Raw genomic sequence first — 57,671 nt, forward strand, 5'->3', positions numbered from 1 at the left:
CATATCGGGCGACAAGACCGAGGCGAGCAAAGGACTGGATGACTACTGGGTCGTCAGGCTGGACAGGGATGGCAATAAACTCTGGGACAGGAGTATCGGGGGGAGTGGCAGTGAGATTCAACAATCCCTAATTCAAACCTCTGATGGAGGCTACCTGCTGGGGGGATACTCCAACACAAGCATCTCAGGAGACAAGACTTCAGGCTCCAGGGGGGGATACGATTACTGGGTCGTGAAGCTGGATTCAGAGGGCAATAAACTTTGGGACAGGACTGTCGGCGGAAGTGGCAATGAGGAATTTCTTTACGCCTTGGCACAGACTCTGGACGGAGGATACGTTCTAGGCGCTAACTCCGGCTCCGGCGTATCGGGCGACAAGACCGAGGCGAGCAAAGGACTGAGTGACTACTGGGTCATCAGGCTGGACGGAGATGGCAATAAACTCTGGGACAGGACTATCGGGGGGAATGGGATTGAAAGACTGCAGAGTCTGATCCTGACTTCGGATGGGGGCTATCTGTTGGGCGGGTACTCCTATTCCCGTTACAATGGCGACAAATCAGAGGCGAGTAGGGGACTAAGCGACTATTGGGTGGTGAGGCTGGACGAAAACGGCAACAAAGTCTGGGATAAGACGATAGGGGGGGATATGTCTGATGACAACCTCTTTGGCTTGGCACAGGCCTCGGATGGGGGCTTCATCCTTGGGGGGAACTCTACCTCCAACCTTTCGGGGGACAAAACAGAGACAAATGACGGGGAAAGCGACTACGGTTCTGATTATTGGCTAGTAAAAATATTTGCCCCAGGGGAGGAACCCCTCCCGGTTACTTGGGTCTCCTTCGAGGGCAGGCCATCCGCGGAAGCAAACAGTTTGGCTTGGGCAACCGCCTCGGAGTCAGGGACCGAGTTATTCGTGGTAGAGCGCTCTGGGGATATAAAGGAATTTATTTCAATCGGGGAGGTGCCCGCTTCCGGCAATAGCAGCCAATTGCAGCAATACACTTTCATGGATGCCCACCTCCCAAAAGGAGCTGTAACTCTTTATTACAGGCTGAAGCAGTTGGATTTGGACGGCAGATACGAGTACAGTAAGACAATAGCTGTGAAGTCGCACAGCCAAAGAAGAGGGAAAGAATTGACGGTGTACCCCAATCCGTTTGGGAGAAGCCTCAGCTTGCTGTCTGTTACCTCTGTCCTTGGTAATAAAGGGTTCGTAAGCCTTTACGGGGTGGATGGCCGTAAAGTATTCCAAGGTGATATAACGCCACAGTTAGGGAGGAAAGTGATTTTTATCGATAATTTGCCTGAATTGGCTCCGGGGGTGTACTTCCTTAACATTTCTCTGGACGGGGAAACCTCTGTGTACAGGTTGGTGAAATAGGTATAAAGCAAAACCAATGATTGCTTAATGGATATTTGGTTTTGGATCATTAAATAGAACTAATCTATTTCGATACTGCTGTCAATCAATGTAAATGCGGCACGCGCCTGGGACTCCAAAGGCCAGACTGGATGTGATGTTATTTAAGCAATGAAACAAACTTATATGTCCCATAAAACGCCCGGTTTTCGGGACCCTGGGTGCTGTTCTCATATATGCCTCCATTCCTTAACAGCCATCCCGGCTGCCCATCCCACAAAACAAACCATTATTTGGTTCTCGGGACGGCTTTTGAAGGAAGTATTAAGATGCAGTGGTCTCCATAAAAAGAAAATGATTTTTCATATTATTGCCTAATAAAATCATATAATAGCTTAAAATTACTCCATATATTGTAGCTTACCTACTCTTCTGGTACTCTTTTGCCCAAAGGATAACAAACAAAGCCGGGTAAAGCCCTTGCCGGTGAGGTTTGCGGCCCACCCTGCAGTCATTCAGCTGTACAGGACCAGGGGCCTCTGCCTCCCTTTGGGTCGGGTAGCCTACGTTATCACTGACAGCTTGCCCTATTACCGAAGAACCAACCTGTACCCGATGAAAAGATCCTTACTCTCCCTTCTGTTGGCGGTCCTTTGCCTGAGCGCGGGCGCGCGGCAGCAGCGGCAGCAATGCGTGCCGGTCCTCACCACCCAGGAGGAGGTGGACAATTTCCCAAAACTGACCTGCGAGGTCATTGGCCTGGTCATCCAGGGCAGCAGGGCCCCGGGGGGCATCCGCAACCTGGACGCCCTCAAATCCCTCACCTCCGTCACAGGGTCCGTCCACCTGTCCCTCTCCGGCGTCGAGAGCATAGAGGGCTTGGAGAACCTTGCCACCGTCGGGGGCGACTTTTCCATATCGGGCATGGATGAGATCTCCTCCCTGCTGGTGGACGATTTCTCGGCCCTGAGCAGCGTCGGGGGGCAACTTAACATCAGGGGGAACCCCGGGTTGACCATCCTGCACTCCTTCTGGAAGCTGCGCTCCGCAAAGACCGTCGACATCGGCGACAACCGGCGCCTGGAGGACGTCCGCGGCTTCCCCCTCTTCAACACCACCACGTTTTTCACCATAAGCTACTGCCCCTCCTTGGCCGATATCTCGGGGTTCGACAACCTGACCTCGGTGTACCCGGCCAAGGAGGGGGAGGGCTCAATCCTTTACATCGGGAACAACCCCGCCCTGAGGACCATCACCGGCTTCAAGGGCCTGGGCAAGGTGGATGAGATGATGCTCACCACCAACAGGTCACTGGCCGACATCCCCAGCTTCAACGGCCTGAAGGAGTTCAACTCCATCGCGATCGGGAGCGACTCCGCCCTGGTGGATATCTCCGGCTTCAACGGCGGCTTCACCGAGGGGGGTAGCCTCACCATCTCGCGCAACCCCAAGCTAAGGGCCGTCACGGGCTTCAATGGCCTCAAGGCCAAGACCCTGGCTATCAACTCAAACGAGGCCCTGGCGGAGATCGCGGGGTTCGATGACGTGGATGCCAGCACCATCAATATCGGCTACCATGACAACCTGGTGAAAATCTCCGGGTTCAGGAATATCGGGGCGGCAGAGACCCTGTCCATCACCGATAACGGCAAACTGGAGACGGTCTCGGGATTTGACCGGCTGAAAGAGCTCAAATCCCTCTTTATAAGCCGGAATGGGTCCATAGCCACCTTGGCGGGCTCTTTCCCCTCCCTGGACCAGGCCCTGCTCGAGCAGCTGTCCGTCAACAATAACCCGAGGCTTTCCTTCTGCTCAGCCCCCTGGATGTGCGCCTTTATGCGCGACAACATGAGGGGCAACCAGGTCCATTCGAACGCGCCTGGGTGCCAGGGGCCCAACGAGGTGCTCGCAGGCTGCAACCCACTGGCTGCCGCCGAGGAGGAAAGACCAGCCCCGCCCATGTTCCCCAACCCTACCACGGGACACCTCCGCTTCGGCAGGCACCTGCGGTTCACTATTTACGACGGGCTGGGCAGACCTGTGCTCAAAGGCGAGGGCGAGGGGGTCTCCGTCTCTGCCCTTGCCCCGGGGGTGTATGTCCTGAGAACAGGGGAGAACGAGGAAAAGGCCTATAGGTTCGTCAAGGAGTAGGTGGCCGCTTATGGCTTGGCCGGAAGGGGAAGGCTGCCTGCGCAAAGTCGGGGAAAGGACCACAGGCAGAAAGACATGTTTGCTTCAAAATAATCCCTGCTTCAAATAACCTGCTTGCCGCTTGTCTTCGCCATTTTCTACGACTACTTTCGCTTCAGTTCTAGCAAATGCCAGAATGGAATCTGCTGTGAAAGGAAGTCCTCTTTCGGGTGAGCTTCGTATCCATTGTTAGTGGTCCATAGCACTAGGCGAAGTACCCAGAGCTACAAGGGCTATGGTCGTCTTGGGGTTAAAGAAGCTGACGCCAGTAGTAGAAGGAGGGGCAGTAACTTCTCCTTCTATGGGCAACTTCGGTGTCCGGGCCAAGTCCTTCCTATTTAACGAATGCTTCATCCTATAAACACAAGCTACTAACCATAGGCACCTTCCAATCTTTAGAAGTGCAGCGTTGGAAGAACATAACCACATTTCACGAAAGCGACCTTTAAACAAAATTAAAATCAGTTTTGTATCTCTCAGTTGCCTTGCAGCCATAGGGGAACCTCATATATTTAAATTTTCTAATAAATAAATTACTTATTTTTAGGTATATACTTTTACGAGTTTTACTTTTTATCTTTAATAACTTGAAATACGGCCCCCGTAGCTGTCCTTCCATACTGCCTTCCCCCAAAGTGCGGCTTGATAACTGATTTACTTCCTGTCCTTTAAAACCACCTTTCCCCTAAAGCCGCTTCGACCACACGGCTTTACTTAGCCCTTTTGTATTGCCCCATAGATGATGAATTATGATGACCTTCCATAGGACACTGACGGTACTTTTTTTTTTGCCTGTAGCCAAAAGACGGTAAGCCTGCAGAATAGGGATTTCGAGGTACTGCAGGCAACTTCCCAGAAATGGGTTTCAGGGGTCCGAGGAGGCGGAAGTGGGATCACCTATAAATTGAGTGTCCAGATAATGACGGAAAAGAACCTGAAGTTTGACTCTTTATGGGTTTTGGATAAATGCCTGAGTATTAGATTGGAAAGGGGAGGGGAGTATGGAGACTTAAAATTATACAAAAAAGATGTAGTTACCTTGATCGCATCCGAGTACCGGGGCGGACCGGGTGAAAACGGCAGGAAAGAGGAAGCCAGTGCCTCTTCGAAGGATCCTGCAAAAGCGCCTAATGAGTACGAAGGAGCGGCCTTGTTGAAATATAGGGTAAATGGTAGGGCAAAATACCTGCCGATCCCCCATATCGTAGCTAAACCCGATATATACGGGCAATAGGGAAGCACTTGGTGTAAGAGACAAACCCAGATCACCTGCCATTTTCACCATGATTTTAAGGTCATATGAAACCAATTCTTACCCATAAAGCCCCCTATATTTTCTTTTTGCTTCTGTTTTTATCCGTTGATTCCTTTGGGCAGCAACCTTGGATGAATAATATTAATGATAAAAAGAATCCCAACTTCCATGAAGTGAAACGCGCTTTTGATACTTACTGGAAAGGAAATGTCCCTGCAGGAGGCGTGGTCCCCAAAGGAAAAGGCTACAAGCAATTCAAGCGCTGGGAGTGGTTCTGGGAACCCAGGGTTGGGGCGAGTGGGGTGTTCCCTAGCCCTTCGGTGGTAGCGGAAGAATGGGAGAAATACAAAGCTGCTCACCCAGAAGCCAGCCAACCATCGCTTAAGGGGAAACAATCGAAGGGCCAGGGGGAAAGCGACGGCCTGTCTCTCAGCGTTTCCCAATCGAGCGCCACGGGGGGGTGGGTGGCCCTGGGCCCCTCCTCCTCCCCAGGAGGGTATAACGGAGTAGGCCGGATCAATTGCATCGCCTTCCATCCTACTGACCCTAATATATTCTGGGTAGGAAGTGCCTCCGGGGGGATCTGGAAGACAACGACCGCAGGTACCTCTTGGACACCTTTAACCGACAACTTGCCGGTGTTGGGGGTTTCGGCGATAGCGGTCAACCCCTCCAACCCCAGTATCATGTACATCGCGACCGGAGATCGGGACCATATTGCCACTTTTTCCGTGGGGGTTTTAAAGTCAACGGACGGGGGAGCGACGTGGGTCACCACAGGTTTAAGTTATACCATCTCACAGCAAATGAGGGTAAAGGGGCTTATCATTCACCCCACGAACCCGCTTGTGCTGGTGGCGGCTACTACCAACGGTCTTTACCGAACTGCAAACGGCGGCACGAGTTGGGCCCTGGAGCAGTCAGGTGACTTCCAGGAAATTGTATTCAAGCCTGGCGACCCATCTACTATTTATGCCAGCTCCAACGGGGATGCCCAGATTTACCGGTCAATAGACACAGGTGACACCTGGACCCAGGTAACCGCCTTCAGTGGAATGAACCGGATAGCCTTGGCGGTCACGAAGGCCAATTCTTCTATCGTAGGGGCGCTGTGCAGTAACAGCATCAATAGCGGGTTTAACGGCTATTATACGTCTACCAATAGCGGGGCCTCCTTTAGTTTAACATATGGAACTGGGGGATTGAATCTGCTTGGTTATGCTAAAAATGGAAGTGATGCTGGTGGACAGGGTTGGTATGATCTGTGCTTAGCCATTTCCCCCACCAATGCCAGTGTGGTGTATACGGGTGGTGTGAACACTTGGAAATCCACCACCGGGGGTAGCAGTTGGACTATCAACTCCATGTGGTCTTTGAACGATGGACCGGGAGTGCCCATCGTGCATGCGGACAAACATTGGCAGGCATTCCACCCCTTAAACCCGGGCACCCTCTATGAGTGCAATGACGGGGGCCTGTACAAGACCTCAGATGGGGGCGTCACCTGGACGGATTTGAGCAACGGTCTTGGCATCACCCAATTCTATCGGATGGGTAATTCTGCCACCAACCCGAACCTTACGATAGCAGGCGCCCAGGACAATGGCACCAAGATAAGGAACTCCTCAACCTACACCGACAACATAGGCGGAGACGGCATGGAGGCGATTATCGACTATTCCAATCCCAGCATCATGTACGGTTGCCTGCAGAATGGGACCATCATGAAATCTACGGATGGAGGGGCCAGCTTCACCAGTATTTCGGCGGGTCTTCCCCAAGGCCGTGATTTCTCGGCTTGGGTGACGCCCTACGTAATAGACCCCGTCAATCCCCAAACCTTGTATTCAGGGTCAGGAAACGATGTTTACAAAACCATCGACGGAGGGGCAAACTGGGCGAAGATTTCCTCTTCCTTGAGCCCTAATAGGTTTCTTACAACCCTAGCAGTAGCCCCTAGTAATACCCAAACAATATACGCTGGCAGCGACTACTTCCTTTACAAAACTACCACCGGCGGAGGGAGCTGGGGTTCCCTTAACCTGCCCTCGAGCGAAACCCTGACTTCCATTGAAATACATCCTTCTAACCCACAGATCGTCTGGATTACTTTTTCCGGCTACACTTCCGGAGCAAAGGTATTCAGGACCGATAACGGGGGGGCAACCTGGGTGAACATATCCGGTACCCTGCCCAATCTTCCAGCTAATACGATCGAATATGATAAGAATACCGGGGTTTTGTACCTGGGGAATGATGTAGGGGTGTTTGTGCGGCACCCGGGGATGCAGGATTGGCAGGTATTCGACTCTGGGTTACCGAACGTGGTGGTCAATGAGTTGGAAATCCACTACAGCACCAGCCGTCTAAGGGCGGCCACCTACGGCAGAGGATTGTGGGAGTCTGACTTGCTGGTGAATGACGCTCCTCCCACCGTGAGCCTTACCTCACCGGCGAACGGAGCGGTCTTCAGTGCCCCGGCCACCATCACCATCACGGCCAACGCGGCCGATGCTGGGGGCAGTATCAGTAAAGTGGAGTTCTTTAGTGGTGGCACCAGGCTGGGGGAAGACCTGACTGCCCCTTACTCCTACAGCTGGGCAGGCGTGCCCCTTGGAGACTACGCGCTTACCGCCAAAGCTACTGACAACATTGGTCTCTCCAATACTTCGCTTCCTGTTTCCATAAAGGTGGCAGACTACTGTGTTCCCGTCTATACGGACGGATGCGTGAGTTTCGCCACCCTGGTGAATAACTTCAGCTTCCACACGCTGGTGAACAACAATTCCGGCTGTGGCAGCGGGACTGCCCCAGGGTACATAAATTACCCTCCTTCCGGCACCCTCACCACGACCGTCCTCCGCGGCCAGAGCTATCCCCTCAGCATGCAGGGAACGGATTACCCTGAATATTTCGGGGTATGGATCGACTACAACAGGGATAGGGATTTCGATGACCCGGGTGAGTTTGTGTACGCCTCGCCTACTACCGGGACAAACCAGTTCACGGCCTCCATTCCCATCCCGGCCACGGCAGCCCTGGGCACTACCCGGATGAGGGTGAGAAGCAACTGGGACCCCGTGATTACCGGCAACCAGTCGTGTTCCCCCATGACCTGGGGCGAGGCCGAGGACTACACCATCACCCTATCGGACGGGAACACCCCGCCCACCGTGAGCCTTACCTCCCCGGCAAGCGGGGCGGTCTTCACCGCCCCAGCCACCGTCAGCCTCGCGGCCACGGCAGCCGATGCGGGGGGCAGCGTGGCCAAGGTTGAGTTCTACCAGGGAGCCACCAAGCTGGGGGAAGACCTGACCTCCCCCTATTCCTTTAGCTGGACAGGAGTGGCAGCCGGAAGTTATTCTATTACAGCCAGGGCTATAGATAACTTGGGCAGTATGACGACCTCAGCTCCGCGGTCAATCACGGTACAGGCGCTCAGCACCTGGAACAGAAGGTTCGGGGGCTCGGCCAGTGATGATTTCACCGCCGCCGTCAAGACCAGTGACGGGGGCTACCTGTTGGGGGGATTTTCCTCCTCAGGCATCAGCGGGGACAGAACCCAAGCGAGCCAAGGCCTGACGGATTTCTGGATCGTGAAGACCGGCAGCACGGGCGCCAAAGCATGGGACAAGCGATTCGGCGGCTCGGCCGAGGACAACCTGTATTCCATTGTCCAGACCAGCGATGGGGGCTACCTGTTGGGAGGGCAATCCAGGTCAGGGATAGGGGGTGACCGGACACAGGGCAGCCAAGGCGGATATGATTACTGGATCGTGAAAGTCAGCAGCACCGGGGTGAAGCAGTGGGACAGGCGGTTCGGCGGCTCGGCGGATGATTACCTGAACACGGTTCTGTTGACCAGCGACGGGGCATACCTGCTGGCCGGGACCTCCTCCTCAGGGATCAGCGGCGACAGGACGCAGGCGAGCCAGGGAGGACAGGACTTCTGGGTGGTGAAGGTGAGCGGCACGGGCACCAAGTTATGGGACAAACGGTTCGGCGGCTCAGCTAGTGATTACCTGGAGAAAGCCGTTACTACCTCAGATGGGGGGTTTCTGTTGGGAGGGCGCTCCTCCTCCGGCATTAGCGGGGACAGGACACAGGCCAGCCAGGGCCTGACGGACTATTGGGTCGTGAAGATCGGCGGCACGGGCACCAAGCTGTGGGACAAACGGTTCGGGGGATCGGCGGACGACAACCTGTTTGGCCTGGCAAGGGCGAGTGATGGCAGCTTCCTGCTGGCCGGGAACTCAAAGTCCGGCGCGGGGGGGGACAAGACGGAGGCGGGACGGGGATTGAACGATCTCTGGGTCGTGAAAGTCAGCAGCACGGGCACAAAGCTTTGGGACCGGCGGTTCGGCGGTACGGCCGAGGAATTCCTGAACGACGTGGTTGCCACCAGCGACGGGGGCTACCTGCTGGCCGGGACCTCCTCCTCGGGGATCAGCGGGGATAAGACGCAGGCCAGCCAGGGCGGATATGACTATTGGGCGGTGAAATTGAGCAGCACCGGCGCCAAGCAGTGGGACAAGCGGTTCGGAGGCTCAGGCACCGACCAAACGAAAGCGGCCCTGCAGACGTCCGATGGAGGGTATTTACTGGGAGGGCGTTCCGCTTCCGGCATCAGCGGGGACAGGACCGAGGGAAGCCGGGGTGGAAACGACTTCTGGGTGGTCAAGGTCGGAAGTTCCGGAACGTTGGCCCCCATCGCTCCTTCCGTCTTGGCGGATACCGGTATCCTGGCAGAGGCCCAGGCAAATGGGGACACCTTCCTGAAGGCTGACCCTAACCCTTTTACCGAAATGGTGACCCTGCATTTCCTGTTGGCCGACCGGGGTTGGATCAGTCTGAAGGTATATAACGAACAAGGGTTGGTGGTCGCAAGGGTGTATGAGGGTGAGGAGGAGTCCGGCCCTCGCTCCTATGCTTGGAAGGCGGAGGGTCAGAAACCAGGGGTTTACCTGGTTCGGCTGATCACCGGCGCTGGCAAAGCCTTCTACCGTAAAGTCGTCCTTATCAGGTAATCGGCGGATCTTCAGCTTTTGCAGTGACTTAGGTCAATGGCATACGAAAGGGAATACAGGCAGGCAATACTACGGTTGGGTAGTGTTACCTGCCTGTTTGATGCAAAGATAACCAGCCATTCAACGACTTGAATTACAATCGATCCATTCCCCTTTGGACCTCCCAGGGGACTTGAAGAGGTTTCCTCCCTTTTAGCAGCAAGGAATAAGCGGCCAGCCCCCGCCTATAAGTATGTAATTCAATTGATAAAGAGGGAGAACCACCATTGGAAAAACCTACCTAAAAGCACTCAGAAACTAGATTCGCTGGAGTGCCAGTAGTCTATGACAGGCTGCTTGCTTTGCATTCTGCGATTCAAGGAGGAGTATATCATTAAAGAAGGCACCTTCACCGATTCCTAGAAGTTCAATTATCGCCAGAAAAAAGAGGAAGCTCCCTCCCCTTGAGCAAAACCAAGCTTTTCAGAAGCAATGGTCAAGTAGGCCTAACAGAACAACCACATGGGACCTGTTGCAATTGGACATGTTGCAATTGGATCTAAGCCCAAAGTCACCTGGCAAGCACCAAGTAAATCCCATTGAGCGTATACAAGAGGGATTCAGTGATCAGCTGCCTGCGTCCACCACTCGGCCTTGATTAAACACCTCTCTGGAACCTTAATTCTCCTGCCTATGGATGAAAAACCTTATAACGTGTTCCTCTCGTACTCTAGGACCGATGGGGTGAGCTTCGCGGAGAGGCTCCAGCGCAGGCTCTTGGCAGACGAAAAAGGCAGCCAATTGAAGTATTATAGGTTCAGAACTGGGATGGGGTATGAAACGGATTCCAACTGGGCGTTTGACGGATCAAGAGAGGCGGAGTGCATGGTGGTCATTATCACCCCAGCATTACTCCAACTTCCTTCCCTGGCCCATATCCTTGAACCCTCTTACTATGTGAACCCCAGAGTCTTCCTAGTGAAAGGAGTGCCGAATAAAGGGTTGGAGGCTTATATCCTGCCACCTGCACTGGCAAACCTACATGTATATGACCTGGAGCAGGAATGGGAAAGCTTCATGGAGGACCTGTATAGCCACTGCACCCTGGATAAGTTTCTGAACCTGGCCCCGAGCCTCCCCGATGGATACGTGCACCGGCCTGCGATTTACGAAAAGGTCAAGCGCAAACTGCTGCAGTCAGGAGATAGGGACCCATTCTACCTGCGGCTGGAAGGGGAGGAGGGGGATGGCAAGACGACCCTGGCAGCCGCTTTATGCCATGACCGTGATATACGTGACCATTTCTACGATGGGATCCTATGGCTCAGCTTAAGCAAGAACGGGGATGACCTGCAGGAGGTCAGAAGCCTCTACAGCCAACTGATAGGGGAAGAAGCGTCCATTGAAGACTTAGGGGAAACCCTGTATAACTTCGCCAGTGAGATTTCCCCTTCTTCAGACCAGGGTCGCCTGCTGGTGGTGGACAACGTCCTCCAAGCCCGACAGCTTAGTATATTCATGGGATTCGTGGGTAGAAATGTCAAAGTGTTGAGCACCGGTCCGGGCACGCTGCACTTAACGAGTGCCAGAAACTATCATGAGGAGAAAGCCACAAGCTTCGAAATAGGCCCCATGGAGGAAAGAGAAGCGTTCCGCATGCTGGGGGTAGAATCGGGCCATGGGGATCCCTTCCTATCGAGGAAATTGGCGGAATGGGCGAAGGGTACTCCCTTGCTTCTGCACCTCCTGCACAGAATGGCCCTGGCCCAAGCGCAAAACTTCGGCTCCGTACGGCAGGCGCAAGGGGAGCTGTTGGAGAGGATTGAGAAAAGCGCAAACACCCTAGGTTCAGATAGGAAAACCCTGAATCGCCCGGAAAGCATCCAGGTTTGCATGGCTGCCATCCTGGGCCTACTCCCTGAGGAACAAAGGAGGCGGCGCATGGAACTGGCCGCTTTCCCCACGGGGCAGCCCATCCCGGAGGAAACCATCTATGCCCTCTGGGGAATTGCCCCAGACAAGGGGAGAAGCCTTCTGGAGGAGTGGACGGGGTATTCCTTGTTGGAGTATGATGGGCATAAAGGTGAGGTGACCGTCCACCATGCGCTACAGCAATATTTTAGAGGTGCCCTGGGAAAGGACAGGGAGCCCCTGAAAAGACTGCTCCAGAAATTACTGACTGATCCCCATCACCTGCCCAATGCTTACTCCTGGCGGTTCCTGATCAGGTTTCTGGTGAGGGTAGGGGACATTTCGAAGGCATCGGACCTACTCTCCGACTACCGTTGGCTGAAGGCAAAGCTCGAGAATACCGACATCCGGAGCCTGTGGCAGGACTTCCTGCTGCTCCAAGTGAGGACGGGTTTGCTAGAGCTCCTGAAGGACTCCCTTAGCATGACCTACCAGGCCTTGGCCATAGATAAGGGCAACCTCCCCTTGCAGCTTCACCAGCGGCTCCGGCTGCACTGGGAGATCCTGCCCAGGGATTTCCGGCAGGCCCTGGAGGAAGACCTCCGCCACAGCCTCTGCGTTCCTCTCAAAACGGACCTGAACCCGATAGGTAATGCCTTTTACACCGTGGAGCTAGGGTCCGGGATCCAGAAGCTAATCCTTTGGGAAGATAAAAACATCATAGGCTTCTACAGCGGCAAGATACAGGTGATGGAAAGGGATAGCGGCAAGCTCCTTTTCTCCCTTGCCGGTCACACGCAGTACCTGGAGGACCTGGTGGTGGCAGGCAGCATCCTGGCAAGCAGCAGTTGGGACGGCACCATCAGGATCTGGGACTTGGCCAAAAGGAAGGCCGTTGAAACCATAACCGACCAATCGGGCATACACCGGTACTTGGAGGTGGTGGGGGATGTGCTGGTCAGCGGCTCCGGAGGCTACGATAGAAACAGGGGCAAAATGGTAGGTACCCTCAAAAGCAGGGATATACGGACCGGCAAGGTGCTGCATTCCTTTGGAGAGCTAGATAATTACATCACCAGTATGGCGGTGTCGGGGAACGTAGTGGTGGCAGGTATCAATGATGGCCCCATCAAGAGCTGGATTCTGGCCTCCGGTGAGGAATTGGTTTCTTTTACCGGATACACTGGGACAATCAACCACCTTCAAATCGTAGGTGACATTTTGCTGGCCAACAACGAGCATTATCAAGACTATAGCATTTGGGGGTGGGAAATGAGGACGGGTAGGCACCTTTTCACCCTTAAGGGACACACCGATAAAATCACATGCCTAGCCGTTTATGGAGATATCCTGCTCAGCGGCAGTGAGGACGGTACGCTCCGGAGTTGGGATATTAAGCAGGGCAAACCCCTCCAGGTGTTCAAGGGCCATTCAGGTAAAGTATTAGGGATTGCCTTGTACAGAGACACTGTCGTGAGTTGCAGCGAGGACGGCACGCTGAGGAACTGGAACATCCTGACCGGGGAGCAGCTGCGTATCTTCTTGGGCCACAGCTCCGGAGTGGCCGCCCATACGGTCTCCGGCAGGCTGCTGGTGAGCGGGGACTGGGCGGGTGCGGTAAAATGCTGGGACCTGGAGAGCGGTGGGGATAAAAACGTCCCTACGGGTCATGTTGATTCCATCAGGAGGTTGGAAATTATCGGAGGGATAGTTGTCACCGCAAGCAAAGATGCCACAGTGAGGAGCTGGGACTTGGCGACGGGCAAACCCCTGAAGGTGTTCAAAGGGCACATGGCCCCTATCAAAACGCTCTCTGTTTACGGTGGTTTGGTAGTCAGCGGCAGCGAGGACGGCACTCTCAGGAGCTGGAACCTTGCTACAGGGAAGCAGTTGCAACAATTTGAAGGGCATGAGGGCGGGGTGACTGCCGCCGCCATCGCAGATGGGGTACTCTACAGCGCTGACTATGATTCACCTATCCGGGGCTGGGACCTGGCCACCGGGAAAGAACTGCGGGTTCTCCCCGAAGACTCCAGGTTCACTCGCCTCGCCTCCGCCCCGGGGATGCTCGTCAGCAGTAATCACGATTCAATAAAGGTCTTGGATCCGGAAACCGGGAAAGAGCTAAAGGTAATCGAAGCTAAGGATTATAGCCCCTTTCAGATGGCTATCATCGGTGACACCTTAGTGACCGCCTCCTCTTCTCCCAAACATGATACCCTAAGGAGCTGGGACTTATCGAAAGGCCTGCTCCGGCACAAATATATGGGCTTCGGGATGGATGGGCATGTCCGCGGAAGCACGTGTTTCAACATCTCAGGTGGGCTGCTGGTAAGTGCCGGAAGGGGTTTCGCGAAAAGGTTCAAGGCAGACGCTGGCTATAGCAATAGCATCATCAGCTGGGACTTGGAGTCAGGCAAGGCCTTGCAGAGTTTCTGGGGGCATACCAAGACCATTACGGGGCTGCAGGTTGCCGGGGGAATCCTGATCAGCGGCAGCCATGACGGCACGATCCGGCTTTGGGAGCTGGACAGCGGACGCTTGATCTTGAGTCTCTTCCATGATGAAGGAATCAACCGGCTGAATTACGAACCCGAGAGCAGGACCATAGTAGCTGGTGGCAAGAGGGGAGGAATGTTTTTTTACAAGCTCAATAGTGATTTCTCTACTCTAGACAAGTAAATAGGTCCTTTTCCTGTACTCAAGCTTTCCTGTAAAAATGGATATTGTACCTTGAAGCCTACTTCTCCTACTTATTGGCACCTTGGGGTTCCTATACTTATACGTTTGCATGGGTGATATCATCATAGCAGTTTGTCCCTGTGGGTTAACCTCCAAGCAGATCTTTCGCGGGATCGGGTTCATTTATTTCGAAACAGGTCACTTCTGCGAACCGGCATACTGCGACACATGCGGCATCGTGGAAGGAAAAGAAGCAAGCAGGAGCTATTCTAAATGCCCAAGCTGCCGCAGGAAGATGAAGTTCTATAATCCACAGCTCAACGAGCAGGAAGAAGAAGTGTCTGGTGAACCCGCTTTCTCACATTACCTGGAGGGTGAAACGCAGTGGCATTGCCCCAAATGCAAGCAAGAGACCTTGAAGTTTGAGAACATTGGGTGCTGGGACTAACTGGTAGTACATGACACCATACAACTTCCGGAAAACAGACCAACAGCTATGATCTTCGAATTCAGCATGGGTGGGTACTACGCCACCAACTATTGGGTACGCTACAACAAAAGGGTGCTGCTGTGTCACACTTCGGAGTATCCCATGCCACCCACCCCGGAGGACATGCTGACCGTGCAACTGAAAGGCGAAAGCTGGAACCCGCTGCTGTCGTTTCTCTCAGGATGCGCTTGGGAGAAGGAGTACCTGACCGATGTCTGCGACGGCATTCAGTGGGAACTCAGGACGAAGGGAACCGGTGTCAACCTCAAAGCGTACGGATCAAACGCTTACCCGCATGACTTCCCCGTGTTCATCGGGCTGCTGAACACCGTGCTCTCTGAAGCTGGGTTCAGCATATCCCTTCCTTAACCGCTGCTCCTTCTACCAGAATAGTTACTAACATATTTGGGGTTATCAACACAATTTACCAACATTATTAGAAAAGTAGGCACAAACATTCACCTATTGTATATAGTTTTGCGTAATTACTAACTTTTTTAGTATTAGTGATTCTACGAAGGTGTTGATATGAGCTGCGCAAAGATAATACCCATCGATTCCTCTGTCCTGGAACTCTGTCCAGTTGAGATACTGGAAGGACTAGAAGTGCCCCTGTACGCTTCCTACATCAGCGCAGGGTTCCCCTCCCCAGCCGACGATTACCTGGAAGACCGGATAGACCTAAGTACCTATCTGGTCCAGAACCCTACCTCCACCTTCCTGATGAGGGTAAAGGGCAACTCCATGCAGGACGCCAACATTCACGAGGGGAACCTGCTGGTAATCGACAAGTCCCTCAAACCGCGTGACGGTTTCCCGGTGGTGTGCTTCCTAGAGGGGGAGTTCACCGTGAAGACGTTCCGTCAGATAAAAGGGAAGGTGTACCTGGAACCCGCCAACCCGGTGTACCCCCGCATCGAGGTCACCGAGGAGATGGAGATGCGGGTCTGGGGCGTGATCGTCTGGGTCCTGCAAAAACCGGAGAAGCGATGACCACGCTCTTCGGACTCTGCGACTGCAACAACTTCTACGCCTCTTGCGAGCGGGTCTTCCAACCGGGGCTGAACGGCAAACCCGTGGTGGTGCTCTCCAACAACGATGGGTGCGTGATCGCCCGCAGCAACGAGGCGAAGGCGCTGGGCATCCAGATGGGTACCCCGTACTTTCAGATCAGGGATCTGGTGGAGATAGACGAGGTGCACGCGTTCTCCTCCAACTACGTGCTCTATGGCGACATGTCCAGTAGGGTGATGGCTACACTAGCAATGTTCACGCCGAATATTGAGGTGTACTCCATAGACGAGTCATTCCTAGATTTAGGGAACTTCTACAAGAAAGACCTGCACCAGTACTGCTGGGAGATAAAGAACATTGTTTATCAGTGGACCGGCATTCCCGTCAGTTTGGGTGTTGCCCCGACAAAAGCACTCGCCAAGGTAGCAAACAGACTCGCTAAGAAGTCCGCCAAAGCGAAGGGAGTATCAGTACTCACCGATCCCTACCACCTCTCAGAAGCACTAAAAGCGACCAGCATTGAGGACGTGTGGGGAGTGGGACGGCAATACACGAAGCTGCTCCGCCGGCACGGGGTGAACAACGGGTATGATTTTACCCAGAAGAATGACTCTTGGGTGAAGAAGCATATGGCGGTCGTTGGGCTGAGACTCGTGAAGGAACTCCGAGGGGAAAGCTGCCTGGAGCTGGACGAACTCGCACCTCCGAAGAAAGGAATCTGCACCTCACGTGGCTTCGGTGAACGGCTGACGGAGTATTCTCAGATACAAGAAGCTACCGCAAACTACGCGGCCAAGTGCGCCAAAAAACTAAGGCAGCAGGGGAGTTGCGCCAGAGTGATGACCGTGTTCATCCAGACGAACTACTTCTCGGAAAGGGACCTTCAGTACAACAATAGCCGGACCATTACCCTACCGGTCGCCACCAACTCGGATATGGAGCTGATCCACTACGCGTCACTCGCCCTGAAGTCTATCTACCGCCCAGGCTATAGGTACAAGAAGACTGGGGTAATCCTGACGGAGATCGTGCCGGAAGACCGGATACAGCTAGATCTGCTGGACAAGGTAAACAGGGAGAAACACGGGAGCATTATGGAAACCTTGGATAGGCTCAATGCCCGGTACGGGAGAAATGCAGTAAAAGTCGCGACGCAGGGGTTTGACCCATCCTGGCAGCTGAAATGCGAGCGAAGATCCCCTTGCTATACCACCAGGCTCTCTGAGATACCCACCGTCTACAACACCCTGTAACGAACACGGCTCAGGTGCCGTTTGGAGATTGAATCAGACACACCTCCATGATCATCTATAACAGCGGATTCCTAATCCTTGATTTCGATCCCAGCACGGACATCCTGTCTGTCACCATGCCCCCGGTGAGCGACATCCTCCTACCTGAGATCAGCCGCTCGTTCGACGTGATCGTGGAGCACTCCCGGAACTATGACATCAAGCGGCTCCTTTTCGACGCAAGGGAGACGCAGGTGGATGTGCGGGAGGAAGTATTCGCGCCAATCATTTCCCAGTTCGTACAGGACCTGGCGACCACGCGGGTGCAGAAGGTCGCCCGCGTCATCTCCTCCAGCGTTTTCCGGGAACACGTAGTCCGGAAGGTGTTCAACAACAACGTGCTCCCCATTCAATTTGAAAGCTTCTCCGAGATGGAGCCCGCGGTCGAATGGTTGAAACACTAGCCCGTTTGCGGTTGCACTTTGATCAGGTCTCTACCTGTCGGGTCTTCAACCCCGCCAGATGTTGCTCTGGTGTCCAACCCAGCACATACGCTTCGATCTGCGTCCGGCCGATGCGGTATACCTTCACCCCTGTAAGTTTGAGCAACTCGTTCTGAAGCTGCTGAAATCGCTCAATCTCCTCTTGCTTCTCAGCGTTGGCTCCTTCGCGCACCTTGGTCATGTTGCGCAAGAAGTAGGTTAGCTCCTGCTCCTCCACCGGAGAGTCCATAGGTTTACCTAAATGCGAAAGCAGCCGTTCACGGTTAAACTCTTCGCTTGATTGCTGCCCAAGATCTACGGGTTCAAAAGGAGCGTCCGTCTCACTTAGCATGTAAAGGCCTTGTGCTGCTTGCTGTATCTTCTCTAATGTCTGTATCATAAGAATGATTCGGGATTACTGCGTGGGACCGGTATCCGTCTTTGCCTCAAGAGCGGATTCTATGCTGTCCGGCAGATTTGCGAGTAGGTCATACCCCGTAGCTGCTTCGATTGCATCCACAGTAGTCCTGTAAGTAGACCAGGAGGAGTTGACGGAGTTGATGTTCGGGGTATTCACCGCAATCACCCTCGTGCTCGCGGTGACTCTATTCACGTCATCTGTGCCTTCCGGCAATACCACGACTACCTTCCAAATTCTGGCTGGGAACGGTGACCCTTCCGTTGTCTAGGGTGGTCACCCTGCCATTACTGCCTGTGCCGCCAGCACCGTAGCTCCCCATGATCACGTACACTTCGTTGCCCGCTTGCACCAGGGAACGTGTATAGTCCTCCAACCTCGCCCAGGTTTGTTGGTTATTGTTAGGTGCCTGAGGGATCATGTTTGTCATCAGGAAAGTGGCAGAGTTGTCTTCAACGGTCTTAGTTCTGTCAGCGGAGGGAGTGTTGTGTCCTCTATCAAACCCACTGCCACGATAGCTGTCCTCATCCACTTGGTACCATCCGGATGGCAGGGAAGTGTCTGCCCTGAAGTCATCCTGCCGGGGTGCATTCCCCAGCCAATCCGCAGTGATATGCCAGCTCACCCAGTTCGGCGTGCCCCTGTCTCTGCTGTAGGACAGGGCATACTGGGGTTTCTCCATTAGGTAATTGTTGGTGTTGTCTACTTCTGTAGTAGCATGGCTGGGGTTTCCTAGGGTGAGATGCTCACTGAAGACCAAGTCCAGTGACTTCTTAGGGATTACCTCTGACTCTTTACAACCGATCAGCACTAAGCAGAAGAGGGTGAAATAGGTAAACTGTTTCCTGATGGCGGGGATGACATAGATCATAGTCGCTTTTACCCTGAGAATCATGATATGGTTCTTCTCTCAGCGCCTAACTTCTCACAACTCAGGCCTCATCAAACCCTGAAGGTGGATTTCCTCGACACTACGTAGGTATATCACGATGGTATTCAGGTTAGAGTGACCGAGCAGCTGCTGCATAAGCTTTAGATTCTGCGTCTCTGTGAAGACATTTACCTATGTTGCATGATGAGAACTATTAAGTTTCTTATCACCCAATCAGACTTCGTCTAGACTACTCCTAAAGTAATGGTAATCCCTAGTTAAAGGAGAGATTCATTGGCATCCAGTTTCATGATTCGGTTAAGAAAACTTCTTTGCTATCTGCATAAAGCAAACCGTTGAAAGCTCAGGAAAAGGCATTTTGGGTAGTTCTTTGATATTGAAAGTGAGGTTTGGCAAGGAAAAAAGGTAGTTAAGTAAGTCTTCCAATTCCAATCCTACTCAGATACTACCAATAATAGTCAATGAGTCAAAAGCAATTGGCAACTATCACTTCCAGCATATTAACGATTAGAGTTTCATTAAAGTCAAAAAGCAAAACATAGCAAAACAACTATTGCGCATGATTCTTCTTTCTTTATAATTTATCAACTATGGAAAAGGATAGTCTATCTACTAAAGAGATGCTACTGAATATCGCCTCCATGCGGAAAAAAGCCCTTGCCCTATCGGAAAGCGGAAAGCGGTACTCTCATTTGCTTAAGCTCATTTTAGAAAAGGATTTCTTCTATGATGAGAACCAGCCGATGCCTTCCCTGAAGGAGCTTTGTCAAACTTCAGGGCTTAAATCCGGCAAGGTAAGGAAGTTCCTTGAGGAGGTGTACAATGACCTAGTACTAGACTATGAGACAAAGCCGGTATTCACCCTCTCCAAGGTGCGTTATGAGTTTTACCTGCGGGGATGGGACAAGAAGGTCTTAGACATGGAAGTAGATTGTTTGCCTGTCATCCCTAGAGCAGGAGAGGAGATCGAGATTCCCTTTTTCTCGGCTTATCTCAAAGTGAAACATTTTTTTGTAGAGAAAATTAGGTATAGGTTTGAGGAAGACACTCAATACGTTACCATATGGTTACAAAAAGGATTTTACAACCCCTATTGGGAATTCAGGAAAGCTCAAGCTGTTGAAGAGGATGAAATATCAACCTTTGAAGCACTTGAACTGGAAGACTTTGAGTTGAAGCGTAGATTACGAGTTGGAAGAAACTAGCTAAACCAGCCTTAATCTTTGCACAATCTCACCTTTACTCAATTCTTTAATCGGTTCCACAATGAATTTGGGGTGGAATAATTTGGGGGCATCTCTTTGAACTAAGCTGCTTCACCTTACAGGAGGAAGTCTCAACAGGAAGTCTGCAATATCCAGCCCCTCTTCCTTCTGGTCCCTGCTGGAAATCCGTTCCAGCAGATCAGAGACGGTGAATAAGCCAATAGACTCCAAAGCAGCTGCTTTTTTCGTCCATTTCTCGAAGCCCCCTAGATCCGGGAAGAGGGTTACGTTTCTATCTTTAAGGACCTTGCAGCGTTCCTTCGTCAACGAAGATAGGCCTCCTACCGCGAGCCAGATATATCTAGGGAGGTAGACCGAGCAGATGATGGCGCTTTTTTCACTTTCCACAATTGCCACAGGTTTGTTTGGAAAACGTTTCAACAGGTGCTCCCCAAAGAGGCATTGTTTTAGCGTGAAATCGTCGCCTTCTAAGGCCTTGTGTACCCAATAAATCCGGTTATAGGGCTTTTTCACCCTCTTTCCCGTTTCTCTGTCATAAAGCATAATTTTACCGGTCCTGATTCTTCCTTCTGCGTCCACTTGCCAGAAGACCGTGGCGCCAGGCCACTTTTTAGAGGTACCCAGTTGGTACTGGGAAATCAATCTATTAGCTACTTTCAAGCCGAATTTTTCCCTTAAGAAAAGGGCAAAATTGTTCTTTCCATAAAGCCGGCAAGTTGCCTTAAGCTTTTCCTTTGGGATAGATGAAATGAGATCCTTTCTTTGTTCTTCGGCAGTATATCTCCATTTAACCTTCTGCAGAGTAAATTTGGATGGAGCAGGGGCTGTTTCCGTATTGCTGTTGCTTCTGCCATATTGGGCTGAAGATTTATTCCGATCAGGGTTGTCAAGGAAATATGCCCTCGGTGTATAATGGTACCCGCACTTGTTTTCCCTGTTGCAGCTACCAACCGTGCGATGCAGGTATTCCCCGGTTTCGGTATCAATATAGCGCGTGAACTGACGTTTCACTAGGCAATTAGGGCAGGTGAACCTTGTTCCTTTGCCAGTACCATAAGGTTGTAGAGTAAATTTATAGTGGTTCATCTACATTAAAGGCAATAAGACCATCATATTCTTTCTTTAGCTCCTGATACCCTATGCATTCGCTGCCGTTCAACTGCATGCAGGACAGATCCAGCAGGCGGCGATGTTGCCTGAGTAGCTTCTACCCTTTACTTTATAGAACTAGCCATTCCATCAACTCTCTGCTTAGAGCAACCTGCCATTCTTTGATCGAACTGCCAATGCTCAAGGTAATGACAGAACATTCATTATCTGTTACCTTGTCTTCTTTCGGATGAAGGTATCGGCCACACAAAATGGTCGATTTTTCTCCCGGATATACTAGCGCCACCTTCTCAGTATGGTAATATTGATGGTACACATATAGCTGCCGCAGATCATCGGGCGAGGGGTTATAGCCGTTCAGGTTTTTCCATTTGGTATCTAATACTGCATAGTTCTCTCCGTCTCGCTTTATCAAAATATCTGGCCTAATGGAGGACCGGTTGCCGCTCTGGGGCTTCCAGAAATATTTGGTGGTTTGGGCAGTGGCGGTAAATTCTGGGTGTTGCTTCAGGAAATACTTTTTGAGGGTCATAAAAATGAAGGTCTCCCAAAGCAGGTTCATGTCAAAGAGGAGTGCCAGCACATGATTAGTGCCTCTGGCTACATCTGGGTGATAGTTCAGTAAAAGAAGACGGGCGATCTCAATGGCTTTCCGGTAAGGCTCGGTTTTGCGGTTATAGACTAGCTTGTTAAAAGTAGTCTCTGTGACAATGAGTTCTGGCATCTCAGGGAAGGTTAATAGCAGCGCACCAATTTTGCTGTGCAGGCTGGCATTGGTGTTAATCTGCTGGAGCAGCCCTAGGGTCTTGTAAAGGATAGCATGCCATTGGTGCACTACATCATAGGTGTTGTACTGGACATAAAACCTTTCCTGGTGGGTAAGATTCTGCTGGAGGTGTTTGCTGAATTGAAGGCTACCTTTTAAGGCAGTGCTATTGCCTTCTACTTTTCTGTATTTCTTAATAAGACCCCGGTGCAGGAGGTACTCTACTTCCTTCAGGAAAAGCTCAAAGTACAAGTCAAGAATAGAGTTGCTTTTTAAGGCAAGCGAAGAACTAGTAGGAGCCGTGACATCAAAGATGCCTACTGCTTTTAACATGTCTAATAGCATGTTCCGCCAATGCTCTTCTGTCTTGGTGCCTTCACTTGGCATTTTGTCTGCTTTGGGTAAGATTTCTATGGTGGTGCCTCCTACCTGAATCACACCTACATATCCATTGAATTTCACCCCCTGATGAATAAGGGAATAATAAGGCAAGCCCTGCTCCCCGTAAAACGCCTGCAGTGCCTTTAACTGAGATTCCGTTAAAGACTTGGGTCCCTTGCCAAGGCGCAGGCTTTCGTGCTCATAGACAATGATAGAGGATGCGGCAGGCATGGGCTATTTCCGGAGTAAAGCATTTACTGCAGAGATGAATTCAGCATCAGAAAGGTGAAGCAAATTGGTAAGCCGGTACACGGGCCTGCTGCTTAAGTCGCTGCTTCCATAGTCTTCAAATTCAGCGAACAAGTTGTCTGTTACCTGGTACTGTAACGCTTCTTTCTCAAAGAAGGCTTTGCCAAGTACCAAGCCAATTTTACCGAAATCACCGAAGAAATACTCTTGTAGTAAGGGGTTGATTTTATTCTGGAAAACTGCCTTAAGGCCAGCCAAGTTGTGAACGCCCATAAAGAAGCTGTGCCCAATCAGGTGGTCTTTGTCCAGGAGTTTCTCAATGCGCTTATTGATGGTGTGCAGCAGGTCTGCCAAGTGAATACCGGCTACTTCGCCCCCTTCTGCTGAAAGCTTTCCTTCTGTTGTGATGAGTTCTGGTCTGGGCGGCATTTCCTCAAAGCTGAACCGTCTGCGCAAAGCGGTGTCTAAGGCTTCTACGCTCCGGTCTGCGGTATTCATGGTACCAATGATGAAGAGATTGGCGGGCACTCCAAACTTCTCTTTGCTGTAGGGAAGGGTTATTTGCAAGGCTTCATCCTTGCCTAGTCTTTTATCTTCTTCAACGAGCGTAATTAGTTCTCCAAAGATCTGTGATACATTTCCTCTATTGATTTCATCGATAATGATTATCACGGGTTCTGCTTCAAAGGAGTGGCTTTTAATCGCTTCTGTATAAACCCCTGAGTTGAACTTCTTCTCTATCTCTTCATCATTAAAATTTACAATCGCTTTTTCTTCAGCTAATGCAGCATCCGGTTGAAAATTGGTCTCAAACTCTTTTATGCCCTTAAATACAGCATAAAATTCTGTTAATCTGATAGAGATTTGAACAGTATCCATAATTTGTTGAAGGTCATTTATCTCGCTGGCACTATTAAACTTGTCATACAACTTCTGTAAATGTTCTTTCCTTAGCGGAGCAGAGCTTGTAGCTATAGATTCCTTATGCCTGGCAATGATTGAGTTATTGCTATTTATTTCTTTGATTTCTATATCGCTACCTCTGATTGATTTAAAAATGGGCTTTATTCCTTGGCTAATCTTACTTTGCACATCTGAAATAAAAGCATCATATAAATCATCAAAAGTATATTCATCAATACTATGATCTTGGTTCGCAAATACTTGATAGCAGTTTTGAGCTGCTAATGCGCACGCCTTTTTGAAAATACCTCCTATTACTTCGTAATTGATAGAGTCTCCTTCCTTCTTTGGAGTAACAGGCTTTATCCCCTCAATAAAATCTTCATAGCTCATGCTCTGGTGAAAGGTGGTAAAGACTATCTGCCCAGCAGCCACCTTCTTATCAAACTCATTTTTAAGTTCAATCCGGGTTTTGCCCTCTACCGGAAAGCCGCAAATGGCCAAAGCCTTATTGACCGTGTGGTAGGTTTTGCCGGTTCCCGGCGGGCCAAACAGAATCTGGTTTAGAGGTTGATTATGCTGGGGCAAAATTGCTTCCTTCTTATCTGGTGCTGGGATCATTTCTTCTGTCGTAAAATCATAGAAGTTTGCTCTGTACGCTTTATCAAAGGCTGCTTTCCTAAAAACAGGGTTGTCATATTCTTTAGGCTTCGCACTTTTTTTGTCGTGTTGTTCATTGGAAACCGCTTCTTTGAGGGCGGGGTAATGTTGAAGAACCGTTGCCGCAGAAGTGTCTTTAATCCAAACGGGATTTTTACCACCCGAAAAATAGGAACTATCTGCGCCGGGCACCTCATAGCCTTCAGGGGCGATGAAAGAAAACTGACCATTGCCAAGGACTAAGCAATACCTGCGCCCTATATGAAAGCTTAGTTGTCCGGACTTTGTACTAAATACCAGGTTAGGTGTATCTGTAATGCCTAAGTCCTCAGTGAGCTGGTCCAGCGTCTCGAAATAAAAGGTGAGGTCAGATGGAGAAAACTTCTTCAGGTAGTTCCTGAACTCCCTTTCAGCTTCTTCAATGCTTTTGTCCAGCATTCGGTAGAGGATGTCCTGTGCCAATATTTTATGTTGGGGGTCTGGGTACCCGTCTGCGGGCAGCAGGTGGTTTACTAGTGCAATCAGCTCTGCATCTATATTCTCCTTGATTAACTTGTTTACCAACTCAAGGTAATGGGGATATTTTTCGCCAGGAGGTTTAGGCTTTATGCCCAGTAATTTACAGTACTTCTGATAGAAGGTGTCCTTATAAAATGGGTACTTATCTGGATTATGAAAAGCCAGAAGAGTAGCCATGGTTCTCTCATCCTGGTGGTGCGAGTGCTTTTCATTTGGCTGTAGTTCCCGGTAGATTTTTAAGGTTTCTGTACTATACCTACTTAAGCGTTCTTCTAAGGGTAATTCCTCATTGAATAATACTTTTAAGCAACTTCTAGTTTGTTCTGGCCTGTCTTTCGCAAGGTGACGAATGACACCTATACCATTATGGAAAATGAGATTCCCATAATTGATGCTTTTTATCTCTTCATAAATATCTGGAGCATCCAGGTTGGGTCGGCCTTTGAATTGGTTTACTAAACTCCATTTGTAGCTTTCTTCTGCCAGCGTGTTCTCTTGAAGGTGGCTTTTGTATTTTTCTATAAGTGTGGTGATAGAATCTACCATGAAGTGGGCATCTTACTTTTAAATTTTATATTTAATATTTGTCTGTATGGTGGACCGTAAATCCCTGTTAAGGAGCTGTTTTTGGGAAAGCAGCCCTTAAACAGGAATTTGATGGTTCTAAACTTAAACAATAAAATTGATTTCGCCTGATTGCCCCTCTTACTAAACTTCCATTAGGCGTGCCTCCTGTTTCAGGTCTGTTTTTTAGAAAATGGGCCTAAAATACGACTGTTACCAAACTGGCCTAATGACTATAAAAACTTATCTCAAGCACGGGGGAGCTATCCTCCTGAGGATAAGCCTAAAGAGGAAAAAACAAGCATTGTTCTTAAGCGAAAAAAGGAGGCAGGGCTACCGCATTTCACTTACTTATTATATCTTGTAAGATTTATACTTACCACACAGATTACCTTTTCAATACCCAGCAGCAATGTCTGAAAACAACAAGAAACAATTAGAACAACAACTCTGGAACATTGCCAACACGCTGAGAGGCAAAATGGACGCTGATGAGTTCCGGGATTATATCTTAGGCTTTATCTTCTACAAGTACCTGTCTGAGAAGATGGAGCTGTACGCAAACAAAATCCTGACCGAGGACGGCCTTACCTACCATGACATAGACGAGGCCACCGAGGAAGGGCAGGAGTACCTGGAGGCCATCAAGGAAGAGGCGGTACATAGTCTGGGTTACTTCCTGAAGCCTTCTGAGCTGTTCAGTGAGATGGCGAAGAAGGGCAACTCAGACAACAAAGAAGAAGGCACCAGCAACTTTATTCTGGACGAGCTCACGCAGGTGCTCAAGCACATTGAGCAGAGCACCATGGGCACCGAGAGTGAGGACGACTTCAACAAGCTGTTCGAGGATTTGGACCTGACCTCTACCAAGCTGGGCCGTACCGAGGCAGCCAAGAACGACCTTATTGCCAAAGTGCTGGGCCACTTGAACAAGATTGACTTTAAGCTGCAAGACACCGAGGCCGATGTGCTGGGCGATGCCTATGAGTACCTGATTGGGCAGTTCGCAAGTGGGGCGGGCAAGAAGGCCGGGGAGTTCTACACGCCGCAGGAAGTGTCTAAGGTGCTGGCCAAGCTGGTGACCACGGGCAAGACCAAGCTGAAATCTGTCTATGACCCTACCTGCGGCTCGGGCTCGCTCTTGCTGCGCGTGGCCAAAGAAGTGCAGGAGGTTTCCAAATTCTACGGACAGGAGCTGAACCGCACCACCTACAACCTGGCCCGCATGAACATGATTCTGCATGATGTGCACTTCCAAAAGTTTGACATCCGGCAGGACGATACATTGGAGCACCCGCAGCACCTGGGGCAGGAGTTTGAGGCCATTGTGGCCAATCCGCCGTTCTCCGCGCAGTGGAGTGCCAACCCCTTGCACATGTCCGACGACCGCTTCAGCCAGTATGGCAAGTTGGCTCCAGGGTCCAAAGCAGATTTTGCCTTTGTGCAGCACATGGTGCACCACCTGGCCGAGAACGGAACCATGGCGGTGGTATTGCCTCACGGGGTGCTGTTCAGGGGCGGGGCCGAAGCGCACATCCGCCAGTACCTCATTGAAGACCGCAACTACTTAGATGCCGTGATTGGCTTGCCTGCCAACATCTTCTATGGCACGGGTATTCCTACTTGTATTCTGGTGTTAAAGAAATGTCGAGAGCAGGCCGATAACATTCTTTTCATTGATGCCAGCCAACATTGTGGCAAGGAGAAGACACAGAACTACTTACGACCAGAGGATATTGAGAAAATTATTTCTACATACCGTAAGCGCCACCCCGAAAACAAGTACAGCCATGTTGCTCCTTTGAGCGAGGTGAAGGAAAACGACTTTAACCTGAACATACCGCGGTACGTGGACACCTTTGCCGAAGAAGAAGCTATTGACCTACAGGAAGTAGCCACAGCCCTGGCTGCAATAGAAATAGAAATGCAGGAAACAGACAGCACTATTGCCTCTTTTTGTGAAGAATTAGGAATTGCTAAACCTTTTTAATGATGGAAGCAGAAGTAGAAGAAATAGTAAGGGTTGAGAAGAATGTACCTATTTTGCGGTTCCCCGAGTTTGAGGAGGAGTGGGAGACACGAAGATTAGGGGAGCTTATAACTATAAAAAGTGGTGTTAGTCCAGCTAATTATAAGTTCGGTGAGGAGGCATTATATCCTTTCATAAAAGTTGAAGATTTAAATAATTGTATTAAATATCAGGTTAGTAGTAGATTTTTTACTGATTCTAGTAAAAATTTAGTTGCCGCTAATTCAATAATTTTTCCAAAAAGAGGTGCAGCTATATTGAATAACAAAATAAGAATAAATTCAAGCCCTTTATTAATGGATAGTAATTTAATGGCTTTAACTCCTGTTGAAAAAGCCATTCATTATGAATTTTTATTTTATAGGATTCTCAAAGAAGAACTGTATAAAATTGCAGACACTTCTACAATTCCGCAAATAAACAATAAACATATAGAGCCTTATAAAATAAGAATACCCAATTATAATGAACAAGCTAAAGTTGCATCATTCATTTCTGTAATTGATGACAAAATACAGCAGCTTACTAAGAAGAAAGGCCTATTAGAGGAGTACAAAAAAGGGGTGATGCAGCAAATCTTCTCTCAAAAGATTCAGTTCAAGGATGAAAATGGACAGGACTTTCCAGAGTGGGAAGAGAAGAATGGCAATGTTTTATTTGAGAATATTTCCGACAAGAATCATAATTCTGATTTACCCATATTAGCAATAACTCAAGAACACGGAGCTATACCTAGAGAGATGATAGATTATAACATTTCAGTCACAGATAAAAGTGTTGAAAGTTATAAAGTGGTTCAGGCTGGTGATTTTATTATAAGTTTGAGGTCATTTCAGGGTGGTATAGAATATTCTAGCTACAAAGGCCTATGCAGCCCAGCTTATATCATCCTTCGACCTAAGCAAGACATTAATAGAGATTTCTTTAAGTTTTATTTCAAGACAGAAAATTATATAAGCTTGTTAAATACAAAGTTAGAAGGCATTCGTGATGGAAAAATGATTAGCTATAAGTACTTTTCAGATATAAAGTTGCCTTTGCCTTCATTGCCTGAACAAAATAAAATAGCTCACTTTTTTACTTCTATCAACAGTAAAGTTGACCTTGTAACGAATCAACTGGAACAAGCAAAGAAATTTAAAAAAGGCTTGCTTGAGCAGATGTTTGTTTAATACGCCACCTCGATATTATGGGAACACAACCGGAGCAGGTACTGGAAGATAATTTGGTAAAGCAGTTACAGGAACTGGGCTATGCCTTTGTAGCTATCAAAGACGAGACTGCTTTACTGAAGAACCTGAAAAGCCAGCTGGAGAAGCACAACCAAATTACCCTCACCGAGAAGGAGTTTGGGCGCGTGCTCAACCACCTGAACAAGGGCGGTGTGTTTGACCGGGCCAAAATCCTGCGCGACAAGATGCAGCTTACCAAAGACAACGGCGAGAGCATCTATCTGGAGTTTATCCAGCAGGAGCACTGGTGCCAGAACCAGTTCCAGGTAACACAGCAGGTGAGCATGGCGGGCGCATACAAAAACCGCTATGACGTCACGCTGCTGGTGAACGGCCTGCCCTTAGTGCAAATAGAGCTCAAGCGCCGCGGTCTGGAACTAAAGGAGGCGTTCAACCAGATAAACCGCTACCAGCGGCACTCCTTTGGCTCTAGCAATGCCCTTTTTCAGTACGTACAACTGTTTGTCATTAGCAACGGGGTAAACACCAAGTACTACGCCAACAACAAGCACCAGACCTTTAAGCAGACCTTCTACTGGGCAGACAAAGAAAACAAGCTCATCACCCAGCTGGAGGCCTTTACCAAAGCTTTCCTGGAGCCTTGCCACCTGTCTAAGATGGTGACCAAGTACATTGTGCTCAACGAGACGCACAAGGTGCTCATGGTGCTCAGGCCGTACCAGTACTACGCCACCGAGGCCATCATTGACCGCGTGAAGAACACCGACAAGAACGGCTACATCTGGCATACCACCGGCTCGGGCAAAACCCTTACCTCGTTCAAGGCCAGCCAGATTCTCATGCAGCTGCCCAAGGTGCACAAGGTAGTGTTTGTGGTAGACCGCAAAGACCTGGATTTTCAGACCAGCAAGGAGTTTAACAGCTTCTCAGCGGGCAGCGTAGACGGAACAGATGACACCAAGGCGCTGGTGAACCAGCTCTCGGGCAACACCAAGCTCATCGTCACCACCATCCAGAAGCTCAACACGGCCATCAGCAGGCTGCGTTTTTTGCCTAAAATGGAAAAACTACAGGAAGAACGCATTGTCTTTATCTTTGACGAGTGCCACCGCAGTCAGTTCGGGGAGACCCACAACCGCATCAAGAAGTTCTTCCCCAAAGCGCAGCTGTTCGGCTTTACCGGTACGCCCATCTTTGCGGAGAACGCCGTCAAGAACGAGCTGGGCAAGCGCACTACCAAAGAACTCTTTGACGAGTGCCTGCACAAGTACCTCATCACCGATGCCATCAAAGACGAGAACGTACTCAAGTTCAGCGTGGAGTACATTGGCCGCTACAAAGAGAAGGAAGGCAGCAAAACCGACATTGACATTGAGGTAGAGGACATAGACACCAAAGAGCTGCTGGAGAGTGAGCAGCGCCTGGAGAAAATTGCAGACTACATTCTGGAGAACCACGCCCGCAAAACCCACAGCCGAAGCCTGACCGGTATGTTCTGCGTGAGCAGCGTAGACGTGCTCATCAGGTACTATGAACTCTTCAAAAAACGCAAAGACGAAGGCAGACACAACCTCAAAATAGCCACCATCTTCAGCTTCACAGACAATGAGGAAGACAAAGGTGCCAACGGCATCTTGCCTACCTATGAAGACGATGAAGTACTGGTAGCCGCCGAACCCACTGTAGCTTATACTATCAACAGCCACACCCGCGAGAAGCTGGACGCGTTCATAGCTGATTACAACGCCCTGTTCAACACCAAGTTCTCCACCAAAGACAGTCAGAGTTTCTACAACTACTACAATGACATCTCCAAGCGGGTAAAGAAAAAGGAGATTGACTTGCTGCTGGTGGTGAACATGTACCTGACCGGTTTTGATAGTCCGCCGCTCAACACGCTCTATGTAGACAAGAACCTGAAATACCATGGCCTCATCCAGGCCTACAGCCGCACCAACCGCCTGTACACTGAGCAGAAATCGCACGGCAACATCATCGTGTTCCGCAACCTCAAGCAAGCCACCGATGATGCCATTGCCCTTTTCTCTAATAAAGACGCTAAGGAAGTCATCATTATAGAACCCTATGAAGACTACGTGGCCAAGTTCAACCAAGCTTGTATTGAGTTACAGAAAATAGCACCCACCGTCAAAAGCGTAGATTCCCTGCCCAGCGAGGAAGAGGAACTGGAGTTTGTAAAAGCCTTCCGGGAGCTCATGCGCCTCAAGAACGTGCTCACCACCTTCGCAGACTTCAGCTTTGAAGACCTGTCCATGGCCGAGCAGCGTTTCGAAGACTACAAGAGCAAGTACCTGGACCTGTACGACAAAGTAAAGACCGGCACCGGCAAAGAAAAGGAATCCATCCTGAACGACGTAGACTTTGAACTGGAACTCATTCACCGTGATGAAATCAACGTCGCCTACATCTTGAAGCTTTTGGCCAAACTGAACGGCGCCACCCCAGAAGAGCAGCAGAAGCAGAAGAAAGCTATTCTGGACATCCTTACTGGCGAGGCGACGCTCCGCAGCAAACGTGAACTCATCCAGAAGTTCATAGAAGAGAACTTGCCCTACATAGAAGACGCAGACGAAGTGCCTGAAGCCTTCGAGAACTTCTGGGCCCAGGAACAGCAGAAAGCCTTAGAAGCCATTAGCAACGAAGAGAAGTTAGATCCAATGAAGCTTCAGGCTTTATTAGGGAACTACCTGTTTACGGAACGGAAGCCGCTGCGGGATGAGGTAATTGATATGGTAGAAGTAAAGCCTAAAATATTGGAGAGGAAAGCTGTCTATGAGAGGGTTGTAGATAAAGTAGTAGGGTTTGTAGATACTTTTATCAATGGGATGGGGGCAAGGGTATAACTTATTTTAAACCAATTGTGAGCTAGAAAGATTGACTTTAAATTAGAAAAACAACCCAAGTCATTGAGCCAGTAAAGCTCCGCGAAAAAATACTCCATTGACACAGGCTTTATTGAGAGTATGGGCATGACTAACCTTGTATAAACCAATAATATTTAAAATACAAATGCGCATATCATTACGTCCAGCAAAAAAAGCCATTACCTTTTAAGGTTATAAATCTATAATATTATTATTAATTTTTTTTATCTTCGCCTGCCTCTATTTTAAAATTTAAATATAATATTCTATAACCTTGGTTACTTATAAAATGGAAAGAACTTCTTCTTTCATCTCTCATTTTTTGCTCCTATTTGTCTTTTTACTAGTGCTAAGCTCTTGTCAGGAAAAAGAGGAACCTGGAACAGCAAGAATTTCGACAAAAGAGGCAATTAGCATTACACCAAATAGCGCTGAGATTTCTTATGAGGTTTCAGTAATGGGAGAATATGAAATAGTTCAAAAGGGAGTTTGTTGGTCATTAAATGCCAATCCAACTTCTAGTGACTCTAAATCTTCAGACGGCCCAGGAGCAGGGCAATCAAACAGCAAAATACAGGGCTTAAAAGATAACACACAGTATTTTGCAAGATCCTATTTTACAAATTCTGAAGGCTTGACGGTGTATGGAAATGAAATTTCTTTTACTACTCTTAAAAACATTTCTGTCGAGTTGACTACGATAGCAGTATCTAACATAACAATAAACTCCGCCAACTCAGGCGGTAACGTTAGTACTACTGGATATGGAAGTATAATTACCAAGGGCGTCTGTTGGGGAACAAACCCACAGCCTACAATAAATGATAGTAAAACCAATGAGGGAACATCCATCAGTAGCTATACAAGTGCAATTACTGGATTGAAGCCAAACACTTTGTATTATGTGAGGGCTTATGTTACAACGAATACAGGTGAAACTGCTTATGGAAATCAGCATTCCTTTACAACCCTCTCCCCTTTAATTCCGACTCTCACCACGACTAATGTTTCTTCTATTACCCAGACATCAGCCGCATCTGGTGGTACTATCATTGCTACAGGCTCCGGAAGCATAACTGCCAAAGGCTTATGCTGGAGTACGAACCCTACACCAACAATAAATAGCCCCAAAACTTCTGTTGGGTCTGGGCTTGGGGCCTTTACTAGTAACCTAACTGGATTGATGGCAAACACTCTTTATTATCTAAGGGCATATGCCACCACAAATACGGGAGATACTTTTTATGGAAATGAAATCACATTCACTACTTTGCCCTCCTTTGTTTTCTCGGTTTCAACAGCTTATCCCACAAACATAACTACCTCCTCTGCTACATTGAGTGGCACTACCTCGGTCTCTTCTGGCAGTGGTTCAATAACAAGTAAAGGCATTTGCTGGGGCACGAGCCCAAATCCAAGTGTCTCTGACTATAAAACCAATGCAGGCATCGGCACTGGCTCTTTTACAAGTAACCTGACTGGACTAGAACAAGGTACCTTTTATTATGCCAGGGCATATGCAACCTCTAGTACTGGTCAAACAGTTTATGGAAATGAAGTTTCATTTAGTACTGCTTTGCCCTTTTCAGTAGTTGTTTCAACTACAACTGCAACGAGTATAACAGGAACAACAGCCTCTTCCGGCGGGACAATAAGTACTTCCGGTTATGGCACTATAACAGCCAAAGGCGTTTGTTGGAGCACTTTTCAGAACCCAACTATATCAAATATTAGGACGTCGAATGGGACTGGCACGGGAAGTTTTACCAGTTCATTAACAGGCCTTACAGAAAATACGACTTATTTCATCAGAGCTTATGCGACCACCAATGGAGGAACAACATTCTATGGCCCACAAGTTAGCTTTACCTCTGTTAAATGTCTAAGCTTAACGACCAGTACTGTCACCAACGTTGGAACTACTTCTGCAGTAAGTGGAGGGAGCATCACTTCTACCTGCGGACAAACTATAACAGCGCGAGGAGTATGTTGGAGCTTCTATCCAAACCCAACTATTGCAAACAGTAGGTCTTCTAACGGGACTGGTACGGGGAGTTTTACCAGCTCAATAACCGGTCTTTATTCTAGGTATACTTATTACGTTAGATCGTACGCTACGACTGGCAGTGGCCTAACATATTATGGGACCCAAACCTCCTTTACCACCCGGTAGTCACGAATGGAAAAGGATTGAAAATAACTTTTTCTAAAGACCTAAATTTTAAAGTATAGGTAATTACAAATCATATTATTAAAATCTCGGTTAGGGCTTTCCTGGTTTGGAAAGAACATAGCGCAGCCGGCACTCTCTAAACAGAGGGCAACATTGCACTTAAATTTCTGACTGAAGAAAAGAGTGAAATCATAGAAGGAGACGGGTTCATTAGAAATAGCGAACACAATGAACTTCTCGTTTTTAGTGTTGGTGAAGATGCCGGTACCACATCTCACCTGCTTGTTGGTTGAGTTTGGGTTGAATTGGGGGTTTACCACCCCATTTACCAGAAGCATTGGCCCAGATTGTATCCCAAGCTCCACATTGGGGACGGTTGAGATTTGGGATGACTCACATATTATAGCATCTGAGGCCGTAATCAGCAACGCGCCATTTGGCTTTAGATAGAAATTCCCTACTCCATCCTTGAAATTAGGCCCTTGCAGCGTTAATCCATTTTTGACAAAAAGACCTAAAGGCTTACAATTAGGATCGCTAATGCTCGCATTGATTAAAAAACATGTCGTATCACTCAAGCCACTTATAAAGTCTTGATGGCTAACACCAGTGTCATTGATTAAAACGTCAAATTTCTTCAAGGTCTCTGGTTCAACCTTAACGACAAAGGCATTGAAAGTATTTCCGTTAAAAGAAATATTAGACAATGATTCAACCTGACCGAATGAAGGGGTATAAACGGAAAGTAAAAGTAGAAAGAGGAAGAGATGCTTCATTTTTTCATAGAGTTAGATGATTCATTTGCCTTTGGAACCGTGGCTTTTGGAGGTCTATTAATTACTTCTTCTTTTTTAAAAGGCTCTTTCTGTACTGGCCCCTGAGGGTTTGCCTTCTTTCTGGCAACAGACAGCATAGGCCCGAAATGCCCCCCTATTGCCTGCTCGCCGACTCCGGCTACATACATCTGGGAAATGGCCCCGTCCAGGAACAAGGCATTTTGGCTGGCAAAAATGTCTTTGAAGAACATCGCGAAATCGTAGAAGTTAACCTCTCCCTGAGTGGCGGCGAACACCACCTTTCTTTCGTCGATAATCCCAACGCCATTCCTGATGTTTAAATTCTTAGACCCTTCCTTGAAGGAAGCGTGGGGCACTCCCTCAACGAGCAGCATTGGTCCCGACTGAGTCGCAATTATAGGCGATATCTTTTGGGCCTTATTTAATTCCCTGTATTCCTTTGTAGTTTTTATAAAGGCTTTCCCTTGGGCATCAACATAGAAAACCCCATTGGGTTGCAGGTAGAAGTTCGCGTTCGGCTTGTTTGCAAGGGTATCCAACTCAAATTTTTCTTCAGAGTCTTCCACATACAATCCCTCCGGCTCATATTTCGGGGTGAACATCCCCGCGTTGGTTATCATAAGAGGATCAATATGGTTGGCCTGAAGATAAGATTTAACGGTCCCTAGACTGAAAAAATTCTTATTGTCTTTGTCCTTAAGGTGTAGCCGAATCATATCCACATTTAAGTCAGCAATGTAAATGGTATAAGGTACACCTTTGATCATCAGCCTTTTACCTCCGACCAAGGCCTTTGTCGAACTTTGAATATCCTTTATACATATTCTTAAATTACTATCATTGATAGCTTGCCCATTTATCAAATCATCAACCCGCTTTACCCTTTTGACAATTCCGTCCTTTAGAGGAGCTATTTCACTTTCTAACCTTTTAAATTCTTTCCTTTTAAGAGAGTCTTCTAAATTTTTTAATTCACTGCCAAGCTTCAACTTATTGGATTCTTTCAGCTTTAACTCCTCTTTGTCTTTTAAAACTTTTTCACTTTCTTCTTGCCTATCCAAGGTAAGCTTCTCATTTAATTCTTTTAGCTTGCTATACTTATCTACCAAACTTTGAAAAGGGTCCTGTTTAGGTTTTTCCTGAACTAAATTGTGCCCTTTTCTTTCGTCGCCCTGGCCAAGAGGACATTGCATGGCAACGAATGAGATAAAGAAGAAGGCGAGAAACGGGAAAAAAGTTAGTCTTGTGGTTTTGGAATTCATAAACTATTGGCTAGAACAAGTTAAGGAAATAGCGCTTGCATATCCTGGTTTGGAATGCAGCGTTTTGGTATAGATTGGCTTCTCCTTTTTCAGTTTTTGGGTTTTATCTAAATAATATCCCTGATAAAATTCTATTCTTAATGTATTCGGACCTTTTTCCCCTGTATTCCAAGCCCTCACGACAAAGTCGTTTTTTTCCCCTGGGTTAAGAATGACAGCTTTAACCAACGACATCTTGTCCTTGGTTTTCAGGAGTTCTTTTTTTACAATTTCCTTACCATTGTAATAGATGGAGACTGTATCATTATCCTGTTCACTATCGTCATACAACACCATGGTAACGGTACAGTCATCAAAACTTAAATTCTGCAAAAATTTAACCGCATCCGGCAGATAGTCTTTTTTAACAAAATCCTTAGGAGCGGTAACAGGCAAGGACTTAATTACTGGTGCATTGACAGTGACGGTGAACGACTCGGTAACTGAATTACCTTTCAGGTCAGTTGCCCTAAAAGATATACTGGTTTTCCCGATAGGGAACGCCTCGCCACTCTTGATCCCCTTTACCATCACCAGTGAATCCACCCCGCAGTTGTCACTTGCCTTTGGGGTAGGATAAGTAAAAGAAACTCTGTCTTCCCCTGCGGCACACTCAATCACTGTATCCGGAGGAAGCAAAATGCTGGGCCTTTCCTCGTCGACGATGGTAACTTTGATGGAACAACCCTGCTTACTTCCATCCGCGTGCGCTATAGAATACTGATTGATAGTAGTCCCCACTGGAAAGAACCGACCGCTTTCTATTCCCGACACCAGTTTCATACTTGCACCTGGCAAAGTGGTTAAATTCGGTAGGGATAAGTTGATCGTTGCCCCACACTTTCCCTTATCATTCGGCTTATTGACATTATTTGGACATTTTAAGGTTGGGCTAGCAGCCAAAGCTGGTGTCGCTTTCTTTACATGAACCAGATAACTGCATTTGGCTTGGTTTCCGGCCTGGTCAGTTGCCACAAATTCAAGGCGCGTCTGACCCATTGGAAATTTGGCGCCACTAGCCAGGCCACTGGACAATTTGACATCCACATTAGAACAATTATCTGCTGCCGATGGAAGCTTATAGGAAAACTTTAACCCATCCACTTTCTCACCCGTAACCCAAAGTACAGTATCCTTTTTGCAATGGATGGAAGGAGGGGAGGAATCTTTGACCGTTACCTTTGAATAGCAGGTTCGTTTGACCCCAGATTGACCTACTGCCTCAAAAGCAATGGTATGACTCCCAACAGGAAATTGAGAGCCACTGACTAAGCCAGCAATCTGCCTTAACATGGCAGTACCACAGTTGTTTTGCAGATCAGGAGGGCCATAGGAAACAATAGCGTAGCATTTCCCCTTATCAGCGTTTACAGTAATATTAGCCGGGGGCGTTAAGGTAAACTCATCATTTGAGGTAACACCTTTCTTATCAAGAAACAGCTGCGAAATTTGAAGGTCTGTTAGAGCACTGGCATAAATCCTGATGTCGTCCAGCGCACCGTGATAGTACTCCAAAGAGCCGGGGATGTCTTTCCCTATGTGGAGAGGTGCCTTATTTGGCGTTAACGGCTTATTGTAGGGATACTCCCAGATTTTATCATTGTTCAAATAAGCCTTAACGGAGACTCCATCATATACTAAAGCATAAAAATTCCATTTCCCTGGCTGGAAAGGATGGCTGGCAAAACCTTGATCAAATTCGGTAAAATCAGTATTGATAGAGATAGTACTTTGGATGGGTGATTGGAGCGTCTGCATCCTGTACTGTGGGTTCGCGTCATGCTCAAAAGACTCATCACCCTTACATATTAAAGTGACCCATTTTAACCCACCCGTAGAAGTTAAATTATCAATACGGAACCAGCCAACGGCTGAAAAAGATGTACTAGGAGATTCCAAAGACCTTGAGGAAGGCACCTCAATGTACCCATCTACTCCGTTAAAAGCGAGAGCCCCACAGGGATTCCCAAATCTGTCTGAGGTAGGGGAGACCCCACCAAGGAGTCTCCCATTGTTTTTATTTCCACTTAGATCAGAGGCGTCCTTATTCAATGGATAATGAGCCACCAAACTCTGCCCATCCGCAAGGGAACAGGAAAACTGGAGAAGAACCAATATTATCCCAATAATCAAGGATCTCATTAAGTATCCCTTTTATTGATAATAATATGCCAACAAATTGACAGCATACTCCAGCTCTAACCTTCCTTTAATGGTATTGTTGACTGATCCATTCTTGTTATAAACTTTGAAAACATCTTGGTCACCAGTGTCTAGGTTTATTAAGAAAGTAACCTCCATGTCTTTAAAGTTATTTAAAAAATCAAGGGTCTTTTTCGTGCCTTCGTACAGGGTGGCATGAGCAGGGCAGTGAACAATTACATGGACAACCTTCCCATCCTCATCCTTGCCCACTGCCAAGAACCTCCTTTCAGCACTTTTAGTTGAAGAATTGCCATAAATAGCCAGCTTATTTTTATAAACCAGAAGATGGGTTTGGAATACAGTCGCCTCTTGACTTTTGGCCCAGTTTATGAATGTTTGCATATCCCAAGCGCTATTACGTAAGTCAAACTTTTTACTAGCATCTATGCCTCCACCGCTTAGTGTTAAATCAGCATTTTTTAAATTGGAAACAGCGATTCCACCTGTCGCATACACAACTACTAGTCCATCAAAATCATTTGTTAAGGCCTTATTAACTAATACCCCGTTATCTATCGTTAATCCTACAGGGGTACGGTTATTATCCATGTAGGTGCCACTAGAAACTAAAACGGTATTCTTTCCCGTGGACCAATTCTTATATCTATTGTATACATTGTTTCCGTTGAAATCGGAAGCAGCAAAATATTTAGCTTTTATACGGTTGCCATCTCGCTTCATATAAATGACATTGTATTGTTCATTTTTATAATGAACAGTTGATATCTCCACAAGTTGAGGATCATAACCCAACTTAAGAAGGTTCCCCTTGTAAATAGTGAATGAGGTTGATAGTGCAAGAACGATTACGATTCCTAGTAGTAGTCTCTTCATAAATTACTTTCTATTTGATTGTCTTAAACTTAGCATATAAGGAAAGAGGATGAAGGCAAGGCAACTAAAGGCCGCCAACTTGCCAGCGAACCCTGTATCATGCCAAAATTTACTGAAAAGATAGGCCCATTTGCTTTCGACCAGATTATTAACTACTTTTTCAGTATTTGTAAAGGTAATTGGCGTCCCGAATTGTTTTTCTTTACAACGGCTATTGATGTACTTGAATTTGTAATCATAGGCTATAGAAGGATCTTCTTTGTAAGCTTGCCTCAAAGTATTGGATATAAAATTCATCCAATGCCCGTATATCACCTGATAAAACATTGCTTTAGATTGATCTATCTCTGCGTAAGCATTAAACTTTTCCGCCCATTGCAAAACTTGAATCAAAGAATCTGGATTGAACCCCTTAAATGATGGTTTGATTCGCTCCTCTAATTTATGTGTGAGTGCTATGGAAAGGATCTGCTGGTTCAACAATGGATCACCTGGAAAGACAGAGTCCATGGCACTTATATTTCTGCTTATTGCGTTTACATCGCAAATATTACCCCCTTTTAAATAAGCTTCATAGGGGAACGATTTTATTAATTTTTGTTTGTCCACCTTTAACAAAGCCGCTTCCAAGTTAAATATCGTCTTTGGTGGACATGGCTTTTCTATAGGGATATCAGAAGCATTATCTGCGCCAACAATAGGAAAAATGGCTGCGGAAAGCACAAAAATTGAAAGGAAAGCAGTCAAAGCAATAAACCAAATTGCTCTTCTTTTTAAAAACATATTTTGCAGATTATATTTTACAAAATTAAATAATATAATTTTTAATAAAACCGGTTTCGGTTAAATATAAGAGATAATTGCCAACATGCATTTTTATAGGAATTCGAGGAAGGGTTATCGGGACTTTCGGAAGGGTTCAGCATCGCTTCCATCTGTAGCTTTATGGCACTATGTATCCACCAACTTAAAGCACCACCGCTCTTCCAAGCACCTGATTTGCCACCTGCATCCCTTGTAAGGTTATATGTGAGGTCCAAGTTATTGCCGCGACCAGATCCGCCTTTTCCTGCATAGCTTCCTAATCTTAAACCAAATCCGATGGTTTCTTGACTAACACTCCTCCTAAATAAATATTTTGGAGAGGACATTCCATTTGTGGTGAATTGTATCTTATAATCATTGCCCTGGAAGCTGCGGGCTGCCTTCATAAGAAATTTAACCGGCTTAATTCCTATAGCCAATTCACCCCCAACATTCAATTTAGTATAAAAGTATTCTTCTTTGAAGGCACCACCACTGCTCCGCTCGCCTTCACCGTTTGAAAACACTAAAGGCGTAGTGCCCAATGAAAAGGAACTTATCAGCCCAAGGGAGAAAAATTCCTTCATAATGGGATGGAATACGAATTCCCCTTTCAGACCAAGTCCTTGGATAGATACATTGGAAGGATTGTAGTTTATACCTGCACTTGTATTCCCCTCAGTTGAGAACTTGGAGTATTCCGCATATTGAATCATCTCAACGCCAAATCCATATCCCAAATGGAGGAATTTATTCGGCCTCTTTGAATATATTTTATCAAAGTAATGTGATTTAACTGGGTCTATCAATACAGAGGCGTTTTCGGTTTCCCCACAGGGGCTAACTGCCTTTACATAATAATTGGTCACCTTCCTTGGATTGACAACAATGGATGCCCCCGAACCAAGTAAACTCCCTGAACCACTAGTTCCCTTAAACCATTTCCATTCGGCACCTTCCCCCAATTTACCGCCTGCCACTGTTAGCTCAATTTTATTTCCTTTATAAACAGTTGTTGGTGCCAGGATGCGATCAGGTTTTTCGGATCGCTCATTCACAACAACTGTTAAGCTAACACAGCTTGTGCTGTTGCAGTAACCTTCGCCTTGAACATGATAAGTGGTAGTGGTCATTGGTGAAAAAACCATTACAGGACCAGTGCCAACGGCAGTTCCACCGCAGGAGCCACTATACCAAACCCATTTTCCATCGCTTGACAAATTGCCCCCGGTTACCTTGAGCTTTATCTGCTGGCCTTTACATATTTCAGGACCGCCTTCTGATACTATGGCGGAAGGCGCTATTGATTTATCGTAAGTGTTAATGGTTAATTGGACGCATTCCGTTGTATTCAGCTCTCCTTCTGCTCGCACGTAATATGTAGTAGGCCCCTTGGGCTTGACACTGATGGATTTTCCTTGGCCTACTCTTTTAACACCACAACTACCTTCGTACCAAATCCAATCAGCTCCTGCGCCTAAGCTACCTCCGCCTACTGTCAGCAAGGCGTTGTCTCCCAAACAGATATTCGAATGGGCCATGATACTGGTAGGTGGCTTACTTCGCTTATCTACATTAACAGTCGCTTGAGCGCAATTCGTAATATTATTTTTACCTTCGGCCCGGACATAAAATTTCGATGTCCCCCCAGGCGTAACTGTGATGGACTTGCCTGTCCCTATCTTATTCCCGCCACAATCCCCTTCATACCACACCCACTCACCCCCAATACCCAATAGCCCACCCTTGACCGTAAGCTGTGTAGCCTCTCCCAAGTAAAGATCCTTCACCCCATCTATGCCTATCGCCTCTTTGGAAACTGTCGTAACTTTGATGCCTGATCCATAGACTCTCTTTGATGATAAACTAACGTCATAAAATGGATTTTCCATTGAAGTGGCCGTGAACATATAATCCATGGACTCGATCACCATTTGATCCACTATTCCTCCTTCTTTTTTCCAAATTTCTATGGAGTTTTTTTGAAAATACACATTGCCATTACAATCAATGTAATCCATTGTCCAATTAAGAAAAGTAGGAGCAGATGGTTGATCACCCGAAACCCTTAGTTTATATTTAAACTGTTTACCATTTTGGCAGCTATTCTTTGAGTAGTAATAATCAATCTCCACAGTGAGGCGGCTGTCCTTGTATAACTCCTTCATACCCTGCCAACCTGTTTCATTTTGCGCCGAGCATTCTAAGCAGAAAGCCCAAAGCAGAAAGACAAAGGTGAAGCACTTTAACATGAATGGTTTTGGTAATCGCTTAGTATTCATAGTGAAATGAGGTGGTTGACAACATCGGTCAAATTAGACTTTATGTTGTTGCACTGGAGGAGGACCTTCCCGAGTTAAATATTAGTTAAAATAAAATAAAGACTTTATGTATTTATGAAATTTCTTATTATTAATTATAACACTTTGGAATCGACAATGGTGATTAAATGCATACACAGGACCTAATTAGCGGCCTTTGTTATTATTAGCGTAAGTAAATAAATAGTATTAAGTATAAGATACAGTTGATTCCCAAATAAATTCTTCCTAGAGCTACCTAAGCAAGAACAAACAATTATATCAAGATAAAAACGAAGTCTTATTGCCAATAATAAGATTATCGGATAAAAGGAAGTGGGGGATGGCCTTCAGCAAACAAGTTTTCTCCCAAATTTATTAAAAATATTAAACAAATCGCTGGTTTCTGTTAATGAATGGGCTGGATATTCATAAAAAACCTAGTTGATTTTAGGGAATGAAGATTAAACATCAATAGGAAAATACAACTCCTTAAAACATCCGACAACCTTTAGCTGCTTTCATCTATGTTATGGGTAGGTGAACTAAATGATTACCACACTAATTAACAACTCTCGTTAAGTAGCACCGTAACTTCCTGCCTAATAGGCAAAAAGATTAACCACGTCTTTTGCTCCATGGATAGTAATGGAAGCCATGCTTTACCTGGTCTGCTTAATATTAAATCGAAGCAAGGTTAATGTCCTCTATACAATTGTCGGTTTTGTAGCTGATTCTCACACTGAGTAGGTCTAATTTGAGTAGACAAAAATTATTTGCCAGTAGGCTATCTGCTACTCCAACCGATTGGAAGATGAAAGGATATTGAAAAGTTTTATGTAGTAAAAGCTGAAAGCATTGAAAGAAGAAAGCTCCCAACAAACGCGTATGGCTCACTAAGGAAAAGGTATGTTGCCAAAAAAATCTTGCACTATTTATCTTCCACTGAGATAGAGGGTGCTTAAAGAAAGAACTATAAGGGTATCGTGCTTACTGATAAAGAGATAAAGACTGAAGATGAAAAACATTGGGGCATGATGGGACTGGCCTTTTGGGAGGGGATGAATGTGTGGTTTCCCCTTCTCGCAAGAATGGAAAGAAAAGTAGGTTAAAAAAGTTGTACTACATGAGGTTGGACATATTTTGAATATCGATCACTGCCCCTCAAAAGACGAAAGGTGTTTTATGTATGGCACTAAAGGAAAAGGAGCTAACATGGATAAGCCTTAAATATTTCTATGCAGAGACTGCAAGAAGGATCTAACATTTATATAGGGGAAATAGATTTGAAGTACTTAAACCAAAGGCATACTTAGAAGAATCGCTATTCAAATCCATATTTAAACTTTAAACTAAAGTATCTAAAGAAACTGAAAGGAGTATCCAAACCGATTTGCTTGCCCAATAAATTTGCAAATATTCACTTTAATTTACTTTAAATAGTTTGATTTTATATTCATCAGCAGTGGTCAATCTTACTTAAGGCACTTACATCATGACATCATTTCTTTTTATATTTTTATTTACAAACTAAAGATTGTCAAATGATAAGACCTTAAGATTTACAATTGGTTGAATGGCCCATAAAATCCCCCTCTTTTATGACCAACAGAAACAGGAAAAGAATAACCTTTTTAAAGAATAGCCTCTAAACCATTTTATCTTGGAAGCTTTCAAAAAGATGGTGCACAGTTCCCTTTAAAAAAAGTTTTCCTGTCCTAGTTACATACCCATCGGCGTTCAACTCCTCCGCTATTCTCTGAAAAGAATATCCTTTCTCCCTATAAATTTTAATTAAGGTGAGCGCCTGCCTGTTTTGCTTGTTCAGCATGGCATTACTTTTTCTTACTTCCAATCCTTTCCGTATTGCCTCTAGGGTCAAATTACCAGGAGTGCCCAATTGGAATCCCAATTCCTTTTTTACTTTTAGGGCTGCCTTGGTCCGGGAGGAAATAAGCTCTCGCTCGTGCTGAGCGAGCACCGCAAAAATTCCAATGGTTAAGGTATTGGCCTCTGGCATATCCGCACATACGAAATCCACCCCACTATCCCTTAAAGTGAAGATAAAGCCAGCGTTCCGGCTGAGTCGGTCCAGCTTAGCGATGATAAGCGTCGCCTGGTGCCGCTTTGCTTGATCAATTGCACCTGCCAATTCAGATCGGTTATTCTTCTTTCCGCTCTCCACTTCCGTGAATTCCTCTAGAATCAAATCACCCTGCTTCACAAACTGGCGAACGGCCGACCGTTGCGCCTCCAGACCTAGCCCTGACTGACCCTGAATTTTTGTGGACACTCGGTAGTAAGCAACATATTTCCGCATCTTTCTCTTCCTTCATTCAGAACCTGACAAAACTACCGATAAAAATGGCTCCGTCAAACTTTACAAACGGTCGTTTAAGAAGTTTGACGGAGCTAAAATAGGATCAACTTGTGGCTTTTATAGTCAAGTTGGGCAAAAGGAAAAGGCGAGGATTGACAGTATAATACCCGAACCAAGGATCACTATTATTTTATAGCAGGGGAGGGCCTATAAAATGAGTAATGGCTATTCCAATGGTGGACTCATCACAGGAATAGCCATCAGGCTTTAGAAATCAACCTTAAAGTTCATTAGGGAATCTTGAAGAGGTTAAGCTAGAGTATTCGGTCGGCACCACATGGCCAATACGAACATTATAGATATGTATTTAGCATATCTCTATAAATAACGCCTCTAACTATGTTTGATCCATGCATCTCACTTCGGTTACAGTTAATCAAATTGTAAATTTCTGACATAGTCCTCTGCGTAAAACACTATCATTCCATTTGCATCAATTTCTACCTCACATTTTATCCGGCAAGACTGCTTCTTTTGCAAAGATTTTCGGAAACACCCGTAATCAGCCCAATATTGGTAATGGGTTGTACCGTCATAGGATTGAATAGGGACTAAGGTATTATTGTCTATTACATAGACACCGTTCGCAAATTCAGAGAGGTAGTCTCTCTGAAGGTTATTAATCTGGCCGGGGGTCATCCCGGTTGATTTGATATACCTTTTCACATTAGGGGCAAAAAAGTCATGAGCCTCAAAATTATAGCTATTTACCGCACTATAATATGATTTGATTTTTTCTACAACTTCCTCTTTCGTGAAAGTAACAGCTGGTCCGTTGTCATCAACCTCCACCTTTTCTGGTTCGGCAACAGGAGCAGAAGAAGCCACAGCAGAATCTTCAAGCGTTACTTCGCTCGGCACATCCTCACTAACCGTTTGACTATCAACGGCGATGGAATTATCAACGTAACTTTCTACGCTGGATCTTTCTTGAGGTGTCACATTTTCCTCTGAGGTCGCCTCTTCAGTAGCTTCATTATCCGGTATTGGAGAAGCAGGTATGGAGGTTGTCGCTTGATTCCCCACAAAAGCAAAGCTACACAATACTAAAATTGTAATTATGGAAACCGCAGTGATCATCTTGTTTAGGCGGAACCGTCTTTGGGCGGCGATGGCTCCGGCTGCGGCACCCAATACTAGCCCCAAAAACCCATATCCTACCCAAGGCTCCTCTGAGAGCTGGCCATATACCGATTGGTCTAACCCTATGAAAAGATTTGTTGCTAGGTAGCTTAAAATATAATAGATAAACTTCAAGGCTATCCAAGCAAGATATAACCCTAATGCACCTAAAGCCAGGTACCAGATTTCAGAATTCTTGCCCTTGTTCGTACTCATGATATTTTTGGTTTAGAAATTTTTATAAGCACCCTAACAAAACCATAAGAAAGCCCAACCAAGAGCAGCATGAAACAAAGCCCCCAATATGCTTCTCCAGCGCCACCTTCTGTAGCTGAATCTATAGGAAATAGAGCTCCCTGTTGAAGTAAGCCTCTGTATCCAGCTCCAGATATTTCTTCCAATAGTAATCGTGTAATACCAATTATCAGGCCTAGGGAAATAGCGGAAAGGGAAACGAATTTAATAAACTCCTTTGATGGGAATACCGCTTCGGCTACCACTGACACTTCTTCTCTTTGGTAAGCTGATGAGATTAAGAGCGTTCCTGTATGTTGCCCATCTCTAGGCATCAGAATTGGGTTGCCATGAACTGTTATCTCAAACTTTTGCCCTGGCATTCTCTGATCGAAGAATATCTCATCAGAAGAAATACGCACCCCATCTAACGGCGTCAGCATGGAAATTTTCACCCTGACGTAACCACCAGTGGTATTTGAAAGAGTAATTACCCTAGCTGCCTCTACCTCTCCGCTTAGTCCGGTTAACTCCACCAAGCTAAAATCCACCTCAATCTTAGGTGTAGTTGTACCTGACACTAAAGCTTCTAAAAGTGCTTGGACGGAAAGTTTACGAGCCTTTTCGGAGTTCTTCTCTAGCCCCACTCCTATAAGAACACGAGCCAGCTCAGCCTGTTTTTCCAGGATGTCATTTTGCCCAATTGCGTTTAGCCAAGGACTCAAATAACCTGAGGAAAGAGAACCATATACCACTTTCCAGCTTTCTTCCTCATGTGTTATGAAATTGGCCAGCTGAGCAGGGGTCGCAAAGGAAATCTCGCTTATCCATAAGGGAAATTGAGGATTAGCCTTATGAAGGAATTCCCGAAAATTCAAGGAATTTTTCCCTACTGGAAGAGCGGCTTTTACCTCAGCCGTTGCTGAGGCATTTATCCATATCTGCAGATTGCCGGCTTTGAATGCTTCCTCTGCTAATGAAAAATCATGAGCCGATACAGAGGCCCGTTCTAAAAGTTGTGCAGGACTGGTAAATGCTTCTGTGTGTTCATCAACATAGAAAGGCATACCTGGTCCTAACAAATACAGAATACTAAGCCTTTTCTGAATAACCTTTAACTTCCTATTCCCTAGAATATCGCGGATATCCAATAAAGCATCATTCTCTTTTAGGTCATGTGCTATGTTTGTTAGATAGTCCTCAGTATCTAGATTACGGGCAGCTTTTTCATCTCCTGCCACCAAGGCATTATAAAGTACTAGGCCAGCCTCTTCTAAACTGTAGACATCATGGCCCATGACCTTGGTATGGGGGCGACCAGTAAGGGGTTCCCCCCCAGGGGTCCAAGAGGAGAGAAGAAGGTTTGGATTTTGATTGATTGTTTTAACTGGAGCAAAACCTGCTGTCCTTAAACTAGACAGCAAATACTCTTCCGCCTCTGCGGGCTCAAATCCCTTTGCTTGGCCTTCAGCAAGGGCGAGTTTTATTGCGTCTGGACGCATAAGCTGATTAGCCAGCTGGTGACGCATATATTCGCCCATTTCTGCGCTTGCCTTCTGACGACGCCGGTTATTTAGCTCATTGAAGCACCTTTCTCGGTTATCCGCGCCTGACAACGCCACCACTGCCGCATCAAGCCTTTCCTCTGCCTTGGCGATGGTTCCTGGCTTATAAATTTCATCCAGTGACTTATTACCCGTAATGAGCAATATTCTTTTCCGTTCCCAGAAAGCTTTCAAGACAGTGGCATTCGCCTGAACTTGGGCATCTGTAATGTGCTCAAAAAGACTTGCTGCCAGGTAAAGCCTTGCGAATACATCCTCTCCTAAAATTGTCTCCCAATCTTGCCCATCTTCGTAAGCGGCTGGCACGGCCACCATGGCACCATCTTTGGTTGCCTCAATAAGCCGCTGTGCCAAAGTAGTAGAGGAGTCATGAGACTGGGGAACAGGTGGGACATCCGAAATGTCCGTTTGGGTTGGTGCCGCACTATTGCCTATCCGTCTACCTTTTAGGGTAGGAGTGGGGTTAAGAGAAGAGCCTAACTTGGCCATAAAAAATATTATATAAGATAATAGAATCGAACCACTATGTTAGTTTAGTTCTAATTGCACTGATTGAACACGGGAAGTCAATTCATCTAAATTGATATTTGTCCCGTATGGCTGTATCACTTTTTGGATGGTATGGCCGTCATAGCTAACACTGGCTTCTATCATCCCACCTGCGTCAATCGCCAGACGAACTTTAACATTTCCCTCCGGGTTGCCCAACTGTAGCTCACCCAAGGGGCCACGTGCATAATCTCTTATTTTGTCTGACTCTCCCTCAAAGACCTTCAAAGTGGCGTTCGCATCAGCCTCAAAGGTATCCTCAAAGACAGCCTGTGGAATAGGAGTGTTTTTCTTGAGCAGAAGCTCAACGAAAGGCTGACCAGTGTCACTTATTAACTCAATTCCTATACTGTGGGCCACGACGTCAGTTACAGAATCTTGCTGGCGCGCATAAAGAGCTGCTCCAATACTGATAGCTGTGTCGTAGTTAAAGCCAGGCCGGTTTAAAGTTATTTGTCGGTTTGCTTCCTGCGCCAGCATCTTGTGAATCATGGGCATTCTGCTTGACCCACCAGCCAGAACAATGTCATCAATGTCATTCCAGCCTAGTCTTGCTTCATTGAGAACCAGCTGCATGATTGTTCTACACCTGGTAATCAAATCCTGACTGCGGTTTTCAAATAAGAATTTCCTAGCTGCGCCTGGGCTGCGCATGAAAACCGGCTGGGAAGCACCCTCCCTATCCAAATCCAACTCCATTACCTCTGCAGGTAAATCCAACCGAAGCTTTATCTGAGAGGCATCAGAAAGAGCTATTTTCGCCTTTACAGCTTGTTCCTGTACCAGCCAAAGAAGTTCGTCTGGTACCGGCTTGCCATAGCGCTCAAGGTGCTCATGGCTTACGTGCTGCTCAATAAGTTCATCCCAGTCTTTCCCTCCCAGCTCATCAGCACCATTAGAGGCGATAACCTCTGCCTTGCCGCGGCCTGTTCGAATGATGGTCACATCAAATGTTCCACCGCCTAAATCAAAAACCAGCACCTTACGATCCTGCTCAAGACTCATTCCAAAGGTTAGAGCCGCGGCCGTTGGCTCATTGATAATTCCGATAACTTTAAGGCCTGCAGCCAGCGCCGCCATTCTGGTCTCGCGGCGCTGGTTTTCTTTAAAATAGGCTGGTACTGTAATTACGGCTTCAAGTGCAGCATTCTCTGCCCCATTACCCTCTATTATGCCTTTCTTTATGAAGTGGCTTATGGCGCCAGCCCGCAGATATTTTAAAAGTAAGGCTTGCATGCCTGCAGGCTGGTAATCGTATCCTCCAATTTTATACTTCCCGCCGAGGCTCTCAGCTGATTTACCCATATCACGTTTGAAAAACTGATATACTGGGTTAACCAGGTTTACTCTACGGGCAGCAGCTTTGTGACCAAAGCTGGCAACTTTCCCTGTAAAGAATATAATTGATGGAGTTGTTTGATTGCCCTCTAAATCAGGTATCACAACAGGCACCCCATCCTCACCAATATAACTTACACAACAAAAGGTAGTACCTAAATCAATACCAATAATAGGCATCATAACATCTTCTCAAGCATAATATTTAACAGATAGCGAACCTCCATAATGAATACTGGTTCAATCACTCGTTGGCTTGGCTCCTGAGTTGCAAGGCGGGCAAAATCATTTCGTACGTTATTGCGAATCGCCATTCTTTCCTGATTGTTAAGGGTAAGTTGCTCCCCAGGAGGGATGAACCCGGTATCCTGACCCACCGCGTTAAGTACCTCCAGAAAGTAATCCAGTTGACTTTGGTTAGAATCTTGAAAATGAGTAGTATAACTTTTAAAAAGGTCATCTGATAGCAAAGGTAAATAAGGAGGGTTATGACCTAAACCCAAATTCACAGACTCACCCATTACTGTTCCCTCCAAGGTAGTTTTTACTTTTGGTGCACCAAAGACAAAGCCTCCAGATTTAGCGGCTTGTACTCCACCGGCCCTTTCTATATTATCAATCACGACAATGCCACCAGCTGCCTCATTTTTCTGGCCGTCCTTCTGCTTCTTTTGCGCTAAATATTCATAAGGAATATTCATGCGCTCAGCTTCTGGAGCCACCTCACCCATTACCACGCAGGCAAAAAGGTTATTCAAGAAACTGGCAGCTAATCCATCTGGCTTAAATTTCCCGTGGTCTATCCAATCCAGCATCTTACTTGCGTTTCCACCCCAGTGCAACATCAAACCTGAAGTAGATACTGACCGTCCAAAACCGCCTTCTAAAAACTTGTCCAGCGCAAGCGCAAGGTGACCCGCATAGAAAGCAAGAGCCCCAAACTCAACAACCAGTGCCCTCCGCAACTGCACCACATCTTTGATATTAGAATATTTGGCAAGCTTGTCCGATATCTCTTTATGCTCTGTGCGTAGGATGTAATTCATCCTAGAAGCAAATTTACTTCCTTTGGATTCGCGTAAGGCAACATTCGCCTCAGGGCTTAACAAATGATCACCAATACGACCATTACGCGCCATGACTTCAGCAATTTGTCGACCAGCTAAAAGAACTGAAGCATCATACTTTATTTCATTACCGAACCAAATACTGAAATCAGTAGTCCCTCCACCAACATCAATACAAATTGATCCGCCAGTTTTATTTGCTCTATCTTCTGCAGCCCTTATGGTTTTATCATTTGAGAAAAATTCTCCAGCTGCAATTCCCTCAGTTACAAACTTTGGGGCTGATGCAATACCTAATTTGCCAGCCTTGGTTTGGAGTGAAATTATCCCTCCAGGTTCTAGGGTCCATTCACCAGCGGGCGCATAAAGTAACTTTTGACCATCAACCAAGTTTTCAGCTTGACCATCTTGGGCAAACAACCCATTAAGGGTACTTTCCCATTTGCTGCGGTAATCTGTTTCCCGCGAGGTATTGAATGATTTTGGGTATGTGCAACGGAACTCAATTCGTCCTACCCTCTGTCTAACCAAATCCACTAAAATCAGGAAAACAAGCGCCTCTAGGTAATTATTAAGGTTCTCAGTGTTTTCATCTTCCCACTTTAAGTCTACCAACACATTCTCTGGGTATCTCGGCTGGTCTGGGAAATACAGGAAATAGTCTAACAACAAATCTTTCCGAACCCCAGGATTATATTCACGCAATGCCGTTGGAGTAGGCATATTCACATCCTTGACAGGAACAAAGAAAGCTTGTGCCAGAGATGCGCGTTTATCTGGTTGGGCCGCTAGAAGCGACCGTAGATACTCACTTTTAAAGCGCAATGCCAAAGGCTCTGCTTGTTCGTCTTGGAGAGTAAATACATTGGTGTTTGAAGTACCAAAGTCCACACCAACAATTGCTTTCTTAGAAAAAGACTTCATCTCTAAGTTGCGATCCCTGCCCACTAAAATTAACCCGACAGGGTTCAGATTGCCTCTTTCGGCAATTTCAATACCCTCTGGAAAGCAGTCTACTCCGCTAATTCGGGTTAACTCTGCTTTCAGACGATCATTTGATGTATCTAGCCTCTGCTGACGATTCTTTAAATAAAAGTGATCTGAACCAAAATGCACTGGTGTAGCGGCTAAACGCTCTGTATCAGAGAAGAGTAAATAGTATCGTGCCCAAAATTCTCCCATGTAATTCGGGAATAGCTCCAGGACAGGAACTTCTCTTTCTATTAAAACACCTTCCCCTTCAGCTTGGATTGCCCCCTTTGAAAGATAGCGCTTCTTGATCAGAAGACTCTGCCCATTACGGAGCGGGAGACGCATGCTGAAAATAACTTGGTCATTTTCTTCGGCATATGAGGGTTTTAACTTATCTGTGATATCCTCTACAGAAAAGAATTGAAGTATTTCTTTCCGGAGGGGTAGCAAATAACGACTAGACAACCCATTGGCGCTGGCCTCGGCCTGTGGAATGAAGTTATCATTGCCTGATGCTTTGGTTAAGGTCGAAGTAAGAAAATAAAGTTCTGGGCGAATCCATAGTCCTTTATCTTTGCCAATATCTGTGTTATTTATTTTTGTTCCAGAAGGCTCTTTAAACAATCGCCTTATTGGGTCTGGCCCCAGTTCAGCAGGTTTGACACCAGGCCAAAGCTTTAGGTTCTGGCCGAGTAGCCCAGCGTCAATAAGAATCACATGCTCTAAATGCTTTGGCATTCTTTGGGGGTTCACCTCCAGTGCATAATCGGAAGATGGCCCTACTTTCGCATTTTTGTCTGGTTTTAATGGTCTTAATAGTAACTGGTATATACCACGTGGACCTAGGAAACTTGCCTCCGGTATCCGCTCTGCCTCCTCGGCAGGTTGAAAATCAGCGGCATCAATTGGAGCATGTTCTGAAATTCCTAAAGCTAATTTGATATCAAGAAGCCAGGCACGCAACTCTCTGTTGATAGTTTCAACAACGACATGATCCTGGCTACCCGCCACCTGCTCAGTATTCGCAATGGCAGAAAATTCTGACGCAAACCATTGCACCCATTCCCCTACACTTTCTAAGTCCTCAAGATTATCAGGCGGGGATAGATACCCCTCCGAATCCTTGAAAGGAAAAGATTTTGCTTGCAGCTTTAAGTTGTAATCCGCGGAGGTAAAAGCTAGAGTAACGGGTGAAAACGCCCCTAAGGTAACTCCCTCGTACTGCACAAGAAGGAAATCTGTCCAGTTGTAAAGATCTGCTCCCGACTGTAAACGAATTGACCGGGGCGCAAGGTTACTTAAAGCCTTGGCCAAACGGCGATCATCTCCTGGATTGATGCTTACCGGCTTGAATTTGATTTCCTGTTTTAAATCAGGTTTTATCTCCCTTAGAGCCAATAAACTTAATAGGCCACGCCATTCCTGAACCACCCGGCTACGCATAGGATGGTCCTTTTTATCAAGAGCGCTTTGAAAAGTTAATGGTCTTGCAAAAGCGTCGGGAACTGAAGATACCCCAGACTGTGACTCTGGGGCAACCTCTATTCCTTTTGCAATGGATAGGATGATACTTTTATCTTGGGCTTCCCAATGGCCATTTTGCTTAGGTTCAGATACATTAGCATCGGAAAGCTTGGGCAGATATAGGTGCTTTTTGGACATTACTTTGAGAAAACAGATTAGCGATGGGCAGTGTTATCCTTGTTAAATTCAACAGCCGCCCTAAAAAAGATATTGAGGTATTTGTCTGCCGCATCTTGTGTGGCATCTTCAATTACACTTCTATTATTGTCGTTTAAAATTGCATAATAGTCATAGAAGTTCTTTCCTGCCTGTTTATCACGCAGAAGCCTGCCCAAGTTTTCATGGTGCATCTCTGGATTCCGTAACGCTAAAGCATTTCCCCTTGATTGTGTATCAGAGGAGTTTAGTATCATGTCCTTATTTATTAGACGCACATTTTCTCCCTCGTCCAAATCAGTTATCCACTTTAAGAATAGAGAGGCAAAATCCGCTGCTTTATCATGTAAGTCTTTATTCTTTCCATGAGCAGGGTTGTGTCTAGCACTGTCTTCCTGGTAATTTTTAAAACTGTCACTATACCATGGCAACTTCTTTACCTCTTTATATGGTTCGTTAAGGTATTTTCTTCCAAGCGTCAGGTAAGTAAAAGAGAAAAGGGTAAATTCACTTATACAAGTTTTAAATTTGTCACGCATTTCAGGAAGTTTCAACCCATTCCTAGTGAGCGGCAAATCACCCCAGCTCACATCTTTTGTGTCACGGCTTGCAATAAAATAGCTTTTATCCGCACCATCCCCTGGAGTCTCTTGGGCAAAGAAATCAAATGCGGCCAAAGCCGATGCCAATTCAACATAATGAGGGCGATTTTCCTGCGTTGAAGTGCCAGTTGAAAACGGACCTACATCCTGGCCCAGGGAATCTCCTATAAAATAATACTGATCGAACGCCAGCTGTTTATCATTATAATAATGAAGGGCAGCTTTAGTCGCGGCTGGAAAATCCTGCGGCGTAACAAACATTTTCTCACCCTTAGTATTATCTACTTTAAAGTTAAAATATGGAAGCACCAATGCGCCCCCTAAAAGCACTTTGCTCCGGCCTACTCCTAGAGCGGTTTGCAAATCCTTATTATACTTCAAAACTGCATCTGCTCCCAATGTTGGGAACCCAGCAGCGCCAGTACCACCAAAGATAGAACCGACCAAAAACACGCGAGCGGAGCTGGCCTCAGAAGGCATATTGTCCTTCAGCATCTTAAAAGGATATTTGTCCATAGGGGGATTCGCCATTACGACAGCGCCTATGGAGGGATGACCTCGGAAGCCTTCATTAAGCGCTGTATCCAATTCAAGTTGGGTGAATAGCAAGTCCGCGACGGAAGCAAGGGATTGATCCTGAGACTTCAGGTTTTCATATCCAATAAATTTTGCCAAGGTTTGATCTGCCTCGTCAAAAATTGACCAGATAAAAGGTGCATCGCCTTCTGGGATAATAATGTCCGTTTGAAAGGCAGGGTTGTTTTCTTCTCGCTTGAAGGAGCTTCTTAAGGAGCGGTACTTTTGTATTAAAGTTTTTGTACGAGTTAAATTACCGTTCCCGTTATCAGGGTCAATGAGCATAAGGTGCACCTTTCCCTTCGGCCCATATCCTGCTGCGCAACAATGCACAAAGGCCTCTAGCACCCGTGATCCTGTGCCACCGATACCAATCAAAAAATTTTCTTGCATAATTGTGAAAAGAGGAGCTGGGATTATTTACCGTAAGGCAGGTTCTCAACGGCCCTTGGTGAGAAAAGAAAGGTAACAAACCAGTAAAGCAGGGCCGTAAGTGCTAAATTGACGAAGAAGTAGATAGCGAACCACTTGGATTCTATACCCTCTTCTCTGTTTAAATACCAAAGAATCGCAGTTAAAATTATTGAGATTGTAAAGAGCAGCAGAAAAAATTGCGTGTATTTGCTTTTAGCTTCTTTTAGTCGGGTTGCAGTTGCAGGTTGGGTTCCATAAAAGTACCAATAGCAAGCCAATCCGATTCCAAACACTGCTGCTATTCCAAAGATGGTACGTAGAAAATCGGCCAACTCCTCTGGAGATTGTATAGCTAAGCTAGGTCCTTCTGTAAAGGTCTCAGCTAGAAAGATGCCAAATACAGCCCAAAGCACGCCACCGATTACAACAGTAGCCAAATAGTTAATAGGTGAAGTTTTCATAAAAAAGTGATCCGAGGTGAATGTGATTTAAGAATTAAAAAAAATAGTTTATTTGCGACCGAAAACAAGATACATCTTGCCGTATTTAGGCTCGAATTGGGTAGCTGAATTGACAACAAGGGACCTAACAAGGGTCTCCAATTCAAGTGTCTTATTTTCATTGCTTCCTTGGCGAAAATCCTGTGTTGAATTATCTGTAACCCAATTAGGGAGCTGAATCTTTCCTAAATTGTCGTATTCCCATACAATCTGATAGGCAGAAAAATCACCTTCCTTTAAATCTAGGTTGACAGTAGCCTTTCCAGTGAACTTAGCCGGATCAGCTTTTAATACTTCTAAGTTCAGGCTTTGCTCATCCACTAAAGAATCCTTTGCTGCATTGTCTTTCCTGTAAATCCGAGCCTTCACATTCTGCGGATTTACAGGCAATGCATATGGCTCAAGCTTGAAATTGACAGTATATTCAATGGTTGCTTTTGAGCCTTTATCTGGGTTCCAATTAAAAGCATAAATGTTTCCAATATCAGCAAACTGTTTCCTAATAGAGGAAACATTGATGGATTTGCTTTCTTTTGCCTTCTTAGCTTCAGCAGTGAAGCTTTTAATTGGATACCGGGTAAGCAATAAAGCTTGATCAGCCTTGACGTAAGGTTGATTCCTGAATGCGGAAAAGATTAAACCTATATTAGCTTTAGACCCAAAGACAAGAAGGTAAAGCGGACGCTCTCCATTTACTTTTACAGGTGGCTGAACATCGGCAACATACCCGTTAAATTCACTCTTCAAGCCTAAGAGTCCCACTTCCACGCCATTCTTGAAGCACTTATCTTGTATAGCAGCCACAACTTTATTCGCATCTGCATTGCTATAGAAAAGATCTGTGATAAAAATAGAAACACGACTAGGGTCTACACTGTCAACAGCCTGCGCAAAGTTGGTCTCTGATCTAAAGCCTTTGTCATCCCACAAGGAAGGGCTATTACGGGCAGCCACAAAGGCATCTCTTTCCAGCGGAGCCACTGATCGCCCATATTTATAAAATTTAATCTCAGAACTTTTAGCAGCATTCTGCACAACGGCTTCAATGCCCCCCAACAACCTGGAGAAAGTTGTTGCCTGCGGTTGAGCAAAACCCTGCATTGAGTAAGTAGCATCCAAATAAATGTCTACTGGCAATCGAGACCCTGCCTTACTTCCAGAGGAAGAAGATCCAACTACATCGGAGAAGTAATAATGAAAATCTGGATAGCTTTGATTTTTTTTAGATGAGACCTCCTTATCGCTACTACAGGATAAAACATACAAAAAACAAAAGAGCAAGAAAAAAGGAGCAAGTAATCGTTTAATCATGATAATTATATAGTTATAGAAATTATATAGCACAGTAAAACTATGTTAATTTCTTGAATATCCCAGGATCCAAAAATGTCTTTTTCAATGATTACCATTAAGCATTCCGGCTTTATTCCTCTTTTGAAAGCTCATTTATAAAAGACCTAGTTTGGCCAGCTAAGTCATGAAAATCTTCTTTGATGTTTCTTAGATCATGCTTAACCTTTATGGCATTATATTTACCTATTAGCCTATTGATTTTTTCTCTTTCGCCCGAATTTAATTTATTTTCATAGAGGGCTATCCTTTCTGCACATAATGTAAGATATCGCTCTTCAACCTCACTCCATTCTTCTTCAGAGTACGACTTTTGATTGGTTTCTACCTCCTGGACTAAACTCTCCAAATCTTCAATAGAGCCATTCTTTGTGTGAAGATTACAAGATGATAAGTATGGTAAAAAAAATAGCGGAACTATAAGCAATTGGCTTCTAAATTTCAATTAATTGGCAATAAAGGGGTTGTGTAAAATTTATTAAAGTATAAGAAGCCAATGGGGGATAGAGCTCCTAGAATATATCAAGAATTTATATGCAGTTTAGATATTTTAGTAGAGAAAAACAATTGCTGGTGTCTAATTAGAAAATAAAATGATTAAAATAATGAAGTGAACGGAACCAAACCCAAACCTCATGAAACACAATTGTTTGATTTTCTTTTGATTAGACTTATTACGGCAGTCGCCTTCAAAGATCTCTGCTTCGGAGCATCGTCGCACACAACCTTCCTGGCACTCCTTGATGTGAAAGCTTTTATTTAAAATATATGATAGCAGCCATTAAGACAATTTCACAAACCTTTCTTGAGCATTTGAATGTACTCTACCACTATATCCTTAATTCTACCATATCTACTGGCCTTTTCATTAGTGGGCTCGTTTAGATAGAGTCTTCTATTTATTTCAAGCATAATGGATTGCACCCTTTTATCCTTCTGATAATAGCCCATCGGCACGATTGTACCACAATAAGGCCAATTTACCCCAAGGGAATACCCTTTGCCTTGGAAGAACTCCACAGAGGAGTCAATAAGCCTCTGTGGAGTATGGAAGTTATCGGTACCTATATTAAAATCAGGCCTTTCGGGATTTTGATTTAGATCCCTCAACAGCGGTATGCTAGGAAAGGAGTGGCAGTCATGTATCAAAGCCTGTCCGTATTTCTCAAGTTAGATTCCAACGGCTTTATTTAACTGAGCATGATGCTTCCAATAGAAATGGGTTAATATCTTTTCTCTTAGTTGTTCATTTACTTCCCTAATGATATTACCCTCGTCACTTCTTTCATATAAGACCCCCATCCCTACTTCTGCCATTACTTCCAGTTCATCTTCAGAGAATCTTTCTGGATCGCAGAAAACCCTTGAAAAATTAGCAACAAAAGAAATACCACCCTCAGATTGGAATAATTCTTCTGTGAACCAATCAGTTAACTTAAGCATTTCCGCTTGCAGAAACGACTCATTGACAATAAAGCCTTCTTTTAA

Annotated in this window: 36 protein-coding genes and 1 pseudogene (1 of these 37 running past the window's edge); 15 read left to right on the forward strand and 22 right to left on the reverse strand. The window is 46.3% G+C overall.

Annotation, left to right across the window (positions count from 1 at the left end):
- The 10 genes from J3P35_RS21535 to J3P35_RS21580 all read left to right on the forward strand — a co-directional run.
- A partial coding sequence (locus J3P35_RS21535) for a T9SS type A sorting domain-containing protein (RefSeq protein ID WP_210466817.1) occupies window positions 1-1,384 on the forward strand: 1,384 nt, incomplete at its 5' end.
- 594 nt (window positions 1,385-1,978) lie between these two features.
- Window positions 1,979-3,514 (forward strand): T9SS type A sorting domain-containing protein, encoded by a 1,536-nt coding sequence (locus J3P35_RS21540; protein WP_210466818.1) that lies wholly within the window; start codon window positions 1,979-1,981, stop codon window positions 3,512-3,514.
- 958 nt (window positions 3,515-4,472) lie between these two features.
- The gene (locus J3P35_RS21545; protein WP_210466819.1) at window positions 4,473-4,787 is read left to right on the forward strand and encodes a hypothetical protein; all 315 of its coding nucleotides are present in this window, start codon (window positions 4,473-4,475) and stop codon (window positions 4,785-4,787) included.
- A gap of 152 nt (window positions 4,788-4,939) precedes the next feature.
- Window positions 4,940-9,835, forward strand: a complete 4,896-nt coding sequence (locus tag J3P35_RS21550) for an Ig-like domain-containing protein (protein ID WP_210466820.1) — start codon at window positions 4,940-4,942, stop codon at window positions 9,833-9,835.
- Window positions 9,836-10,642: 807 nt separating this feature from the next.
- Window positions 10,643-14,407, forward strand: a complete 3,765-nt coding sequence (locus J3P35_RS21555) for an NB-ARC domain-containing protein (protein ID WP_210466821.1) — start codon at window positions 10,643-10,645, stop codon at window positions 14,405-14,407.
- A gap of 295 nt (window positions 14,408-14,702) precedes the next feature.
- Window positions 14,703-14,855 (forward strand): hypothetical protein, encoded by a 153-nt coding sequence (locus J3P35_RS21560; RefSeq protein ID WP_210466822.1) that lies wholly within the window; start codon window positions 14,703-14,705, stop codon window positions 14,853-14,855.
- Between the two features lie 48 nt (window positions 14,856-14,903).
- Entirely contained in the window at window positions 14,904-15,266 is a 363-nt protein-coding gene (locus J3P35_RS21565; RefSeq protein ID WP_210466823.1) for a hypothetical protein, read from the forward strand.
- A gap of 237 nt (window positions 15,267-15,503) precedes the next feature.
- Window positions 15,504-15,890, forward strand: coding sequence for a LexA family protein (locus J3P35_RS21570; RefSeq protein ID WP_317195418.1), 387 nt, complete (start codon window positions 15,504-15,506; stop codon window positions 15,888-15,890).
- On the forward strand, window positions 15,887-17,164 hold the full coding sequence (locus tag J3P35_RS21575; RefSeq protein WP_210466825.1) for a Y-family DNA polymerase: 1,278 nt from the start codon (window positions 15,887-15,889) through the stop codon (window positions 17,162-17,164). Before J3P35_RS21570 ends, J3P35_RS21575 begins: the two co-directional genes overlap by 4 nt.
- A gap of 173 nt (window positions 17,165-17,337) precedes the next feature.
- Window positions 17,338-17,607 (forward strand): hypothetical protein, encoded by a 270-nt coding sequence (locus J3P35_RS21580; RefSeq protein ID WP_210466826.1) that lies wholly within the window; start codon window positions 17,338-17,340, stop codon window positions 17,605-17,607.
- 22 nt (window positions 17,608-17,629) lie between these two features.
- On the opposite strand, the gene J3P35_RS21585 is transcribed toward J3P35_RS21580, so the two are convergent.
- Genes J3P35_RS21585 through J3P35_RS21590 form a run of 3 tightly spaced genes read right to left on the reverse strand, consistent with a single transcriptional unit; the run spans window position 17,630 to window position 18,938 of the window.
- Entirely contained in the window at window positions 17,630-18,025 is a 396-nt protein-coding gene (locus J3P35_RS21585; protein ID WP_210466827.1) for a nuclease A inhibitor family protein, read from the reverse strand.
- Window positions 18,026-18,040: 15 nt separating this feature from the next.
- The gene (locus J3P35_RS22055; RefSeq protein ID WP_317195419.1) at window positions 18,041-18,265 is read right to left on the reverse strand and encodes a DNA/RNA non-specific endonuclease; all 225 of its coding nucleotides are present in this window, start codon (window positions 18,263-18,265) and stop codon (window positions 18,041-18,043) included.
- On the reverse strand, window positions 18,240-18,938 hold the full coding sequence (locus tag J3P35_RS21590; protein ID WP_246850460.1) for a DNA/RNA non-specific endonuclease: 699 nt from the start codon (window positions 18,936-18,938) through the stop codon (window positions 18,240-18,242). The genes J3P35_RS22055 and J3P35_RS21590 overlap by 26 nt, the downstream gene beginning before the upstream one ends.
- A gap of 587 nt (window positions 18,939-19,525) precedes the next feature.
- Between J3P35_RS21590 and J3P35_RS21595 the strand changes: the two genes are divergently transcribed.
- Entirely contained in the window at window positions 19,526-20,140 is a 615-nt protein-coding gene (locus J3P35_RS21595; RefSeq protein ID WP_210466828.1) for a hypothetical protein, read from the forward strand.
- Between the two features lie 111 nt (window positions 20,141-20,251).
- On the opposite strand, the gene J3P35_RS21600 is transcribed toward J3P35_RS21595, so the two are convergent.
- The 3 genes from J3P35_RS21600 to J3P35_RS22060 form a co-directional block, all read right to left on the reverse strand.
- Window positions 20,252-21,247, reverse strand: a complete 996-nt coding sequence (locus J3P35_RS21600) for a DUF6371 domain-containing protein (protein WP_246850461.1) — start codon at window positions 21,245-21,247, stop codon at window positions 20,252-20,254.
- A 133-nt stretch (window positions 21,248-21,380) separates the two neighbouring features.
- Window positions 21,381-22,649, reverse strand: a complete 1,269-nt coding sequence (locus J3P35_RS21605) for an McrC family protein (protein ID WP_210466830.1) — start codon at window positions 22,647-22,649, stop codon at window positions 21,381-21,383.
- A gap of 3 nt (window positions 22,650-22,652) precedes the next feature.
- A complete protein-coding gene (locus tag J3P35_RS22060) occupies window positions 22,653-25,295 on the reverse strand; it encodes an McrB family protein (RefSeq protein ID WP_246850462.1) in 2,643 nt (880 codons plus the stop codon).
- 430 nt (window positions 25,296-25,725) lie between these two features.
- Between J3P35_RS22060 and J3P35_RS21615 the strand changes: the two genes are divergently transcribed.
- From J3P35_RS21615 to J3P35_RS21630, 4 genes are all read left to right on the forward strand, one after another.
- A complete protein-coding gene (locus J3P35_RS21615; RefSeq protein WP_210466831.1) occupies window positions 25,726-27,303 on the forward strand; it encodes a type I restriction-modification system subunit M in 1,578 nt (525 codons plus the stop codon).
- The gene (locus J3P35_RS21620) at window positions 27,303-28,514 is read left to right on the forward strand and encodes a restriction endonuclease subunit S (protein WP_210466832.1); all 1,212 of its coding nucleotides are present in this window, start codon (window positions 27,303-27,305) and stop codon (window positions 28,512-28,514) included. Before J3P35_RS21615 ends, J3P35_RS21620 begins: the two co-directional genes overlap by 1 nt.
- Window positions 28,515-28,531: 17 nt before the next feature.
- Complete coding sequence (locus J3P35_RS21625; RefSeq protein WP_210466833.1) at window positions 28,532-31,399, forward strand: type I restriction endonuclease subunit R; 2,868 nt, start codon at window positions 28,532-28,534, stop codon at window positions 31,397-31,399.
- 310 nt (window positions 31,400-31,709) lie between these two features.
- Window positions 31,710-33,593, forward strand: a complete 1,884-nt coding sequence (locus tag J3P35_RS21630; protein ID WP_210466834.1) for a hypothetical protein — start codon at window positions 31,710-31,712, stop codon at window positions 33,591-33,593.
- Window positions 33,594-33,634: 41 nt separating this feature from the next.
- Here J3P35_RS21630 and J3P35_RS21635 read toward each other — a convergent pair whose 3' ends face one another.
- From J3P35_RS21635 to J3P35_RS22065, 16 genes and pseudogenes are all read right to left on the reverse strand, one after another.
- Complete coding sequence (locus J3P35_RS21635; RefSeq protein ID WP_210466835.1) at window positions 33,635-34,369, reverse strand: phosphodiester glycosidase family protein; 735 nt, start codon at window positions 34,367-34,369, stop codon at window positions 33,635-33,637.
- Window positions 34,366-35,652 carry a phosphodiester glycosidase family protein gene (locus tag J3P35_RS21640; RefSeq protein WP_210466836.1) on the reverse strand — a complete coding sequence of 429 codons (1,287 nt, stop codon included), beginning with the start codon at window positions 35,650-35,652 and terminating at the stop codon, window positions 34,366-34,368. The genes J3P35_RS21635 and J3P35_RS21640 overlap by 4 nt, the downstream gene beginning before the upstream one ends.
- A 3-nt stretch (window positions 35,653-35,655) precedes the next feature.
- The gene (locus tag J3P35_RS21645) at window positions 35,656-37,833 is read right to left on the reverse strand and encodes an HYR domain-containing protein (protein WP_210466837.1); all 2,178 of its coding nucleotides are present in this window, start codon (window positions 37,831-37,833) and stop codon (window positions 35,656-35,658) included.
- Between the two features lie 12 nt (window positions 37,834-37,845).
- Window positions 37,846-38,730 (reverse strand): hypothetical protein, encoded by an 885-nt coding sequence (locus J3P35_RS21650; protein ID WP_210466838.1) that lies wholly within the window; start codon window positions 38,728-38,730, stop codon window positions 37,846-37,848.
- 3 nt (window positions 38,731-38,733) lie between these two features.
- Window positions 38,734-39,513 (reverse strand): hypothetical protein, encoded by a 780-nt coding sequence (locus J3P35_RS21655; protein WP_210466839.1) that lies wholly within the window; start codon window positions 39,511-39,513, stop codon window positions 38,734-38,736.
- Between the two features lie 41 nt (window positions 39,514-39,554).
- Complete coding sequence (locus tag J3P35_RS21660) at window positions 39,555-41,702, reverse strand: Ig-like domain-containing protein (RefSeq protein ID WP_210466840.1); 2,148 nt, start codon at window positions 41,700-41,702, stop codon at window positions 39,555-39,557.
- A gap of 1,780 nt (window positions 41,703-43,482) precedes the next feature.
- Window positions 43,483-44,154, reverse strand: a complete 672-nt coding sequence (locus J3P35_RS21665; protein ID WP_210466841.1) for a recombinase family protein — start codon at window positions 44,152-44,154, stop codon at window positions 43,483-43,485.
- 432 nt (window positions 44,155-44,586) lie between these two features.
- Complete coding sequence (locus J3P35_RS21670) at window positions 44,587-45,552, reverse strand: hypothetical protein (protein WP_210466842.1); 966 nt, start codon at window positions 45,550-45,552, stop codon at window positions 44,587-44,589.
- Entirely contained in the window at window positions 45,549-47,489 is a 1,941-nt protein-coding gene (locus tag J3P35_RS21675) for a hypothetical protein (protein WP_210466843.1), read from the reverse strand. Before J3P35_RS21675 ends, J3P35_RS21670 begins: the two co-directional genes overlap by 4 nt.
- 174 nt (window positions 47,490-47,663) lie before the next feature.
- On the reverse strand, window positions 47,664-49,205 hold the full coding sequence (locus J3P35_RS21680) for an Hsp70 family protein (RefSeq protein WP_210466844.1): 1,542 nt from the start codon (window positions 49,203-49,205) through the stop codon (window positions 47,664-47,666).
- Complete coding sequence (locus tag J3P35_RS21685) at window positions 49,202-52,723, reverse strand: hypothetical protein (RefSeq protein ID WP_210466845.1); 3,522 nt, start codon at window positions 52,721-52,723, stop codon at window positions 49,202-49,204. Before J3P35_RS21685 ends, J3P35_RS21680 begins: the two co-directional genes overlap by 4 nt.
- A 17-nt stretch (window positions 52,724-52,740) precedes the next feature.
- On the reverse strand, window positions 52,741-54,312 hold the full coding sequence (locus J3P35_RS21690; protein WP_210466846.1) for a hypothetical protein: 1,572 nt from the start codon (window positions 54,310-54,312) through the stop codon (window positions 52,741-52,743).
- Window positions 54,313-54,335: 23 nt separating this feature from the next.
- Entirely contained in the window at window positions 54,336-54,794 is a 459-nt protein-coding gene (locus J3P35_RS21695) for a hypothetical protein (RefSeq protein WP_210466847.1), read from the reverse strand.
- A 48-nt stretch (window positions 54,795-54,842) separates the two neighbouring features.
- On the reverse strand, window positions 54,843-56,144 hold the full coding sequence (locus tag J3P35_RS21700; protein WP_210466848.1) for a hypothetical protein: 1,302 nt from the start codon (window positions 56,142-56,144) through the stop codon (window positions 54,843-54,845).
- Window positions 56,145-56,256: 112 nt separating this feature from the next.
- A complete protein-coding gene (locus tag J3P35_RS21705; RefSeq protein ID WP_210466849.1) occupies window positions 56,257-56,532 on the reverse strand; it encodes a DUF6565 domain-containing protein in 276 nt (91 codons plus the stop codon).
- A gap of 443 nt (window positions 56,533-56,975) precedes the next feature.
- Window positions 56,976-57,671: pseudogene (locus J3P35_RS22065) on the reverse strand (N-formylglutamate amidohydrolase); it runs 48 nt beyond the window's last position.

The sequence above is a fragment of the Rufibacter roseolus genome, assembly GCF_017916365.1.
Lineage (GTDB): Bacteria > Bacteroidota > Bacteroidia > Cytophagales > Hymenobacteraceae > Nibribacter > Nibribacter roseolus.

Coding starts and splice junctions, on each gene's coding strand:
- J3P35_RS21660 (WP_210466840.1), bottom strand. CDS start 41,702: ATGAAGGAGTTATACAAGGACAGCCGCCTCACTGTGGAGATTGATTAT.
- J3P35_RS21635 (WP_210466835.1), bottom strand. CDS start 34,369: ATGAAGCATCTCTTCCTCTTTCTACTTTTACTTTCCGTTTATACCCCT.
- J3P35_RS22060 (WP_246850462.1), bottom strand. CDS start 25,295: ATGGTAGATTCTATCACCACACTTATAGAAAAATACAAAAGCCACCTT.
- J3P35_RS21595 (WP_210466828.1), top strand. CDS start 19,526: ATGGAAAAGGATAGTCTATCTACTAAAGAGATGCTACTGAATATCGCC.
- J3P35_RS21540 (WP_210466818.1), top strand. CDS start 1,979: ATGAAAAGATCCTTACTCTCCCTTCTGTTGGCGGTCCTTTGCCTGAGC.
- J3P35_RS21560 (WP_210466822.1), top strand. CDS start 14,703: ATGAAGTTCTATAATCCACAGCTCAACGAGCAGGAAGAAGAAGTGTCT.
- J3P35_RS21630 (WP_210466834.1), top strand. CDS start 31,710: ATGGAAAGAACTTCTTCTTTCATCTCTCATTTTTTGCTCCTATTTGTC.
- J3P35_RS21565 (WP_210466823.1), top strand. CDS start 14,904: ATGATCTTCGAATTCAGCATGGGTGGGTACTACGCCACCAACTATTGG.
- J3P35_RS21615 (WP_210466831.1), top strand. CDS start 25,726: ATGTCTGAAAACAACAAGAAACAATTAGAACAACAACTCTGGAACATT.
- J3P35_RS21655 (WP_210466839.1), bottom strand. CDS start 39,513: ATGTTTTTAAAAAGAAGAGCAATTTGGTTTATTGCTTTGACTGCTTTC.
- J3P35_RS21685 (WP_210466845.1), bottom strand. CDS start 52,723: ATGTCCAAAAAGCACCTATATCTGCCCAAGCTTTCCGATGCTAATGTA.
- J3P35_RS21620 (WP_210466832.1), top strand. CDS start 27,303: ATGATGGAAGCAGAAGTAGAAGAAATAGTAAGGGTTGAGAAGAATGTA.
- J3P35_RS21645 (WP_210466837.1), bottom strand. CDS start 37,833: ATGAGATCCTTGATTATTGGGATAATATTGGTTCTTCTCCAGTTTTCC.
- J3P35_RS21555 (WP_210466821.1), top strand. CDS start 10,643: ATGGGGTATGAAACGGATTCCAACTGGGCGTTTGACGGATCAAGAGAG.
- J3P35_RS21600 (WP_246850461.1), bottom strand. CDS start 21,247: ATGAACCACTATAAATTTACTCTACAACCTTATGGTACTGGCAAAGGA.
- J3P35_RS21605 (WP_210466830.1), bottom strand. CDS start 22,649: ATGCCTGCCGCATCCTCTATCATTGTCTATGAGCACGAAAGCCTGCGC.
- J3P35_RS21695 (WP_210466847.1), bottom strand. CDS start 54,794: ATGAAAACTTCACCTATTAACTATTTGGCTACTGTTGTAATCGGTGGC.
- J3P35_RS21590 (WP_246850460.1), bottom strand. CDS start 18,938: ATGATTCTCAGGGTAAAAGCGACTATGATCTATGTCATCCCCGCCATC.
- J3P35_RS21640 (WP_210466836.1), bottom strand. CDS start 35,652: ATGAATTCCAAAACCACAAGACTAACTTTTTTCCCGTTTCTCGCCTTC.
- J3P35_RS21665 (WP_210466841.1), bottom strand. CDS start 44,154: ATGCGGAAATATGTTGCTTACTACCGAGTGTCCACAAAAATTCAGGGT.
- J3P35_RS21670 (WP_210466842.1), bottom strand. CDS start 45,552: ATGAGTACGAACAAGGGCAAGAATTCTGAAATCTGGTACCTGGCTTTA.
- J3P35_RS21650 (WP_210466838.1), bottom strand. CDS start 38,730: ATGAAGAGACTACTACTAGGAATCGTAATCGTTCTTGCACTATCAACC.
- J3P35_RS21625 (WP_210466833.1), top strand. CDS start 28,532: ATGGGAACACAACCGGAGCAGGTACTGGAAGATAATTTGGTAAAGCAG.
- J3P35_RS21585 (WP_210466827.1), bottom strand. CDS start 18,025: ATGATACAGACATTAGAGAAGATACAGCAAGCAGCACAAGGCCTTTAC.
- J3P35_RS21680 (WP_210466844.1), bottom strand. CDS start 49,205: ATGATGCCTATTATTGGTATTGATTTAGGTACTACCTTTTGTTGTGTA.
- J3P35_RS21690 (WP_210466846.1), bottom strand. CDS start 54,312: ATGCAAGAAAATTTTTTGATTGGTATCGGTGGCACAGGATCACGGGTG.
- J3P35_RS21700 (WP_210466848.1), bottom strand. CDS start 56,144: ATGATTAAACGATTACTTGCTCCTTTTTTCTTGCTCTTTTGTTTTTTG.
- J3P35_RS21550 (WP_210466820.1), top strand. CDS start 4,940: ATGAATAATATTAATGATAAAAAGAATCCCAACTTCCATGAAGTGAAA.
- J3P35_RS21545 (WP_210466819.1), top strand. CDS start 4,473: ATGACGGAAAAGAACCTGAAGTTTGACTCTTTATGGGTTTTGGATAAA.
- J3P35_RS21575 (WP_210466825.1), top strand. CDS start 15,887: ATGACCACGCTCTTCGGACTCTGCGACTGCAACAACTTCTACGCCTCT.